The following is a 57,671-nucleotide window of genomic DNA, read 5'->3' on the forward strand; positions in this document are numbered from 1 at the left end:
CACGAAGGTGGGCCGATCCCACTGCCGGCCGGAGATACGCCCGGGCGCCCCACGCCCCCACACGGCAGCAAGTCGAGGGCCGGCGGGGCACGACGAGGCGGCGCCTGCGGGGCATGGCGAGGTGGGGCACCAGGGGCAGGGGACATGGCGGGGCGAACCGACTCACGAAGGTGGGCCGATCCCACTGCCGGCCGGAGATACGCCCGGGCGCCCCACGCCCCCACACGGCAGCAAGTCGAGGGCCGGCGGGGCACGACGGGGCGGGGCCTGCGGGGCATGGCGGGGTGGGGCCTGCGGGGCATGGCGGGGTGGGGCACCAGGGGCAGGGGACATGGCGGGGCGGACCGACTGACGAAGGTGGGCCGATCCCACTGCCGGCCGGAGATACGCCCGGGCGGCCCACGCCCCCACACGGCAGCAAGTCGAGGGCGGGCAGGGCAGGCCGGATCGCGGCGGACCGGCACAGAGAAAAGGGACGGGCGGGGGTATCGCGGGGCGGGCACATCCACTCACCGGGCAACGGCGAGGGCGGCCGGGCAGGGCGGATGGGCGCGCACGGAGGCGGGCCGATGCCATGACCGGACGAGCACCGAGAGGCGAGGCCGGCGCATGCACTCACGCACCATCGGACGGGGCGAGAGCCGGCGAGGCGGGCGCATCCGCTCACGCGGCAGCGGCCGGGGTCACCGGGACAGGCCAGGACGCGGCGGGCTGCACATGGGCACACGAAAGTGGGCCCATCACATGGCAGGGCGGAGGCACTGCGAAACGGGCACCCAGCGGGTCGGGGGTACGGCGGGCTGACGCGTGGCGCACGAGCACACCGCGACGGGGATCAGGCAACGATGTCCCGGCGAACCGACGCAGGCGAAGCCGAACACGACGGCGGACCCGACGAGGCCGCACAGCGACACCCACCACCCACCACACAACGCGGCACGCGGCACGCGGCACGCGGCACGCGGCACGCGGCACGCGGCACGCGGCACGCGGCACGCGGCACGCGGCACGAACGTCCTCGCACGTAGCGGGGTTACGGCCCGGAACACGGCGAAGCCGAGACGCGAGCGGCGCGGCGCGTACACACGCAGCGGCAACGGCAGCGCCGCACACGTCGCGCGGCCGAACCGACCCACCGGGCACCCGAGCCGACAGGACGCCCCGCCCCGCAGCCCTCACCACCCTGCCGATCGGGCGCCCTTGCCGCGGCCCGGACGTGCTGATGTCGCCGCTGGGTCGGTCACGCCTTCGGGTGCTCGGGGGAACTTCGGGGTTGGCGGGTTCGGCGGGGCTATTCGGTGGTGGGGGTGGTGGTGCCGGAGAGGCGGGATCTGGTCCAGGTGGCGATGTCGGCGTAGCGGGCCTCGGCGCCGTGGCGGGTGGGCTCGTAGTAGGTACGGCCGTGGATGGCGTCGGGGGCGTACTGCTGCGCGGCCACGCCGCCGGGGACGTCGTGGGGATAGACGTACCCCTGGGCGTGGCCGAGTTTGGCGGCGCCCTTGTAGTGGCCGTCGCGCAGGTGCGGCGGTACCGGACCGGCCAGGCCCTTGCGGACGTCGGCGAGCGCGGCGTCGATCGCCAGGTACGCCGCGTTCGACTTCGGTGCCAGGGCCAGGTGGATCGCCGCCTGGGACAGCGTGATCCGCGCCTCGGGGAAGCCGATCAGCGCGACCGCCTGCGCGGCGGCCACCGCCACCTGGAGGGCGGTGGGGTCGGCCATCCCGATGTCCTCGCTCGCCGAGATCATCAACCGCCGGGCGATGAAGCGCGGGTCCTCCCCCGCGTCGATCATCCGCGCGAGGTAGTGCAGCGCCGCGTCCACGTCGGAGCCCCGGATCGACTTGATCAAGGCGCTCGCCACGTCGTAGTGCTGGTCCCCGTCCCGGTCGTACCGCACCGCCGCGCGATCCACCGCGCTCTCCAGCGTGGCCAGCGTGATCGTGTCCTCGCCCTTGTCCGCCGCCGATCCCGCGCCCGCCTCCAGCGCGGTCAGGATCCGTCGCGCGTCGCCACCCGCGATGCGCAGCAGGTGCTCCTCGGCGTCCGGGTCGAGGGTGAGCGTGCCCTTGAGCCCGCGCTCGTCGGCGAGTGCGCGGTGCACCACCTCGCGCAGGTCGTCGTCGGTCAACGACTCCAGGGTCAGCAACAACGAGCGGGAGAGCAGCGGGCTGATGATCGAGAAGTACGGGTTCTCGGTGGTCGCCGCGATCAGGGTCACCCAGCGGTTCTCCACGGCGGGCAGCAACGAGTCCTGCTGGGCCTTGGAGAAGCGGTGGATCTCGTCCAGGAACAGCACCGTGTCGCGCCCCTGGGCACCCGCCTGCCGCCGCGCGTCCTCGATCACCGCGCGTACTTCCTTGACGCCCGCCGTGATCGCGGACAACTCCACGAAACGCTGCTTGGTGACGTGGCTGACCACGTAGGCGAGCGTGGTCTTGCCGGTGCCGGGCGGCCCCCACAGGATCACCGAGGACGGCGCGGTGACCCGGCTCTCCGACGACACCAACCGGCGCAGCGGCGATCCCTCACCCAACAAATGCCGCTGACCGAGCACCTCGTCCAGATCGCGCGGTCGCATCCGCACGGCAAGCGGCGCGAGCGAGGGGTCCTTGGCCTGCCGGGCCTCGGCGGCAGCGGTAAAGAGATCGGAATCCACTCCCCGACCCTAACCCCCACCCCCGACGCCCGACCGTCCCGGGAGCTCCCCACCGCACGCCCCGGAGCCCCCACCGACCGCCCCACCGCACTCCCCACGACACGCCGCCGCCGCCGAACGAGAAACGGCGCACCGCCGCCGCCGAACGAGTAAACGGCGCACCAGGAGACGGTCGGCACACCAACAGGCGGCGGAGCGCACCCACCGAACAGCCCCGTGCCCGCCGCCCGACACCACCGCCCCGACTCGGGACCACCACACGACACCGCGCCCCGCGCCACTGCCGCCGACTCTGGACCGGCCAGGGACACGGCCCGGAGCCCCCACCCGACCGCTCTCGCACACAACGCGCCGTCGCCGAGCGGGAGGCGGCGCAGCAACGAGCGGTAGGCAATCTCGTCGGGCGGCACTGCGCCCTGCCGCCCGAGCCCCTGGCCCCGCCACTCGACACCGCACCCGCGCAGCACCGGCATCCAACCGTCCCGGGACACGGCCCCAAGCGCCCGCCGACCGGCCCCACCCGCACCCACAACGACGCGCCGTCGCCGGGCGGAACGCGGCGCACCAAGCGCCAAGCACTCACGAGACAGTCAGCGCGCCCGCCGGGCAGCATTGCGCCTCGCCGCCCGATACCACGGCCCCACGACTCGACACCACACCACACGCCACCGCGCCGACGACCCCCGACCGGCCGACGCGGGACGCCACCCGGAGCGCCCAACCGCCGGCCATGCGCCTTCGCCGAGCCAGGCGCGGCACCAAAAAACAACCGGCGCACCCACCAGGCAGCATCGCGCCTCACCGCCCGAGACCACGAAGCGACACCGCGCCCCGCACCACCGCCACACGATCTCCGCCGACCCGCCCAGCCCAGCCCAACCGCGCGGACGCAGCCCCCATCGCCCGTGCGGCTCACCTCCCCCGAAGGGCTCGGGTCAGCGCAGTACCCCGGCCGCCTTGGCCGTCTGGAGCCATTCGGGGAATTCGTTCATCAGGTTGTCGAAGAGTTCGGCGTCGGGCATGCGCCTCGGGTCCGCGCCCGCCTCGAAGAAGCCCGCGTTGTCGACCACGCGGTGCTTGGGCGCGGGCAGGTCGTCCAAGCGGTGCAGGAAGCGGAACTCGTCCCGGCCGAAGCCGATGAACTGCCAGAAGATCGGCAGCCCGGCCGCCTGGCAGATCGCCTTCTCGGCGGCCTTCGCGTTGTTCGGCGCGCCGTCCGTCTGGAAGATCACGAAGGCCGGATCGGTCGCCCCGCACGACCGGTAGTGCGCGATCACCGCTTCCATCGCCGACACGTAGTCCGTGGTGCCCATGTGGCCCAGCTTCTTGTGCAGCGCTGCGATCCGGCCGCCGTAGTTGTCCAGCGAGATCTCCTCGGCCTCGTGCGCCTTCGTGTCGAAGAAGATCACCGGCACCGAGCCGTCGTCGTCGAAGTGCGCGGCAGCGGCCAACACCCGGTCGGCGAGCGCCTGTACGCTGCCGTTCTTGTAGAACGGCGCCATGCTGCCGGAGCGGTCGAGCACGAGGTAGACGGCGGCGCGCACACCCGCGAGCCGGTTCTTCTCCAGGCTCACCCCGGCCGCCTTGTACAGGCTGACCAACCCGGGTGCGGAGCGCTCGATCTTGGCCAGCGAGACCGCCGAGCCGCTCCCGCTGCGCACGGTGGCCGGGGGTGCGGCGGCGGGCGGTGCGGCGGCCGTCGAGGAGTCCGGGTTCGACTTCTTGCGACCGAACAGCGAGAAGGGCATGGCGAGGGCTCCCAGCAGTCGAACGAGTCGGGTGGCCGCCCCCTCCCGGGGGCTTCACCGGCCTACGCTCCCAGATCGCCCGCCCCCACGAACAGGGGCAGATCCCTCAGGAATCGGCCATGTCGCAGCCCACCCGTAGCTTCCGCAACCCGTCCGGCGTCAGCCCGGGCGGCACCACCACGACATCACCGATGTCGCCGGCCCACATCACCTGCGGCCCGAACGCCTCGGCCAGCGCCACCACCGCCCGTTCCGCCGCGCCCGGTCCCGGGGCCCGGAAGGTCAATCCGGACACCGGCTCGTCGGCCCCGATGCGTTTCCGCTCGCCCGCGACCGCGACCGCGAACCCGCCCAGGTGGTCGCCGTCACCCGCTCCGGGTCGCTCCGGCAACGGGTTCGGCACCTCCGCGCCGTCCACCCACAGGGTGAACCAACAGCGCGCGGACAGCCCTTCGCCCCGCAACACGGCCAGTACCTCGCCGACTCCCGGGTAGGACACGGCACGTGCCTCCTCCAGCAGGTCGGCCGGCACCGGCGTGCCGAACGACTCGACGAACTCCAGGCCACCCTCGCCATCGGTGAACCAGCGCAGCGGATTGATGTGCACGGTGTGGCTCATGCGACCTCCCCTTTCGAGCCCGAAACCCGGCCCACCCCAGCATCCCGCTCGGCTCCGACATCCGCGCCGCCCGCGACGCCCCCACCGGCGTCACCGCCGCCGGGCGCAACGGGCCCACCACCTCCGCGTGTTCCACCGCCCACGCCGGCCGTCCGTGCCGACAAGCCACCCCGCACGACGCCCCCGGCCCCGCTCCCCCGCTCCGCCGTCGCGGCCCGCCGTCGGCGCGACGCGAAGTACCACTCCTGCCACTCGCGCGTGCCCTCGATCGCCCGCACCCGCGCCATCGCGTACAACCGGGTCGGCGGCGACCCGCGATATCGCATGTTGGCCACCGTCCCGTCCGGCTCGGCCAGGAATCGTGCGATGGCGCCCTGCGTCCAGCCGCGCCCCTGCACGACGGACCGCGTCACGTACTCCGCCGGCACCCGCCGCTTCGTCAAATCCACCGCCATGTCGGCCTCCCCGAGGTCATCCGAACCGGTGCGGCACCGGCTCGACTTCCAAGGTAGGCAGACCCGGGTCCGTGCGCTCCGACCCTGTGCAGAAGCGTTTCGGCTACCCCACGAGTCGACAAAGTCCGGCAACGCCGAAGGGCGGCCGAGCCATTGGCTCGACCGCCCTGATCCCCGCACGTGCGGGGCCGACGGGAGGGCGGACAGGATCCGAGACGTCATCGCCGGACCATCCCCGCACGGAGCATGCCGGAGGGCGGGGCCACTCGCACGCCCACCGTCCCGACGACATCCACCCGCCGGCGGTTACGCCTTCTCCGCACCCTCGCTCGGGACACCGTCACCGGAGTCCGACTTGGCCTTCGGCTTCGCGTCGATCCCCGCCTCACGCCGCTGCTGCACCGTGATCGGCGACGGAGCCCCGGTCAACGGGTCGCCACCGGAAGCGGTCTTCGGGAAAGCAATCACGTCCCGAATGGACTCGGTTCCGCCCAAAAGCGCCACCAACCGGTCGAGACCGAGCGCGATCCCGCCGTGCGGCGGCGGCCCGTACGCGAACGCGTCCAGCAGGAACCCGAACTGCGACTGCGCCTCCTCCTCCGACATCCCGATCGCCGCGAACGCCCGCTCCTGCACGTCCCGACGGTGGATACGGATCGAACCGCCACCGATCTCGGTCCCGTTCAGCACGATGTCGTACGCGTTCGACAGCGCCTCGCCCGGATTCTTGTCGAACCCGTCGAGCCACTCCGCGGTCGGCGCGGTGAAGGGGTGGTGGATCGCGTGCCAGCCCTGGTGGTTGCCGGCCGCGTCCTCGATCGGCTCGAACATCGGGAAGTCGACGACCCAGAGGAAGTTCCACCGCGACTCGTCGATCAGCGAACCCCGACGCGCGATCTCCAGCCGGGCCGCGCCCAGCAGTTCCAGCGAGGCCGTACGCCGACCCGCCGCGAAGAAGATGCAGTCGCCCTTGGCCGCGCCGGTCGCCTCGACCAGGCCGGCCAGGTGCTCCTCGGACAGGTTCTTGGCCACCGGGCCGCGCAGTTCGCCGGTCTCCGCGTCCACCAGCACGTACGCGAGCCCGCGCGCGCCGCGCGCCTTGGCCCAGTCCTGCCAGCCGTCGAGCTCCTTGCGGGTCTGCGCGGCGCCGCCGGGCATCACCACCGCGCCGGTGAACTCGGCCTGGAACACCCGGAACGAGGTGCCCTCGAAGTAGGCCGTCAGGTCGACCAGTTCGCAGCCGAAGCGGGTGTCCGGCTTGTCCGAGCCGTAGCGCGCCATCGCCTCGGCGTAGGCCAGTCGGGGCAGCGGCAGCGGGATCTCCACGCCGTGCACCTCGCGCCACACGCGCGCGATCAGCTTCTCGGTCAGCGCCAGGATGTCCTCGGCGTCGCAGAAGGACATCTCGACGTCCAACTGGGTGAACTCGGGCTGCCGGTCGGCCCGGAAGTCCTCGTCCCGGAAACAGCGCGCGATCTGGTAGTAGCGCTCCATGCCGGCGACCATGAGCAGCTGCTTGAACAGCTGCGGCGACTGCGGCAGCGCGTACCACGAACCCGGCTGGAGCCGCACCGGCACCAGGAAGTCGCGGGCGCCCTCGGGCGTGGACCGGGTCAGGTACGGCGTCTCGATGTCGAGGAAGTCGTGGTCCTCCATCACCTCGCGGATCACCCGGGTGACCTTGGAGCGCAGCCGCAGGTTGCGGGCCATCGGCGCGCGCCGCAGGTCGAGGTAACGGTGCTTGAGCCGCACCTCCTCGTTGACCGTGCCCGGCGTGTACTCCTCGATCGGGAACGGCAGCGGGGCCGCCTCGGAGAGGATCTCGAAGTCGTCCACGACGACCTCGATCGCACCGGTGGGGATCTCGGTGTTCTCGTTGCCGTCGGGGCGCACCCGCACGTCGCCGGTGATCCGCACGCAGAACTCGGAGCGGAGGTTGTGCACGGTCTCCAGGTCGCGGAAGACCACCTGTACGGTGCCCGACGCGTCCCGCAGGTCCACGAACGCCACGCCGCCGTGGTCGCGCCGCCGGGCGACCCACCCGGCGAGCGTCACGGTGTGGCCGGCGTGCTCGGCGCGGAGCGTCCCGGCGTCATGGGTGCGGATCACTGAAGCTTCTCCTTCAAGACGGTGACGACCTGGTCGAGCGGGACCGGGGTCTGGTCCCCGTTCGACAGGTCCTTGATCTGGGCGACGCCCTCGGTGAGGTCGCGGTCGCCGACGACGATGGCGTAGCGGGCGCCGGATTGCGACGCGGCCTTCATGGCGCCCTTGAGCTTCTTCCCGCCGAAGGCCATGTCGGCGGGGATGTCCTCGATCCGCAGCTGGGTGATCATGCCGAACACCGCGCGGCGGGCCGCGTCGCCGATCGCGACGCCGTAGACGTCGCAGTCGGCCGGGGTCTCCACGGTCTGGCCCTCGGCCTCCATCGCGAGCATCGTGCGGCCGATGCCCAGCGCCCAGCCCACCGAGGGCAGGTCGGGGCCGCCGAGGTCCTCGGAGAGGCCGTCGTAGCGCCCGCCGCCGCCGATCGCCGACTGCGCGCCGAGGCCGTCGTGCACGAACTCGAACGTGGTCCGGTTGTAGTAGTCCAGCCCGCGGACCAGCCGGGGCGTGTCCTCGTAGGAGATCTCCAGCTCGTCGAGCATGCCGCGGACGAACGTGTGGTGTTCGGCGCACGCCTGGCACAGGTGGTCGGTGATCAGCGGGGCGTCGGCGATCAGCGCCTGCACCTCGGGGCGCTTGTCGTCGAGCACGCGCAGCGGGTTGATCTCGATCCGCGCGTGCGTCTCCGCGTCCAGGTCGAGCGCGCGCAGGAACTCCTGGAGCTTGGTCCGGTAGACCGGACGGCACTCGCGGCAGCCGAGCGAGTTGAGCAGCAACCGGAAGTCGCGCAGGCCCAGCTTCGTGAAGCCCTCGGCGGCGAGCGCGATCATCTCGACGTCGACCAGCGGGTCGTCGCTGCCGATCGCCTCGGCACCGACCTGGGTGAACTGGCGGGTGCGGCCCGCCTGGGGGCGCTCGTAGCGGTAGTACGAGCCGAAGTACCACAGCTTGACCGGCAGCCGGCCGGCGTACAGGTTGTGCTGGAGTACCGAGCGCATCACGGCCGCGGTGCCCTCGGGGCGCAGCGTCAGCGAGCGGCCGCCGCGGTCCTCGAAGGTGTACATCTCCTTGGTCACGATGTCGGTGGACTCGCCGACGCCGCGCAGGAAGAGGCCGGTCTCCTCGAAGGTGGGGGTCTCGATGTACTGGAAACCCGCGTCGCGCAGCTCCAGGCCGAACTGGATCCGGATCCGGTTGAACGTCTCCGAGTACGGCGGAAGCATGTCGAAGGTGCCCTTGGGGGCGTTGAAGGTACTCACGGTATGAAAATCCGTCACATTCCTCGGTGCGGTCCCGCGGGCGGCGTCAGCTCTTGCAGATAAGGGTTGCTCGCGCGCTCGCGGCCGATCGTCGTCTGGGGGCCGTGGCCGGACAGCACGACGGTCTCGTCCGGCAGGGGCAGACACACCCGGGACAGCGAGCGCAGCATCTGCGCGTGGTCGCCGCCGGGCAGGTCGGTGCGTCCGATGGAGCCGGCGAAGAGCAGGTCACCCGAGTACAGGATGGGCGGGATGTCCGCGCTTCCCTGGGTGCCGAACGCCACCGACCCCTGTGTATGGCCGGGCGCATGATGGACCGTCAGTTCGAGGCCGGCGAGGTCGAGCACGGCGCCGTCGGTGAGCAGGCGCACGTCCTCGGGTTCGGTGAAGGTCATCCCGCCGAACAGTTGTTGCCCCACGCCCAGCGACAGGCCCTTGGCCGGGTCGGAGAGCAGGTCGCGGTCGTCGGGGTGGATCCACGCGGGCACCTTGTGCTCGGCGCAGACCGGCACCACGGAGAACATGTGATCGATGTGCCCGTGGGTCAGTACGACGGCCACCGGGCGCAGCCGGTGTTCGCGGATGATGTCCTGTACGCCGTCGAAGGCGTCCTGCCCGGGGTCGACGATGACGCATTCCTCGCCGGCGGCAGGGGCGACCACGTAACAGTTGGTCTGGAAGGACCCTGCGGGGAACCCGGCGACGATCACGTTCGTCCTCTCGGTCTCGGGGTCTTCCGGCGGCGGGGCAAGCACGGAAGTATGCGGCGGACGTGGGAATCAGGTACGAGACTACCGGCGCGCGGGGGCGGATCGCGAACCGGTTCAGGGGGTGCGTGCCTAGACTGTGCGCGAGCTGCGGTCGGTTCCGGGCCTGTGGGATCACCGCAGGTCGGGGCCGGTGCACGGATCCCGTCACGGCCGCCGGTTTCCGGTTCCGGCGCCGGGAGCCCTCGCCCGCTGGTCGGGTGTCCCGGGTCGAGTCCATCCACATCGAGTCCGTTCGAATCCAGGAGAGCACGCGGTGGTCACCAAACAGCAGCGCCAGCGGCAGCTCGCGCGCGAGAAGTTCGAGCGCCAGCAGGAGCGACGCGGAACCGCGCAGGCACGTCGGCGCAGGCGCAACCAGGTCATCGCCGCGGTCGCCGCGGTGGTCGTCGTGGCCGGTGGCGGCGCCTGGCTCGCGGTGGCGGCGGGTGATGACGACGACAAGAAGACGACGAACGCGTCGGACACGCCGTCCACGCAGCCCTCGGCCCCGCAGTCGCCGGCTCCCGAGCCCAAGCCGAAGACGTGCGCGGCGCCGGCTCCGGGTGAACCGACCAAGGAGCAGTTCCCCACCGAGCCGGCGATGTCGATCGACACGAACGCGGCGTACACGATGACCCTCAAGACCACGTGTGGCGAGGTGAAGGTCGCGCTGGAGGCGAAGAAGGCGCCGCACACAGTGAACTCGTTCGCGTTCCTGGCGGGCAAGAAGTTCTTCGACCACACCAAGTGCCACCGGTTGACCACGGGTGGTCTGGCCGTGCTCCAGTGCGGCGACCCGACGGGCACCGGCACAGGTGGGCCCGGCTACAAGTTCGTGGACGAGAATCTGGGTACGGCGGGCCCGGACGGCTCGGCCGCCTACCCGGCGGGCACCGTGGCGATGGCGAACTCGGGCCCGGGCACCAACGGAAGCCAGTTCTTCCTGGTCACCGCGGACAGCAAGCTTCCGCCGAACTACACCCCGTTCGGCAAGGTCACGGCCGGGATGGACGTCCTGGCGAAGATCGCCGCCGCGGGCACCGAGGACGGCGGCTCGGACGGCGCGCCGCGCGAGAACGTCGTCCTCGACAGCGTGACCGTGGCCAAGTAGCAACCGACCGGACGCATGTTCCACGGCGACTCCCGGGGCACGGCCCGGCCCGTGCCCCGGGGTCCTGTGTAAAGTGCGCCGCATTCAGCATCGAAGGAGGCCGCTGTGAGCAGCGACCCGTGGGGCCGCGTGGACGAGCAGGGAAACGTCTTTGTCAAGACGGCGGACGGTGAGCGCTCCGTCGGTTCGTGGCAGGCGGGTTCCCCGGACGAGGCCCTGGCCTACTTCCGGCGCAAGTACGAGGGGCTCGCCGTCGAGGTGGAGTTGCTCGCGCGGCGGGTACGGACCACCGACCTCGCTCCCAAGGACGCCCACCACGCGATCGAGCGCCTGCGCGCGAGCATCGTCGACGCGAACGCGGTCGGCGATCTCGAATCGCTCGTCAAGCGCCTGGACGCGTTGGTGACCGTGGTGGACTCCAAGCGCGAGGAGCGCAAGGCAACCCGCGCCAAGGCGCAGGAGGAGGCGCAGGGCGCCAAGGAGCGGATCGTCGCGGAGGCCGAGCAGCTGGGCCAGAGCACCGATTGGCGGCCGGCCGGCGAGCGGCTGCGCGCGCTGGTGGACGCCTGGAAGGCCGTGCCGCGGCTGGACCGCAAGGCGGACGACGAGCTGTGGCACCGGTTCTCGCAGGCCCGGTCCAATTTCGCCAAGCGCCGCAAGGCGCACTTCGCGGAGCTGGACGGTCAGCGCGACAGTGCCAAGCGGGTCAAGGAGAAGCTGGTCGAGGCGGCCGAGGCGCTGTCCACGTCCACCGACTGGACCGACACCGCGGCGCGCTACCGCGATCTGATGAACGACTGGAAGGCCGCGGGCCGGGCCCAGCGCGATGTCGAGGAAGAGCTGTGGCAGCGCTTCCGGGCCGCGCAGGACGTGTTCTTCGCGGCCCGCAGCGAGGTGTTCGCCGAGCGCGACTCCGAGCAGCGGGAGAACCAGGCCGCGAAGGAGGTGCTGCTCGTGGAGGCCGAGACGATCGTGCCGGTGACCGACGTCAAGGCGGCGCGGGCGGCGCTGCGCTCGATCAACGATCGCTGGGAGGCCATCGGCCACGTCCCGCGCGACGCCCGGCCGAAAATGGAGGCCCGGCTGCAGAGCGTGGAGCGGGCGATCCGCGAGGCCGAGGAAGAGTTGTGGAAGCGCACCAACCCGGAGGCGCGGGCGCGGGCGCAGGCGGCGGTGGACCAGATCCAGGCGTCCATCGACAAGCTGACCCAGCAGGCGGAGAAGGCCCGGGCGGCCGGGAACGAGCGCAAGGTGCGCGAGGCCGAGGAGTCGATCGCGGCGCGCGCGGAGTGGCTGGCCGAGGCGAACAAGGCGCTGGAGGAGTTCTCCGGCTGAGCCGGAGAGGTGTTCCGGCTCGGCCTCTCCGGCTCGGTCGGGGAGCCGCGCGCGTGACGCGCGTACGCACACGCTCCCGCGTGCGCGCGGTCGCGAGGCGGACGATGTGACGGGGGAGCCGCCGCGTCCGCGCGGCGCCGCGACGAGGAACGGGCGGATCCGGGTATCGGCGAGTTGCCGACCCGGGTCCGCCCGTTTTCTCGTGTACGGCGTCGCGCGGAGGCCCGCGGCGTGCTCGGAGCGGCCCCGCGCCGGTGTTCGGACGCGGTCGGCGATCGGGTTCGTTCGTCGGCGTTCGATCCGTGTGCAATTTGCTCTATTGGGCCGCCGAACTCCTCCTGCATAATCGGCATCTTGATACGGGGGGATCACCGACGAACTTCGACGCCGGGGAGATCGGTGTCGGGATTCGGGATGAGGGGGAGTCCTTGATCAAGGTCCTGATTGCCGAGGACATGAAATTACTGCGCAGGGCGCTGGTGTCATTGTTGAGTCTGGAGCCGGACATCGACGTGGTCGCCGAAGTCGAGTCCGGTACCGACGTGGTGCCGCGCGCTCGCGCGGTGCGTCCGGACGTCGCGGTGCTGGACATCGGCCTGCCGGGTATCGACGGGATCGAGGCCGCCGCGGCGCTGCGCGTGGCGCTGCCGGAATGTCGCACGCTGATCCTCACCGGCATGAACGCGCCGGGCCATCTGCGCCGCGCCGCGGCGGCGAACGTGTCCGGGTTCCTGCTCAAGAACTCGGACCCGGATCGGTTCAGCGGCGCGATCCGCGAGATCGCCGCCGGTGGTCGGGTGATCGACGCCTCGGTGGCGCTGGCCGCGATCGACGGTGGTCCCTCGCGGTTGACCACCCGCGAATTGCAGGTGCTGCGCGCGGCGGCCGACGGCAATCGGGTCGCGGACATCGCCGACCAGATGTGGGTGTGCGCGGGCACCGTGCGCAACCACCTGAACTCGGTGGTGGCCAAGCTCAACGCGCGTAACCGGGTGGACGCGATTCGGATCGCCCGGGACGAGGGGTGGTTGTGACCCGTCGGGTCGCGTAGCGCGTTCGCGCCTCAGCCGGCGACGGGAGTTCGGGCCGGCTCGCACGGTTCCCCGGTGGGGTCGGGGACCGTGCCGGCGTCGGGGACCGCGGTGGGGTCGGCGACCGCGGCGAGGTCGGGAAGCGCGGTGGCCTCGGCGAACACGGCGGGGTCGGGGAGCACCGCGAGGTCGGCGGGCACCGCGAGGTCCGGGGGCACCGCACGGTCGGCGGCCGCCGCGGGATCCGGAGCCAGTGGAACCAGCGCGACCAGACGGAACCAGCCGTCGCCGTCGGTACCCACGTCCAACCGCCCGCCGATGCCCTCGACCCGCGCGGCCAGGCTGGCCAGCCCGGTACCGCCCTGACGATCCGCGCCGGTTCCCCGGGGGCGGACGACGCAGGCCCCGTCGTTGCCCACCCCGAACCGGACGAATTCTCCGTCGCGTTCGGCGCTGATCACGCACTGGGTGGCCGAACTGTGCCGCATCATGTTGGCGAGCCCCTCGCGCAACACGGTGGCCAGCACCGTCTCGGTGGCCCCGTTCAGTGCCTCGACGCCGATCCGGGTGGTGGCCCGCACCCCGATCGAGGCGAGCAGCGACTCGGCCGCGGCCACCTCGGCGACCAGCGACATCCCCCGGTAGCGGTGCACCACTTCGCGCATGTCGGTGGCGGCCTGCTGGGTGATGGTCACGATCTCCGCGAGCTCGGTGCGCGCCTGCTCGACGTCGTGCGTGAGCAGGCGCGCGGCCAGCGAGGTCTTGACCCCGATGGTGGCCAGGCTGTAGCCGAGCAGATCGTGCAGGTCGCGGGCGAACCGGTGCTGCTCGCGCACGATCGCCTGCCGGGCCAACTCCAGTCGGGACCGGTGCATTTCCGCGAGCAGTTCGGTGATGCGCATCAGCGCGTACAGCACGAGCCCGGTCGAGGTGCTCGCCACCACCGCGTAGGGCACGTCGTCGTAGTCGTCGGCCAGGTGAAACGTCATCACCCCGGTGGCGATCATCAGCGTGCCGAACGCCCACCAGGCGCGCTTCTGCGGCAGGAACAGCAGCAGCGAGCCCGCCAGGAATCCGGGCGCGGCGGTCCAGGCCCCCGGGCAAGCGAACGAGGGAATCAGCGCCAACACCGCCTGGCAGAGCAGGAGTCGGTGGCCGGGGCGGGGTAACCACCGCAGCCGGCCGGGCAGGGAATGCGCGCATTGGATCACCGCGACCGCGGTGACCGCGACCAGTGCGGCGGCCATTCGCCAGGCCGCGACCGGGAATGTGATCAACGACAGCACCGAAGCCGCGTGACAACTCAGGAGAACCACCACCGTGATCACGGTGGGAATGCGAAGAGCGCGGGAGTCCACGGAGTTCACCGGAACCTGAGCGGCGTGAGGCAAGAGACGGCCCTCTTCGATCGCGACTGCTGCATGGTGATGGCGACTGCTGGAAGAAGTTCCGGGACCCGATTCCGGGCCCATCCGCCGATGCTACAACGCGGGAATCCGCGGATGTCCCCGTGCGGAGAGACCGGGAAAGATGCGGAAAGCGGATATGGATCATGTGTTTCGCATGGGTACCCCGCCCGGAACACACGCCCGGCGTGGTGGACCGACACTGGCCGCCGTCCTAAACGGCTGTGAAGCTGAGGGCAATGCGCGAACACGACCGAACGGAGGCCCACCGGTGGGGGAATCACCCGAGGGAATACTCGGGAGCCTGCGCGAGCAGTGGAATCAAAACGGCTATATTCACATCAGAAAGGCGCTTTCCGCCGCCGACGTGGAACGCGCCTTGGCGGGCGTCGACTTCGCGGTCCGGCAACAGGACCTGGTGCGCACCGCGCACATCAGCTATCGCAACGACCAGGAACATTCGGTACGGGTGCGCAACGCCGCCGCGGCGAGCCCGGCGCTGCTGGAACTGGTCGACCATCCCAACGTGTTGCCGACCCTGGTCGAACTGCTCGGGCCGGATCTGCACGTGCTGGGCAGCGAGGCGTTCGTCCGCGAGGGCGGCGACGCGCCGTTGGAGGGCTGGCACACCGACGGCGGCGCTTCGCTGATGGGGATCGTGCTGGATCCGGCGAGCCGGGCACTGCAACTGAAGGTGCAGTACTTCCTCACCGACGTCAGTCGGCCCGACTCGGGGAACTTCACCGTCATTCCCGGTAGTCACCGCATCCGCCCGGAGCGGCTGGACGACGACTGCTACCTGCCCGAGCCCAACGACTACTGGCGGCGCGGCGAGATGCCGCCGAACGCGGTGCAGATCCTGGCCGAGCCCGGCGACGCGGTGGTCTTCCCGTACAACCTGTGGCACGCGGTGGCGCCGAACTCCGCTGGCAGGACCCGCCGTTCGGTGATCATCCGGTACGGGCACCTGTGGTGCCGACCGCTCGACTTCCACCGCATGCCCGCCGAGGTGGTGGCCTCGATGACCGAACGTCAGCGGCTGATGTTCGGCGAACTCGGCGACGAGGCGCATCCCACCGACTTCTACAAGCTCGTCATGCGATGAGGCCGGTTCGCGCCCGGAGCACCCGCCGGCCCGACCCGCCCGGCTCCTCCCCCGCCCCCTGCCCGACCCTTCGAACCGGATAGGAGATCGTCAGTGCTCAGGACTGCTCTCGCAGCGCCGTTCCGGGCGGTTCTCGATCAACACGACCTGGTGCGCGTCGCCGGCGCGCACGACGCGCTGGGCGCGGTGTTGGCCCAGGAGGCCGGCTTCCAGGCCGTGTGGTCCTCCAGTCTGGAGGTGTCCGCGGCCCGGTGCCTGCCGGACGCCAGTCTGCTCGGGATGACCGAGTACCTCGAAGCCGCCGTCAACATGCAAAAGGCGCTGTCCATCCCGGTGGTCGCCGATTGCGACACCGGGTACGGCAACAATCTCAACATCGCGCACATGGTGCACGAGTACGAGGCCGGCGGCATCACGGCGGTGTGTGTCGAGGACAAGATGTTCCCGAAGATCAACAGCTTTGCCGCCGTCGATCACACGCTGCTCGACATCAACACCTTCGCGCGCAAGATCGAGGTGGCCAAGAACGCCCAGCAGACCCCGGACTTCTTCCTGATCGCCCGGACCGAGGCGTTGATCAGCGGACTCGACGTGGACGAGGCGCTCAAGCGCTGCTCGGCCTACGCCGACGCGGGCGCGGACGCGGTGCTCGTGCACTCCAAGATCCGCACCAGTGAGCAGATCACCCGTTTCCTGGACGGCTGGAGCGGCGCGGTGCCGGTCGTGGTGGTGCCCACCACCTACCCGGACTGGGACGCGAAGGCGGCCGCCGCGGCCGGCGTCTCGGTGGTCATCTACGCCAACCAGGGCCTGCGGGCCACGGTCAGTTCGCTGCGCGACACCTACGGCGCGATCTTCCGCGAGGGCAGCTCGGTCGAGGTGGAGGATCGGATCGCGAGTGTGCAGGAGGTGTTCCGGCTGCAACGGCTGGATGCGTGGAAGGCGTTGGACTGGTGATCGGGTCGGACGACTTCTGCGCCGCGCTGGCCGACTTCGGCGTGGAGTTGGTGACGGGCGTGCCGTGTTCGTACTTCTCCGCGCCCATCGCGCGGTTCACCCGCGAGGGCCGGTACGTGCCGGCCGCGAACGAGGGCGCGGCGCTGGCCATCGCGGCCGGGGCCGCGGTCGCCGGCACCCGGGTCGCGGTGGTGGCGCAGAACTCGGGGCTGGGCAACCTGATCAACCCGTTGACGTCGCTGCTGATGACCTACGACATCCCGGCGTTGGTGTTCACCAGTCTGCGCGGGTGGCCGGATCCGGCCGGAGACGAACCGCAGCACGCGGTGATGGGCGCGGCCACGCACGAGGTGTTGGACGCGATCGGGGTCGCCCACTGCACGTTGCGGCGCGGCACCGACGCGGTTGGGCTGCGCGCCCTGTTGGCCGAGGCCGGCAAGGAACTGGAGGCTGGGAACTGCGTGTTCGTGCTGGTGGAGAAGGGCGCGGTGGAGGTGCCGGAGGGCGCGGCGGCGGACGGGTCCGCCGAGGGGCCCACGCTCACCCGGGCCCGGGCGCTGCGCGCGATCACCGCCCACACGCGGGGAATCGCGGTGGTCGCCACCACCGGGTACACCTCGCGCGAGTTGTTCGCGGCGGGTGACGCGCCGACGCACTTCTACATGCAGGGCTCGATGGGGCACGCGTCGGCCTTCGCGCTGGGTCTGGCGCTGCGTCCGCCGGGTACCGAGGTGGTGCTGCTCGACGGCGACGGCGCGGCTCTGATGCACCTGGGCACGATGTCCACGATCGGCGCGGCGGCTCCACCGGGGCTGATCCACGTGGTGTTGGACAACGGCGTGTACGAGTCGACGGGTGCGCAGGCCACCACGTCCGCCGGCACCGACTTCGCGGCGATCGCGCGGGCGACGGGGTACGCGTCGGCGGTGGTGTGCGCCGACGGCGCGCGGATCGACGCCGCGATGGCCGCCGCGCGGGCGGCTCCGGGGCCGCATCTGCTGGTCGTGCCGATCGGCCGGATGGCGGGTCCGGCACCGCGCCGGGCGACCTCCTCGATCGGCGCGCGGGACATCCACCACCGGCTCACCGCCGCGTTGGGCGCCGGGCCGCCGTGGGCGGATCACGCCGATCGGCGGTGATACCTTGAGGCCCATGGGTCGCCCGCGCACTATCGACCGCTCCGCCATTCTTCGGGTGAGTCTCGAACTGGCCGACGAGCAGGGGCTGCAGGCCGTGACCCTTCAGGCGGTGGCCCGCCGGCTCGGCGTGACGGCGATGTCGCTCTACGGGCACATCGCGAACAAGGCGGCCCTGCTCGACGGCATCGTCGAGGAGTTGCTCTCCGAGTTCCCATTGCCGGACGCCGAACTGCCGTGGGACGAACGACTGGCCCGGATCGGGCGGGCGGCCCGGGATTCCGCCCGGCGCCATCCCGACGTGTTCCCGCTGCTGCTGACCCGCTCGGCGGCCACCCCGGGCGCGCATCGGGTGCGGCAGGCGGTGTTCGCCGCGCTGTTGGACGCGGGCCTGTCGATCACCGAGGTCAATCGGGCCGAGCGGCTGTTGAGCACGATGGTGGTCGGGTTCGCCACGAGTGAGGTCAGCGGTCGGTTCGGGCAGTCGGCGGCGGACATCGAGGCGGACTACGCCTACCTGGAGGACACCCTCCGCAAGCTGATCACCTCGACCACCGCGCCGGGCGTGGTGCCGGAGGTCGGCGACACCACCGGCTGATCCCGGCCGGGGTCCGAACGGGTCGAATCTTTTCCCTTGCCTTTCCGGTGGGTGGATTCCGCCTGCCCGCATGCCATGGAAGTCCCGCCTCGAATATCGACCGGATATCGCCGAAGCGGCGTTGACACCATGGTGCGTACAGTTATTCTATACGCCATATAGTTATCCTTCGCGTAAGGATATGGGGGTGCTGGATCGTGCACCAGGAATGTTGGCGTGACGGCCGTATGACCGAACTCGACGAAGTTCGGTTGTCCATTGATTCGGCCGCGTTGCGCTATGCGCAAGTGGTATTCGACGGGTGTGCCGCGGTGGCCGATTCCACCGGGACCGAACTGCGCATTCTCGACCTGGGCGCGCACCTCTCGCGTTTTCGCCGTTCCTGCGAGGGCCTGGGTTTCGCGCTGTCCTGGTCGGCGCGCGAGTTGACCGACGCGGTCGTCGAGGTGACCCGGCGCCACGACGGGCGCGGCGCGGTGGGCATCCGGCTGTTCGCCTACGCGGAGGGCGAGGGCTTTCTGGACGACGAACCGCCGGGGGTCTGCGTCTTCCTGCGCCCCCTGGACGGCTACGCACCGAACCGACCACTGACCCTGGCCACCACCGGCGAACCCCGGCCCGCACACACCGACCTGCCGCGCTGGGTCAAGGCGACGGCGCACTACGCCGGGGCCCGGCGCGCGGTGCTGCGGGCCCGCCGGGCCGGCCACGACGACGTGCTCTTTCGCAACGAGGCGGGCCGGATCACCGAGACCTCGCGGGCCAGCCTGCTCGTCCTGGCCGGTGACCGGTTGATCTCGCCGCCGGTCGAGGAGGGCGTACTCCCGGGCGTCACACGGGAGTTGCTGGGCATGGTGGCCAAGGGCGCGCTGGGCCTGACCCCCGAACACCGGCCGCTGGAGCCGGCCGAGGTGATCGGCGCCGACGGCGTGGTGTTGTGCAGTTCCTCGCTGGGCGCCGCCGTCGTCGGCGCGATCGACGAGCACCCCCTGCCGCACGGCGCCGCCGGCGCCCTGGTCGCGGCCTTCGACCGGGCCGCCCGAGGAGGGACCGCGCACCTGGACGACGTGGTCACCTCGGTACGGCTCCTGAGCACGGGAAGACGATGAGCGGCCACCCCGAACTGGACGCGACGGCAGCCCGGTTGCGTCTGGAGACGATGCGGATGATCGCGGCGGCCGGCGCCGGCCACCCCGGCAGCTCACTGTCCGCGATCGAGATCCTGACCGTGCTCCACTACCACACCATGCGCCACCGACCGGCCGATCCCACCTGGGCCGAGCGGGACCGGTTCGTGCTCTCCAAGGGGCACGCGGCACCCGCGCTGTACGCGGTGCTGATCGACCTGGGCATACTCCCGCGCGCGTCGGCCGGCACGCTGCGCGCGCTCGGCTCGCCGCTCCAGGGCCACCCCGATCCACGCACGCGCGGCATCGAGGTCGGCTCCGGCTCACTCGGTCAAGCCTTCTCGGTCGCCGTGGGAATGGCCCTGGGCCTGGCCAAACGCGAAGTCGGCGCCCGGGTGTTCGCCCTGCTGGGCGACGGCGAGTGCCAGGAGGGCCAGGTGTGGGAGGCGGCGATGTGCGCGGCACAACTGGGACTGGCCGGCCTGACCGTGATCGTGGACGCCAACGGCATCCAACACGACGGCCGCACGCGCGACATCATGGGCGCCGCTCCGCTCACCGCCAAGTGGCGCGCCTTCGGCTGGGAGGTCGTCGAGGTCGACGGCCACGACTGCGCCGCGCTGATCACCGCGCTGGCACCGGCGCCCCGCCCGCGCGCGGTGATCGCGCGCACCGTCAAGGGACGCGGCGTCTCGTTCATGGAGGACGACCCGAACTGGCACTCGGTCGCCGATCCGGGCCGATTGGCCGAGGCAGTCGAGGAGTTGAGTCATGCGTGACACGTTCGGCGAGGCGTTGCTGCGCGCCTGCGAGGCGGACGAGCGGCTGTTCGTCCTGGACGGGGACTGCTCGCACTCCACCCGCAGCGGCCGGGTCGCCGACCGGCTGCCCGGCTCGTTCCTGAACACCGGCATCGCCGAGCAGAACATGATGGGCATGGCGGCCGGCCTCGCGCTGGCCGGCTTCCGCCCGGTCGTCTCCGGGTTCGCCTCGATCCTGGTCGGGCGCGCGGCGGAGCAGATCCTGCTCTCGATCGGCTGGCCCGGGCTGCCGGTGACCATCGCGGGCCACTACGCGGGCATGTCCGGCTCGCTGGAGGGCGCCCCGCACCACGCGATCACCGACCTGGGTTTCATGCGCTCGGTGCCCGGGATGAACGTATGGGTGCCCGCCGACGACGCGGACGCGCGGGTGCTGGGCGGCGAGGTGCTCGCCGGGATCGGCCCGGCCGGCGCACCGCCGCTCCCGGGTCCGAACTACATCCGGCTGTGCCGCAACCCGGTGCCGCCGGTGGCCGGTGGGCCACGCGGGCCGGGCGACCTGCGGGTGTGGGATCACCCGGACCCGGAGGTGGTGTTCGTGGCCTGCGGGGTGGCCGTGCCCGAGTGCGTCGCCGCCGCGGGGCTGCTGGCCGAGCGCGGAGTCCCGGCCCGGGTGCTCGGGGCGCTGCGGATCAAGCCCTTCCCCGACGCCGAGGTCTACGACCTGGTCCGCGCCTGCTCGCTCGTGGTGACGGTCGAGGAGCACACCACGGTCGGCGGTCTGGGCGGCGCGGTCGCCGAGCTGATCGCGGCGCGCGGCGGCCCGCGGGTGCTGCGTCTGGGCATCGCGGACACGTTCACCGAGACCGGGCCCTATCGGCAACTCCTGGACAAGTACGGGATCGAGGCGGCGGCGATCGCCGCCGCCACGCACGCCGCCCGGCACGCCGAGCCGGGCACGGGCGCGGCCGGACCGCGCGCCGAACTGTCGATGTCGACCAACACGTGGTGAAGGAGCGGACTGTGCGAGCGATACGCGAGGTCGGGGCCCGAGCGGTGTTCGACTCCAACGGCATTCCCGCGATCGAGGTGGAGATCCGCGCCGACGGCGGTGTCCGGGCGGCGGAGCTCGCGCCCCGGGGCTCGACCACCGGCGAGTTCGAGGCGTACGTCCTGGAGGACGCGGCGGCGCTGCCCGCGCTCGCCGCGGTGGCCCCGGCGCTGGCCTCGGTCGCCGACCTGGTGCGGCCGGCGCTGATCGGCCTGGACGTGTGCGATCAGCGCGCCGTGGACGCGGCCCTGCGCGCGGTGGACGGCGGCGCGTACTTCCGCCGGATCGGCGGCAACGTCGCGGTGGCCGCCTCGATGGCCGTCGCGCAGGCGGGCGCGACGGTCACCGGGCGCCCGCTGTACCGGCATCTCGCCGAGACCGCGCCCGCTCGGCTGCCGGTGCCGATGTTCAACGTCGCGGACGGCGCGGTGGGTTCGAACACGGTCTACACCGAGTTCCTGCTGCTGCCCACCACCGCGGAGCCGGCCGTGGCGCTCGAGCAGGGCGCCCGGGTGCGCGCGGCGCTGGCCGCCCGGCTCGCGAGCAAGGGGCACCGCTGCTCGGACAGCACCCAGGGCGGCTGGTCGGTGGACCTGGGCGGCTGCGAGGCGACCATGGAGATGATCGTCGCCGCCGCCGAGGACTGCGGACTGGCCGGCGGGCACGACTTCCACCTGGGCCTGGACCTGTCCGGCGCGGAGTTCGCCCACCCGCCGGGCTACGCCTTCCCGTGGCTGGAACGCCCCTTGTCGGTCGAGGAGTTGACCCGGCGCTATCTCGACTGGGTGGACCGGTATCCGCTGACCTTCCTGGAGGACCCCTTCGAGCCCGCCGACGAGGGGGCCTGGCGCGGGCTGCGCGAGCGGCTGGCGGGCCGGGCCGCGGTGGTCGGCGACGACCTGTTCGCATCCGCCGCCGAGCGCATCGACCGCGGCGTCGCGGCCGGGCTCGCCGACGGCGCGCTGATCAAGCCCAACCAGGTCGGCACCGTCACCCAGGCCCTGGACGCACTGGCCTGCGGAGCTCGACACAAGATCACCACCGTGGTCTCCCAGCGCAGTGGCGAGAGCGCGAGCGCCTTCATCACCCACCTCGCGGTCGCCGGCGGCGCGGCCTGGCTCAAGGCGGGTGGGCTCTCGCGCATGGACCGGGTCGCCAAGTTCAACGAACTCCTGCGCATCGCCGAGGAGTTCACTCCCACCAACGGGCCACGCGGGTGAGCGCCCCGGCACCCGCCGCCGGCGCCACCCGCCCGCGTCACGCACCATGGCGCACCGCGCTGATCACCGGTGCCACGGCGGGCATCGGTCTGGCCTTCGCGGACCTGCTCGCCCGGGACGGCACGCACCTCGTGCTCGTCGCGCGGGACGGCGACCGACTGGCCGACGTCGCCGACCGGCTGCGCGCGCGGCACCCGGTCGCGGTCACCACGATCGCCGCGGATCTGCGCACCGACGCGGGCCTGGCCCGGGTCGAGGACCGGCTGCGCGACGGTGAGGCGCCGATCGACCTGTTGGTGAACAACGCCGGGACGGGCACCCGCGGCGCGTTCCACACGCTGCCGGTGCAGGCCGAGTTGGACGTGGTCGCGCTGAGCGCGGTCGCGGTGGTCCGGTTGTGCCGCGCGGCGCTGGCCCCGATGGTCGAGCGCGGCTCGGGCTGGATCGTCAACGTCTCCTCGCTGGCCGGGTTCCAGCCCGACCCGCTCACCGCGACCTACGGCGCCGCCAAGGCCTTCAGCCTGAGTCTGAGCGAGGCGCTGTACGACGAGGTGCGCGGCTCCGGTGTGCGGGTGACCGCGCTGTGCCCCAGCTTCACCGCGACCGAGTTCCACCGTCGTGCCGGCATCGACGTCAGTCGGGTGCCCGCGCGGGCGTGGCTGCCCGCCGAGCGGGTGGCCCTGGCCGGGCTGCGCGCGGTCGAGCGCGGTCGACCGGTCTGCGTACCGGGCGCTCCGTATCGGCTGCTCGCCGCGCTGTCCACCGTCGCTCCGCGCCGGTTGGCCCGGTTCGGCTCGCGCGTATTCGCCGGGGCCCGGTGATGCCCGGCGTCGGAACGGCCGACCGGATCGGCGTGGACGCGGTCCGCGTGGCCCGCCTGGCCCGCGCCGGCCGCGCGGACGAGCTCGTGGCGCGCGCCGTGCTCGGTCCCCGGGAGTTGCGCTGGGCGCTGGCCCGGCCCGCTTCGCCGGTGCGGCTCGCGGCGGGTATCGCGCTCAAGGAGGCGGCGATCAAGTGCGCGGGCGGGCGCCGCGCCGGCTTCGCGTGGCACGACATCCGGATCGATCCGGTCCGGATGGGCCGCTGCGACTGCGGCGACCGCGCGGAGGCGCTCATCCGCGGCCTGTTCGCCGACCGGCCGAGGCCGGCCACGGTGCGCGCGCCCGGCGTACCCGCGTGTTGCCCGGCCGGGCGTGGCGCGAGCGCGGCGTGGGGCTGCGGCGAAGGACTCGTGGTCGCGGTGGTGCTCACCCGCGACCCGGTACCGAGCGAGGACATCGACACGGAAGGGAGCGCGGCGTGCTGACAGCGGCGCAGGCACAGGTCCTGGAGCGGGTACGGGAGCGGCAGACCCTGTGCCGCGAGATCAAGGAGGTGATCGTCGAGCGGCTGGACCTCGACCTGGATCCGGAGTGGCTCACCGACGACCAGGCGATCCTGGGACGCGGCCTGGAACTCGACAGCATCCACGTGATCGAGGTCGTGGTCGGTATCGAGTGGCAGTTCAAGGTGAACATCACCGACGACGAACTCGACCGGTTCGGCTCGGTCAACATGCTGGCCGACTTCATCGAGTCCCGCCGCGAGGACGCCTGATGCCCGGCCCCGGCGAACACGTGGCCGAGGTCGTGGTCGCGCCGGTCTCCTCGGTGGACGCCGGCGCCATGGCCGCGTGGATCAACGCCTTCCACTGGAACCCCGGACCGCTGGGCGGCGCACCGCTGTCGGCCGCCGACTACACCGCCTTCGTCACCGAGCGCGGCGCGGTGGAGACGTTCGTGGCGCTCGCACAGGGCCGTGTGGTCGGCTCACTCGCGCTGTACCCGGTCTCCGCGCTCAAGGCCGGACAGGGCTCGGTGGTGTGGATGGACACCTTCGCGATCGATCCGGGATTCCGGCTCGGCGCGGTGCCCATCCGGCTGTTCGTCGAGGCGTTCGCGTACTGCGTGGCGCACGGCTACGACCGGGTCGACTGCAACGCCTCGCCCGCGAACCCCTCGATGGTCGCGATCGTGCGCCCCGGCGGCTTCCGACAGGCCTCCACCGAGCCGTGCGGCGACGACCGGCTGGAATTCCGCTCCCACCTGCCGTACCTCTACCGCTTCGTCATCGAGGCCCTGGGCCTGGGCGCCCGGGTGGCGGAACTGGCGCGGGCCTGGACGGACTTCGGCTCCAGTCCGTGGGTGCCCGGGCGCGCCCCGCGCAACGCCGCCGAGGATGTGAGCGATTACCACGGAGCGCCGACGTTCCGGTACTCGATGGTCGGCTCGGGCGCGGAGAGCGTCTTCGTCGTCGACCTGGCCCACGACCGGGTCTGCGCGCTGAACTGGGACGGTCTGGACATCGACTTCCACCCGGCGGCACCCGCCCGCCGGGTGCCGGTCGGCGGCTCGGCCGCGTTCACCCACCGCATCGCCAACCGGGGCACCCGAGCGCTCACCCTCGTCCTGGAGGTGCGCCGGCCCGGCGACACCGCCCCGGCGTCGGTGCGTGAACTCACCCTGGCTCCGGGCGAGGTGGTCGAGGGCGAGACCGCGTTCGCACCCGAGCACCCCGGCGAGCAGGAGGTCGAACTGACCGTGCGCACCGACGTATCGCACGCCGGCCGGGCACATCCGGCCCGGCTGACCCTGCACAGTTGGGTGCGCGCGGTCGCCCCGGCGGTCGCCACTGACCCGCGCCCACCGCGCCGGGATCTGCCGTACCTGGACGAGCGGGACGACCGGTGGGTGCTGGGCAATCGTTGGTTGCGGTTGGCCGTGGATCGGGCAACCGGGACCTGCGAGATCGAGCCGACGCGCGAACGCGGACCCGCCATCCGGGAGTTGTGGCCGGATCTGGGCCCGCCTTTCCCGGCCGCGCTCAAGACCCCGCCGCGCCGCGACGTGCGCTGCGTGCGGGCGGACGTGGTCGACGGCCGGGCGGAACTCGCCTTGGAGGCGGCGGCGAACGTCTGGTGGCAGCGACACGGGACGGCGTACGCGGCGGCCCGGCCGGACCTGGGACTGGCCCGGGCCCGACTGCGCCGCACCCTGCTGCTGGGCGGCGACCAGGTCGTCGAGGTGTGCACCGAACTCATCGACGCGGAATCGGAGTTGCTGAGCGCGGTGGCGACCGGCGACTGTCTGCTGCGGGTGCATCCGTGGGCTCGCGGGCGGTCGTTGACGATGAGTGTGCCGTTGAGCGAGGGGGTGTTGCGCGCACCGGTGGTGTACGAGCGCTTCCCCTTCGGGATGCACTCGTTGGAGATGATGGGCTCGGCCGACCTGCCCCGCGATCCCGGCCGCTACCGGGAGCGGTGGACCGCGTTCACCGACGACGACGGGCGCAGTGTGGGTCTGGTCTGGGAGCGGGCCGCGCAACTGCGGTTCGGGTTGCAGTGGATGCCCTCGCTGCTGCTGGCCGCCGACCCGGGCGCCCCCGACGAAGGCGTGGCGCGCTTCCCCCGCTACGCCTTCTTCTGCGGTCCCGGGGACGAACGCGCGGTGCGCGAGGCATGGTCGGCGGTGACCGACCCCGCCGAGCAGGTACCGGTCACCGCCCGGCCGCCGCTCTCGGCCCCGGTCCCGGTACACATCGCGCTGGATCCGACCGCCGAGGTCGAGCCGGGCGCGGGCGCCGCGGACGGGCCGGGTGCCGTGCGGCTGCGCGGTCGGCTCACCGTGTTCTCCGCGCGGGCCCGACGCGGCCGGCTGACCGCGGCGGTCGGCGACGGGCCGGTCCGGACGCTGTTCGAGGGCGACGCGGACGGCGACGCCGAGCGGTCGTTCACCGGGCGGATCGAGCTGCCACCGGGCCCCGGGGGCCCGTTGCGGGTACGGCTCGCCTGGGTCGAGGAACTCGCCCGGCAGCGGGCCACGTGCGATGTGCTGCCCGTGGCGCGCGCGGCCGCTCCGGTGTCGGCGGTGGAGACCGGCGACGTATGGGTCCTGGGCAACGGCGAGTTGACCGCCCGGATCGCGCCCGACTTCGGCGGCGCCGTGGTCGGTCTGCGCCGAGACGGCGGCGGCGAGTTGTTGCGCTCGACCTATCCGCGCACCCGGCCGATGGGCATCGTGCCCAGGGCGCGCGGGGGCATCGGCGTGTCCACGGTCGCGCACCGCGCCGACCCCAACACCAGCGTCGCGCGAGAGGAGTTCGCGTGGACTCCGGTGCGCACCGCGACCACGGGTCTGCGCGCGGCCGGCCTGGACTGGGCCGGCATCCGACTCACCGGCGATCTGGACCTGGCCGGCTCGACCGTGGGTCTGGACATCGACTACCTGATGCCGGCGGGTGCTCCGCTGCTGATGGTGCTCACCCATCTACGCGACGACGCGGGCGTGTTCGGCCCGCCACCGGACATCTGCGTCGCGGTGCACGCGGCGCAGGACCCGCCGTGGTTCTTCCGGGGCCTGCGCGAGGGAGCCGAGTTCGAGTACCACCCCGCACCGCACGGGTCGAACCGGCCGATCGCCGGCTCCCCCGGCATCGGCGCCCTGGTCCCGGCCGCGGAGACCGGCCCGACCGGGCCCGGTCTGCTTCTGGCCGCCCCGCCGGGCGCCGAGGTGCTCGGCTTCCGGGACGGGGACGACTGGTCGGTGCGCGCGCTGGTCCGGGCCGGATCGCCTGCGGCGGGCGACGCGGTGACCGCGACGTGTCTCGCGGTCCTGGACGCGCCGCACCCGGTGCCCGCCGGGGTGCTCGCCACGATCGCCGAGGCGGTCCGGGCCGCCGCCGCCAAGGCCGGGTGAGCCGCCGCCCACGCGCCCGCACCTCCAGCGGGTCCTTGTGCCGAACCCCCCATGAGACGAGAGGACATCACTGTGCCGGCTACACCGATGCGGACCGTCACGATCGGGCACGCGGTAGTGCCCTGGACGTACGCCGACGACGAGCGCGAGTACCACGCGCTCCGGCACGAGGCCGCGATCTTCGAGTTGAACTCCACCGGTCTGATCGCGCTGCCGGCCACGGGGAGCGCCCAGGCGTTGCTGCGTACCCTCGTACCCAGCGACCTCAAGGCGGTGTTCCCGGGCCGGTCGGCGACCTCGTTGTTGCTGGACGCCGAGGGGCACCCGCTGGACACGATCACGGTGTACCGGTTGCGCGAACGCTGGCTGATCGAGACCGCGTTCGGCCGGGGTCCGGACACGCTCGCCCACTTGACCGCGGCCGCCGCGGAGGGCTCCGAGGGGATCGATCCGGTGGACGTGCGGCCGGAGTTCACCACCTTCGGCCTGGAGGGCCCCTACGCGTGGCGGGTGTTGCGCGCGTTGTTCGGTGACGGGGTGACCTCGGTCCCGCTGGGCAGCATCGTGCACCGCACATGGCGGGACGCGCCGGTGTTGATCGCGCGCAGCGGCTACACCGGGGAGTACGGCTACAAGGTGTTCGTGCCCCCGTCACTGGGCGCCGAGTTGTTCGACGCCGCGGTCGAGCGGTCCGCGGTGCCGGCGGGGTATCGCACCCTGGAAGCGGCCATGATCGAGGTGCGCCAGCCGCTCCCGCATCGCGAGGTCGGGCCCGAGGACACCGTGTCGGGCTGCGGCTACAACTGGCTGGTCGACCTGGACCAGCCCGACTTCGTCGGTCGCGACGCGGTGTTGGCCGAGTTCAAGACCGGGCCGGCCGTACGCACGGTCGGGCTGACCATGCCGCGCGGAGCGGAACCGCCCGAGCACGCCGAGGTGTCCGTCGCGGGACTGACCATCGGGCACCTCGTGCACCACACCGACAGCCCGGGCCTGGGGCGCACCCTCGCGCTGGCCCGGGTGAGCGCGGAGTGGGCGGCGTCCGGCTTCGACTGGGAAGTCGCCGGGACGCACGGCCCGATCCCGGCCCGCTCGGTGTCCTCGCCGTACCTGGTCCCGCTGAGCTGGTCCACATCGATCGCGTGAGAGGCGGCCCCATGGACCCCATGGACAAGGACACGGAATCCGCCGACGACCGCCCTCGCGGGGTAGGCGGCGATCGGCGCGTGGCCGTCACCGGACTGGGCCTGGTGTCCGGATTCGGCGTCGGCGTCAAGCCGTTCTGGGAATCGCTGCTGGCCGGCCGGACCGCGCTGAAGCCGCTTGGCTCGGTGCCCGGCTCGGTCGGCGAGTTGTACGTCACGCGTGTGGACGACCGCGCGCTCGCCGCCGCGACCGGCGGCGAGGCGGTCGAGCGCACCTCGGCGATGCTCGGCGCGGCGGTCGCCGAGGCGCTCGCCGACAGCGGACTCGCCGCGCCGGTCGAGGACGGCGCCCGGCACGGGCTGGGGATCGGCACCTGCCAGGGCATGTTCCACGCCGAGGGTGCCGAGTTGCCACTGCGCGCGGACCGGCACGTGGTGGACATGTACACCCGGCCCGCCGACCACGTCGCCCGCCGCTTCGGACTGCGCGGGCCGCAGGCGGTGATCTCCACCGCGTGCGCGTCGAGCACCACCGCGCTGGCCTGGTCGGCCGCGCAGATCCGGGACGGCCGGGCCGAGGTGATGGTCGCCGGCGGCGCCGAATCGTTGTGCCTGTTCGCCCTGGCCGGCTTCCACGGACTGCGCGCGACCAGTCCCAACCGCTGTGCCCCGTACACGGTTTCGGACGGAATGAGCATCGGCGAGGGAGCCGCGGTGCTGATCCTGGAGGAGTGGGAGCACGCGGTGCGGCGCGGCGCCACCGTGCTGGTCGAGTTCCTGGGCAGCGGGATGTCCGCGGACGCCTACCACCCCGTGGCGCCGGACCCCACCGCCCGGGGCGCGCTGGCCGCCGCGCGGCGCGCGTTGGCGGCGGGCGGTGTGGGCCCGGAGCGGGTCGACTACGTCAGCGGGCACGGCACCGGCACGGCGGGCAACGACGCGATGGAGAAGGAGGCGATGATCCTGTTGTTCGGCGACCGGGTGGGCTCGGTCCCGATCAGCAGCGTCAAGTCCGCGGTGGGACACACGCTCGGCGCCGCCGGGGCGATCGAGGCGGTCGCGTCGGTACTCGCGCTGCACGAGGGCGTGTTGCCGCCGACGGCGGGCGCGGGCGGGGTGCTCGACGACCGGATCGACATCGTTCCGGACGTGGGCCGGCCGGCCCGGGTGGAGGTGGTGCTGTCCAACAGCTACGCGTTCGGCGGCAACAACGCCTCGATCCTGCTCGCCTCCCCCGGCGCGGTACGCCCCCGGCCCCGACCGCGGCCGGCTCGGGACCGGGCGGTGATCACCGGCGTGGGGGCGGTCGGTCCGGGCGGGGTGGGCCACGCCGCGCTGCTGGCCGCGCTGGCCGGCGATCCGGTCCCGGCCTCGAGCACGGAACCGGTGCGACCGGAGGAGGTGTTGACCGCGCTGTGGCGCCGGATGGACGACTTCACCCGGCGGGCGGTGCTCGCCGCGTCGGAGGCGTTGCGCGAGGCGGGCATCGATCCGCGGGCCGACGACGGGGCGGCCGAGGAGGCCGCGCTGATGTTCGCCACGGCCGGTGGTCCGATGCGCAGCGTCGAGGAGTTCGGCCGGTCGTTGTCCGAACTGTTGGTGCCGGAGCGGCGATCCTCGTTCGCGCGGACCACGATGACCTCCGCGCCCGGGACGTTGGGCATCTGCCTGGGCCTGCGCGGGCCGACCATCACGTTCCTCTCCGGCGGTACGGCCGGTCTCCAGGCGCTCGACCACGCGTGCGGGGCGGTCGCGCGCGGGGAGGTGCCGTACGCCGTGGTGGTGGGCTGCGACGAGATCACCGACGCGGTCCTGGACGCGCAGACCAGGTGGTGGGGGCCGGGCCGGTGGGCGGACGGCGCGGTCGCGGTGGTCGTGGAGTCCGCCGCACGGGCTCGGGCGCGCGGGCGACGCGCACTGGCCGTGGTCGAGGGTACCGGGCAGGCCGGTGGCGCGGACTTCCGGGCCGGGCAGGCCGCGGATCCGACGGCGTTCGTGGCGGCGGCGACCCGGGCGCTGGCGGCGGCCGGGCGCGGGCCGCGCGAGATCGACTGGGTGCTGGCCGCCGGCGCACGACCCGACCGGGTCGAGGCCCGAGCGGAACTGCGCGCACTGGCACGGATGTTCCCGGACTCGACGCCGGTCGGGCGGACCCGGCCGCGGCTCGGCGAAACGATGGCCGCGGGCGGCTTGGTGGACGCGGTCGCGGCCATGGCGGCGATCCGCGGCGGGCTGCGGCTGCCCGTGGACGACGTGCGCGCCTCGTCGGCGGCCGGGTCGGCGCCGGTGCGTCGGGTGCTGATCGACACGGTCGGCTGCGGCGGGGTGATCGCGACGGTGCTCGGCGCGCCGGACGGCGGCGTGGCGGAGGGGCCGCGATGAGGGGTGCCGACGGGCGGGCGGTCGACGCGGACCGCCCGCCGGCACCGACGGCGGGTCCGGGGTATCCCCCCGGGCTCGCCGTCTCGTGTTTTCGCGACCGAGGCGGCTCCGGCGTGCTGGTGTTGCTGCCGTTGCCGAGCCGGTATCCCGAGGAGGTGCTGCCGGCCGACCCGCGGACGGTGTTCTCCGCGCGCGAGAGCCTGGATCTGGCGTGCGGGCCGGCGAGTCTGTCCTGGGCGGGCAAGTACGCCGCGAAGCTCGCGGTGATCGCGTTGCTGGGGCTGACCGAGCCGGTGTGGTCGGATGTCGAGATCCTGCCGGACCAGGCCGACTGCCGGGCGCCGGGCGGGCCGTGCCGGGCGCGGCATCGCCCGAGCGTGGTCCTCGGTGGCGCGGCCCGGACGGCGGCGGGCGGGGCCGGTGGCGCGCGGATCGCGGTCACCATCACGCACGAGACCACGGCCGCCGCCGCCCTGGTGGTGTGGGATCACCCGGCCGCCGCCCCGGTCCGGGATCAGCGCGACGCGCGTCGGCCCGCCCACGCGCCGGCCGCGAGCCCGGCGAGCGCGAACCCGGCCAGCACCGTGAGCGAGACCGAAAGGCCGTGTGGGGCCGAACCGTTGAGGGCCGATCGATAGGCGCTCATCGCCCAGTAGCCGGGGGTGAGCGGGCCCAGGTGCCGCATCCAACCGGGCAGCATCGCGGACGGCACCAGCGCGCCGGCCATGATCGTGGTGACCACGGCGGAGATGTCCCCGACGGCGCTCAGTTGGGCGGAGGTGCGCACCAGGGTGGACGCGCCGGTCCCCAGCGCCAGCACGCACAACGGCCACGCCACGCTCACCACCAGGACCAGCCACCACCCCCGGGCCGGCCGCAACCCGAACGCGGCGGCGGAGAAGCCGAACAGCAACAACTGCTGGACGAGCAGGAAGGCGAACATGGGCGCGGCCTTGCCCACCAGGATCTCGCCCAACCGGGCCGGACTGGCCCGGACCCGATCCCAGGTGTGCCACGTGGTGCGCTCGTCGAGCAGGCCGGCGCCCACCAGTTTCAGCACGAACAGCGAGAACATCACCGCCATGCCGGCGGTGGCCTGGGCGGTGCCGTCGGCCATGTCGTCGGGCATCGCGTCGGACAGGAGCACCATCATCGGCCGGATCACGCTGACCAGCACCATCGGAATGACGGTGAAGGCGATCAACGGGCCGGGGTCGCCGGCCATCAGGACGCACTGGTGCCGGGCGACCGCGGAGAACCGGCGAACACCGATGAGTTCAAGCGCCATTGCGGGTCAACAACTCCCGATACAGGTCGTCGAGGGTCGGCGCGTCCAGGGCGATCGAGCGCAGCCGTGCCGCGTGCTCCGGGTTGGCCGCGAGCAGCCGCGCGGCGGCGGCGGCCGGGTCGATCGCGGTGATCACCACGTCGTCGCCGTCGGCCCTGGTGTCGTCGTCGCGCAGGCCGTGCGGAAAGCACAGTCCGCCGCCGTCGGCGAAGGTCAGCGTGACCCGCCCGGGCAACGCGGCGAGCAGGTCGGCGCGCGCGCCCCGAGCGATCACCCGGCCGTGGTCGGCAACCGCCAATGTCGCGTCGAGTACCTCTAGTTCGGGCAGGTAGTGGGTGGTGTACACGACCGCGGCGCCTTGGTCGGCCATGCTTCGCACGGCGCGCAGGAGCAGTTCGCGGGTCACCGGGTCGGCGCCGACGGTCGGCTCGTCCAGCAGGAGTACGCGCGGTCGATGCAGCATCGCCGCGGCGGCGTGCAGCCTGCGCTGTTGGCCGCCGGAGAGGTCCTCGACCGGTCGGGGCAGGATCTCGGTCAGTCCGAGCGCCTCGGCGATCTCCTCGATCCGCTCGGCCAGCAACCTCCGTCCCAGGCCGTACAACCGGCCCGCGTACCGCAGGTTCTGCAGCGCGGTGGTCGGAAACAGCGCCAACTCCTGTGGGGCGATTCCCAGTTCGTGGGGCATTCGGCGTCTTGGGGTGACCGGCCGCCCATCGATGCGCACCTCCCCCGCGTCCACCCGAATCAACGCGGCCACCGCTCGCGCGAACGTCGTCTTCCCGGCCCCGTTGTGGCCCACCAGACCGACGATCTCCCCGGCCCCCACGTCGAGTTCGAACCCGTTCAGCGCGACGACCTCGCCATACCGCTTCCGCAGTCCCAGGACGCTCAGCATGCAGTAACTATATGACGTAAGGAAACTCCGGTCAACGACCCTCGCCCCACCGAACCGCGCCACCGAACAGGGCCACGACGCCCGGGGAAGGCGGCGCACCGTCGCGGCCCCGTCGGCGTCGGGTTCGTCGGCGACACGGCGGCACCGGCGGGGCGTACAGTTCCCGGCAGGTGTGGGCCGGAGGCGGGCGGTGAGCGTTGCCGCACCCGCCTTCGCAGGCATGTTCGGGTCATGAACAGGGGCCCCAGGCACGGTGGTTGGGGAACCCGCGAGCGATGGCTACGGGTTGCCTGCGGTTTCCGAGCCGAGGTGCTTTCCGGCCATCGGTCCATCATCATGTGACCCGCAATCACGACGGGTTCGGAACAGGTACGGGGGACCCACTGCCTCCGCCGCCCCGCCCGTCCCCTCGTGGGAGGGCCCCGATCGCGCCGTGCGCACCGTCACTCCCACCGGATCCGCGACCTCCACCGCCTCCGGCCCGCCCTCGATCGCGGCCCGCCCCGGCGAGAGCGCGACCGCGGTCGCCACCGCGGGCGGCGTGGCCGAGGGCGGCGTGTTGTTCGAACGGCAACCGGACGTGCCCGACGGCTACTGCGTCGGCCTGGGCTACAGCAGTACGTGGCGGGGCAGTTGCAGCCTGAGCGCGGGCGTCGTGTACTTCCACGGCGACGGCAACTACATCCAGGGTCAGAAGATGGTTCTGCTCGACCCGGGCCGGCCCAGCGACTTCCGGACCTGCCTGGGCGAGACCCGGCACGCGAACAACAACCAGCTCCCGCTCACCTACCTCGAGGTGGGCTCGGTGATCCGCACCAAGGACTTCGCGAACGGCCTGGTCGGCACGATCCGGATCAACGAGATCCCGTCCGACTCCGCCCCCGGCAAGTACCGGAAGATCTCGATGACCGTCTGGCGCGGCCCGCACCGCCGACCCGGGCACGCGAGCACACACCGTCGAACCGAGCATCCACCGCACGCCGCCGAACCGAACACCCCCGGCACGCGGGCAAACCGGGTTCACCACCGCACGAGGCGGCGCCGGGATCACTCCCGACGCCGCCTCGTGTACGCCGAGCCCGGCTGCGGGCCGGCAGGGCCCGGTCGACTACTGCTGGCGCCCGCTGGTCACCCGGTACGCGTCGAACACGCCCTCGACCCCGCGCACCGCCTTGAGCACGTGGCCCAGGTGCTTGGGGTCGCCCATCTCGAAGGTGAACCGGCTCACCGCGACCCGGTCCCGGGTCGTGGCCACCGACGCGGACAGGATGTTCACGTGCTGGTCGGACAGAACCCGGGTGATGTCCGACAACAACCGCGAACGATCCAGCGCCTGGACCTCTATGGCCACCAGGAACACCGAGGACGCGGTCGGCGCCCACTCGACGTCGACGATCCGCTCGGACTGCTGGGACAACGACTCGACGTTGCCGCAGTCCTGCCGGTGCACCGAGACGCCGTTGCCCCGGGTGACGAATCCGATGATCGGATCGCCCGGTACCGGCGTGCAGCAGCGGGACAGCTTGACCCAGATGTCGTCGACGCCCTTGACCACGACGCCGGGATTGCCGGTCGAGCGCGGCCGGCGCCGGGTGGTGGTCGGCCGGGTGGCCTCCGCGAGGTCCTCCGACGCGCCCTCCTCGCCGCCGAGCGACTCCACCAGGCGCTGCACGATGGTCTGCGCCGAGACGTGACCCTCGCCGATCGCCGCGTACAACGACGAGATGTCGGGGTAGCGCAGCTCGTGCGCGAGGGTGACCAGAGTGTCGCCGCCGCCGGACATCAGCCGCTGCAACGGCAGGCCCTGCTTGCGCATGGCCCGGGTCAGACCCTCCTTGCCCTGCTCGATCGCCTCCTCGCGGCGCTCCTTGGAGAACCACTGACGGATCTTGTTGCGCGCCCGGGGCGACTTGACGAAGCCGAGCCAGTCGTGACTGGGCGCCGCGGTCTCGCTCTTGGAGGTGAACACCTCGACCAGGTCGCCGTTGTCCAGCCGGCTCTCCAGCGGGACCAGCCGCCCGTTGACCCGGGCCCCGATGGTGCGATGCCCGACCTCGGTGTGCACCGCGTAGGCGAAGTCGACCGGGGTCGAGCCGGCCGGCAGCGCTATCACGTCGCCCTTGGGCGTGAAGACGAAGACCTCCTGGCTGGAGAGGTCGAAGCGCAGCGACTCCAGGAACTCGCCCGGATCCTCGGTCTCGCGCTGCCAGTCCAGCAGTTGCCGCAGCCAGGCCATGTCGTTGGCCGGGTTCTCGCCCTTGCGCGCGGGCTTGGTGTCGGTCTTCGCGGCCCCCTTGGCCCCGACCGCCTCGGCCTTGTACTTCCAGTGCGCGGCGATGCCGTATTCGGCCCGGCGGTGCATGTCGAAGGTGCGGATCTGCAACTCGACCGGCTTGCCCTCGGGACCGATCACCGTGGTGTGCAGCGACTGGTACATGTTGAACTTGGGCATCGCGATGTAGTCCTTGAACCGCCCCGGGACCGGGTTCCAGCGCGCGTGGATGGTGCCCAGCGCCGCGTAGCAGTCCCGCACCGAGTCGACCAGGACCCGGATGCCCACCAGGTCGTAGATCTCGGTGAACTCGCGGCCGCGCACGATCATCTTCTGGTAGACCGAGTAGTAGTGCTTCGGCCGCCCGGTCACCGTGGCCTTGATCCGCGCCGAGCGCAGGTCGCCCTGCACCTGATCGGTCACCAGGGCCAGGTATTCGTCCCGCTTGGGCGCGCGCTCGGCGACCAGCCGCACGATCTCGTCGTACATCTTGGGGTAGAGGATGGCGAACGCCAGGTCCTCCAGCTCCCACTTGATCGTGTTCATCCCCAGCCGGTGCGCCAGCGGGGCGTAGATCTCCAGCGTCTCGCGGGCCTTGCGCTCCTGCTTCTCCCGCTTGAGGTAGCGCATCGTGCGCATGTTGTGCAGCCGGTCGGCGAGCTTGATCACCAGCACGCGCGGGTCCTTGGCCATCGCGATGACCATCTTGCGCACGGTCTCCGCCTGCGCGGCCTCGCCGAACTTGACCTTGTCCAGCTTGGTCACGCCGTCCACGAGCATCGCCACGGTGTCGCCGAAGTCGCGGCGCAGCGCGTCGAGCCCGTAGTCGGTGTCCTCGACGGTGTCGTGCAGCAGCCCGGCCATCAGCGTCGGCGGGTCCATCCCGAGCTCGGCCAGGATGGTGGCGACCGCGAGCGGGTGGGTGATGTACGGGTCGCCACTCTTGCGGCGCTGGCCGCGGTGCCAGCGCTCGGCGGTGGTGTACGCCCGCTCGATCTGGCGCAGGTCGGCCTTGGGGTCGTTGACCCGCACCACCCGCAGCAGCGGTTCCAGAACCGGGTTGTACACGCTGTTGCGCTGTACGCCCAGCCTGGCCAGGCGGGCGCGGACCCGGCTGGGGCCGTCCACCCGCAACGAGCGCGAGCGCTCGGTGCCGCTGCCCCGCGAGGCGCCTTCGGGGGGCGGCGCCGCCTTGGCGACCGGCCGCGGCCCCCTGGCCTCGGGCCCGGCGGCGCCGGCGGCCGGACCGCTGTGGCCGTCGCTGCCCCGGGGGCCGTCGGCGCTCTCCTCCGACGCGATGGCCTGAGCCTCGGCCGGCGCGTCGGCGCGGGTCTCGGCCGGCGCGCGCGTCTCGCCGGAAGCGGCGGCGGGCTGCTCGGCGGGCGCCTCGGCCGCAGCGCGGTCCGGCCCATCGGGCGCCTCGTCGGGGCGGGCACGGGCCGGAGCCTCCTCGGGGCCCCCGCCGCTCACCGGCGGATGGCCCGAGGGGCCCGGTGTGGCACGTGTGGCGTCGTCCGAGGGAGCCGCGTGTTCGACGGCATCCCCCGAGGACGACGCGACGGGCGCGACCTCGTCCGGCAAGGGAACTCCTCCCACAGATGACGGAAATTCCATCGTACTGACCCACGCCCTCACGACTCGGCCATCCGGAACGCCGGCCGCCGCGACGGCGAAGGCCGAAGGCTCCCCACCTGGGGCGCCTCCGGCCTCCGACGACACGCCTTTTGGCGGCATGTCACACGACGATGAACGACTCCAGCGTGCCTTCCGGCAGCACCGGGGCGAGCCGCGCCCGGCCGTTCAGGAAGCCGAGTTCGAGCAGCACCTCGACCCCCACCACCTCCGCGCCGGCCCGCTTCACCAGGTCGATCGTGGCCTCGACGGTCCCGCCGGTGGCGAGCACGTCGTCGATCACGAGCACCCGGTCACCGGGCTCGAACGCGTCCTGGTGCACCTCCAGGGTGGCCGAGCCGTACTCCAACTCGTAGGACTGCGCGTAGGTGGCGCACGGCAGCTTCCCCGCCTTGCGGACCGGGACGAACCCGGCCTGCGCGCGGTAGGCCACCGGTGCGGCCAGGATGAAGCCTCGGGCCTCGATTCCGACCACCTTGTCCACCCGGCCCCGACAACGCTCGGCCAGCGCGTCGACCAGGGCCGCGAACGCGACCGGATCGGCCAGCAGCGGCGAGATGTCCTTGAACACCACGCCCGGCTGCGGCCAGTCCGGCACGTCCCGGATCCGGCTCTCCAGCAGTTTGCGCAGGTCGTCGTCGGCCATCAACGCTTCCTCTTGCCGCCGGGACGGGTCCGCGCCCGGCCGCGCGAGGCGCCCGCACGGGGTGCTCCACCCTGCGCCGGCACGGTGTCGTCGTCCGATTCCGACTCCGGCTCCGCGCCCTCGTCCACGTTCGGGTGACCCTCGGCCTGGTCCGCGGGAATGCCCGAGACCTCGGCGGCCTTGGCCGCCTTCGCCTCGGACGCGCGGCGCTGAGCCACCTTCTTCGCGAGCTGTCGCATCTCCGGCGACCGCTCCTTGAGGTCGGCCAGGATCGGCGTGGCGATGAAGATCGAGGAGAACGCACCGGCGGCCAGACCCACGAACAGCGACAGCGCGATGTCCTTGAGCATGCCCGCGCCGAGCAGACCGCCACCGACGAACAGCAGCGACGCCACCGGCAGCAGCGCGACCACCGTGGTGTTGATCGAGCGCACCAGGGTCTGGTTCAGACCCGCGTTCGCCGCTTCGCTGTAGGTGAACTTGGTCTGTTTGGTGATGTTCTTGGCGTTCTCCTTGACCGTGTCGAACACCACCACGGTGTCGTACAAGGAGTAACCAAGAATGGTCAACAGACCGATCACCGTGCCCGGCGTCACCTCGAAGCCCACCAGCGCGTACACGCCGATGGTGATCACGATGTCGTGGATCAGCGCGACCAGCGCCGCCACGGCCATCCGCCACTCGAAGGCGAAGGTGAGGTAGATCACCACCAGGATCATGAAGATCACCAGGCCCTGAAGGGCCTTCTTGGAGATCTCCTTGCCCCAGCTGGGGCCGACCACCTGCGTGTTGACCTTGTCCGGCGCGACGTCGAGGTCCTTGGCGATGGCCGCCGCGACCTGCTTGGTCTTGTCGGCGTCCGATTCCGCGATCTGGATCCGCAGGCCGTCGCCGCCGACCTTCTGCACTATGGCGTCGGCGCCGTCGGTGAACGGCTCCACCGCCTTGCGGGCGTCGTTCTGCGAGGCGGTGGTGTGCTCGATCGTGTAGACCGAGCCGCCCTTGAACTCGATGCCCTGGTGCAGCCCGCGGCCGAGCAGACCGCCGACCGCGAGCAGCAGGATCAGCGCGGAGATCGAGTACCACAACTTCTTGCGACCGACGAAGTCGAACGAGACGTCGCCGTGGTGCAACCGGACGCCGATGTTCTTGAGGTCACCGAAGCGACTCATCACGCCTCCTTGACGCCGGCAGCGCGCCCGCGCGGGCGACGGCTGCGGTACGACTGGCGCTGATTGGCACCGAGCGCGACGGGATCGAGGCCGGACCACTTGTGGCCGTCCGCGAAGAACTTGCGCTTGGCGAGGATCGTCATGAGCGGCTTGGTGAACAGGAACACCACCACGACGTCGAGCAGCGTGGTCAGGCCGAGGGTGAACGCGAAGCCCTGGACCTTGCCGACCGAGACGACGTACAGCACGGCGGCGGCCAGGAACGACACCGCGTCGGACACCAGGATGGTGCGCCGGGCACGCGGCCACGCCTTCTCCACCGCGGGTCGCAACGTGCGACCCTCGCGGATCTCGTCCCGGATGCGTTCGAAGTACACGATGAACGAGTCCACCGTGATACCGATCGCGGCGATCGCGCCACACACCGCCGGCAGGTTGAGTGCGAAGCCGATACTTCGGCCCAGCAGACACATGATGGCGTAGGTGAGGGCCGCCGAGACCGCCAGACTCGCGATGCTCACCAGGCCGAGGCCCCGGTAGTAGAACAGCGAGTACAGGATGACCAGGACGATGCCGATCGCACCCGCGATCAGACCGCCCCGGAGCTGGTCACCGCCCAGCGACGCGGACACCGTGGTCACGTCGCTCTTGGTGAAGGACAGCGGGAGCGCGCCGTACTTGAGCACGTTCTCCAGGTCCTTGGCCGAGCTGCGGGTGAAGTTGCCCGAGATCACGGCGCTGCCGCCGGGGATCTCCGACTTCACCGACGGCGCGGAGACGACCACACCGTCCAGGTCGATGGCGAAGCGGTTGGTCGGGTACTTGCCCGCCGCCAGGTCACCGGTGATCTTGGTGAACTTGTTGGTGCCCGCGTCGGTGAACTTCAGCTCGACTTCCCAGCCGCCGACGCTGCCGTTCTGCGGAAGTTGCGCCTTGGACGAGTCCACGTCCGTGCCCGGGATCAGCACCGGGCCGAGGATGTACTTCTCCTGCTCGTCGCCCTGATCGCGGCTGCACGCCACGGTCGGCTGGTCCTCCGGGGCCGGAACCGGGCCGAGGCCGCGGTTCTCCGGGAGGGAGCAGTCCAGGTTCTCGTACTTCGCGCGCAGCTCGGGCGTGATGCCGTTCGCGTCGGCTCCGGCCGGCGGGGTGCTCGCCGGAGGCGTCGCGGGCGGCGTGCTCGCGGGCGGCGTGGACGGCGGCGGGGTCGGGGCGCCGGACGCGTCCTTCAGGTTCGGGATGACCCGACCCTGCGGCTTGCCCGACTCGGCCGCGGGCGGCGTGCTTGCCGGCGGGGCGCTCGCGGGCGGCGTCGACGGCGGCGTCAGCGGCAGCTTGGTACCACCCTGGGGGGTGATCTGCGCGGCCTCCAGAACGGGGCGGAAGAACAGCTTCGCGGTCTGGCCGACCTGCTCCGCCGTCTCCTTCTCGTTCTTGCCCTTGGGGATGCTGATGACGATGTTGCGATCGCCCTCGGTCTGCACCTCCGCCTCGGACACACCGAACGCGTTGACGCGCTGGCGGATGATCTCCACCGCGGTCTGCATGTTCGACTTGTTGACCGCGCCGTTACGGCCCTGGTCGGCCTTGGCGGTGAGCGTGACGCTGGTGCCGCCCGCGAGGTCGATGCCCAGACGTGGGGTCTTGTCCCCGGTCGAGAACATGATCGCGTACAACGCCACGATCACGACCCCGATGAAGGCAAGGACCCGTCCCGGGTGCCCTCGGGAACTCGATTTCGGTGCTGCCACCTTCGCCCAATCTCCCTCTCGATGCCGCCGCGGACGGGCTTGCGCCACGTCCGCCGGCACGGCACGGCGCCCGGCGGAACGCCGGGCGCTTTCGTATCCGGGGTGTCACCCCCGGTCACATGACTGTATTGCTCTGCGGTGGCCCTGGGACCACCGCACCCACCACGAGCCGAACTAGTCCTGCTTGTCGTTCTTGCGCAGCCGGTCGCCCGACTCGGACGCCTTGCTCGCGCCCTCGGTCTTGCCGACGTCCACGGTCTCGGTGTCCTCGGCCTCGGCGGCGTCGGGCTTCTTGTCGAGCTTGACGACGTCGTCGCCGGCCTCGGCGCCGTCTTCGTGCTCGTCGTCGGCCTCGTCGTCCTCGGGCTCGTCACCGGAGGACAGGACGGCGGCGATGGCGCTCTTGACGAAGCGGCAGTGCACGTCGGGCGCGACCTCAAGGATGACGGAATCGTCCTCGACCTCGGTCACCGTCGCGTACAGCCCCGCGATCGTGCGGACCTCGGCGCCCGGGACCAGCGAGTTCTGCGTTTCCATGGCCTGTCGCTGGCGTGCCTTCCCGGGCTTGATGATCAGGAAGTAGAACACCACGACGATGATTACTGGCAGGAGGAGGGTAAGCGGGTCCACGGCTTGAAACGATTCCTTCCCAAGGCCGCTCGGCGGCCCGGACGGTGACACTCGGCCGGCCACGGTGCGGCAGCCTCGGCGGAGTCTAGACGGGTACTTACTACAGGAACAACGACTACCGGCCGCGTGCGTTCCCGACGCGCACCGGCCTCACTCGGTTGCATCCTTACCGGTCACGGCCCCGTTGTCGAACAACACGCTCTGTTGTGTGCCGTGCTGCCCCGGCAGCGCGCCCCGCGGGGGGTTCAGGCCCAGATGCGTCCAGGCCTTGGCGGTGGCCACCCGACCACGCGGCGTGCGGGCCAGGAAGCCGCTGCGGACCAGGAACGGTTCGGCGACCTCCTCGACCGTCTCGGTCTCCTCGCCGACCGCCACGGCCAGCGTGGACAGGCCCACCGGACCGCCGCCGAACAGCGTGGTCAGCGCCTGCAGGACGGCCCGGTCCAGCCGGTCCAGGCCCAGCGCGTCCACCTCGTACACGTCCAGCGCGCGGGCGGCGATGTCCCGGTCGACCTTGCCGTTCGCCCGCACCTGCGCGTAGTCGCGGACTCGGCGCAGCAGCCGGTTGGCGATCCGGGGCGTGCCTCGCGAGCGGCCCGCGATCTCGGCCCCGCCCTCGGCGGACAGCTCGACGTCGAGCAATCTTGCCGATCGGGTCAGCACCCGTTCGAGTTCGGCGGGCGCGTAGAAGTCCATGTGGCCGGTGAAGCCGAACCGGTCGCGCAGCGGCGGCGGCAGCAGCCCGGCCCTGGTGGTCGCGCCCACCAGGGTGAACGGCGGCAGGTCGAGCGGGATCGCGGTGGCGCCGGGGCCCTTGCCGACGATGATGTCGACCCGGAAGTCCTCCATCGCCATGTACAACATCTCCTCGGCGGGCCGCGACATCCGGTGGATCTCGTCGAGGAAGAGCACCTCGCCCTCGGACAACGAGGACAGGATCGCGGCCAGGTCTCCGGCGTGCTGGATGGCCGGGCCGGAGGTGATCCGGATCGGCACGCCCATCTCGGCCGCGATGATCATCGACAGCGTGGTCTTGCCCAGCCCGGGCGGCCCGGACAACAACACGTGGTCGGCGGTGCCGCCGCGGCCCAGCGCCGCGGTCAGCACCAGGGACAACTGCTCGCGCACCCGCTCCTGGCCGATGAACTCGTCGAGGTTCTTCGGCCGCAGCGCGGCCTCGACGGCCTGGTCCTCACCGTCCGCCGCGGCGGTCACCAGGCGTTCGCCGTCCTGCGTCATCGTGTTCCGCCCATGGTCGTGTTCGTGCGGCCTGCGTTCATCCTGCCCGACCCGGGCGACACCGCGGTGTCACACCCGACCGCCGGTCGCCTCCGCCGGTTCACCGGCGGTTCAGGCCGCGCAGGGCCGCCTTGAGCAGCGCGCCGATGTCGGGCGTGGCGGCGGCCTCCGCCTCCGCGGTCACCGAGGCGACCGCGTCGTCCGCCTCGCGCGTCGCGTAGCCCAGGCCGACCAGGGCGGCGTGCAGTTGATCCCGCCACCCCGCGCTCACGGGCGCGCCGACGCCGAGCGCGGCACCGGTGCCGGTGGGCGCGCCGAGCTTGTCCTTGAGGTCCAGGAGCAGCTTCTGCGCGCCCTTGGGCCCGATCCCGGGCACGGCGGTGAGTGCCTTGGCGTCCTTGCCCGCGACGGCGGCCCGCAGCGCGTCCGGGCTGTACACCGCGAGCATCGCCAGGGCCAGCTTGGGCCCCACCCCGTTGGCGGTCTGCAACACCTCGAACGTGCGCTTCTCGTCGTCGTCGGCGAAGCCGAACAGGGTGAGCGAGTCCTCCCGCACCACCAGCGAGGTGGCCAGCCGGGCCGATTCGCCGACGCGCAGCGTGGCCAGTGTGGTGGGCGTGCACTGCACGGCCAGGCCGACCCCGCCGACCTCGACGACGGCGGTGTCCGGGCCGAGGCCGGCAACCGTTCCGGAGACGAACGCGATCACCTGAGTGCTCCTGCTTGGCTAGGGGTACGAGGGCCGGCTGTCGCGGGCCCGGCCGGGGAGGACGGCGGCCGGTCAGCGGCGGGTGCCGCGCGGCAACCGGCCGGCCGGGGTGCGGGCCGCGGCGACGGCCGCCGCGAGCCGGTCGGAGGCGCCGCCGCGCCAGATGTGGCAGATCGCCAACGCGACCGCGTCGGCGGCGTCGGCCGGTTTCGGTGGGCCGTCCAGGCGCAGGATACGGGTCACCATCGCGCCGATCTGGGCCTTGTCGGCACGCCCGCTGCCGGTGACCGCGGCCTTGACCTCGCTGGGCGTGTGCAGCGTCACCGGCAGGCCGCGCCGCGCGGCGCACACGATCGCGACGGCGGACGCCTGCGCGGTGCCCATCACGGTGCTCACGTTGTGCTGGCTGAACACCCGCTCGACCGCGACACAGTCCGGGCGGTGCCGGTCCAGCCACTCCTCGATGCCCCGCTCGATGCCCAACAACCGGGCGTCGATCGCGGCGTCGGCGGGGGTGCGCACCACGCCCGCCTCGACCATCCGCAGCGGCTTGCCGACCGCGCCGTCCACGACGCCGACGCCGCATCGGGTCAGACCGGGGTCGACCCCCAAGACCCGCATGCCGCGCCCCTCTCGTCCCGCGTCGTTTCGCCTTCGTGCGTTGGGCCGTTCGAGTCGAACACCACCCGATACGAACATCTGTTCGCCCTGGCAAACCCTAGTGCAGCGGCGCCGATCCCCTCGGTACCGCCACTCCGTGATCACTCGTTCGAGCGACACGTACGCTTGTCCCGGTCGATAACGCCCCGATGACAGCCCTGTGACGATCCTTCCCCAGGCGGCCCGGTCGCCGCGCGGGAGCCCGCACAGGCGACGCTAGGGTCGGTTGGAGACTGCCCCGCTCGCCGCCCGGAAGGTTTTCATGCCGTCGCCGTCCATGCCGGTCGCCGAGACCCCACCGGCCGTCGAGAAGGGTGCGACCAGGATGCCGGCGGTCCCCGACACCGCCTTCGTCGACGGTCTCCCCGAGCGCCTGCGACTGGGCGTCGTCGACTTCACGCACCGCGCGAAGACCTCCTTCCGACCGGCCCGCACGGCCGTGATCGGGTACCTGATCGCGCGCGCGATCAACCTCGTGGTGCTCGCCGTGATGGCGCTGGCCGCCGGGAAACCGTTCTGGTCCATGGTCGGCTCCTGGGACGGCGTCTGGTTCCGCGACATCGCGGACTTCGGCTACGTCGACAAGATCCCGGTGTCCCCGGCGGGCAAGCCGTACTGGAGCAACGTCGAGTTCTTCCCCGGCTATCCGTGGGCGGTCCGCCTCGTCGGCGACATCACCGGCCTGTCCGCGCTCAACGCCGGCATGGTCGTCACGCTGCTGGCCGGCGTGGTCGCGGCCTGGGGGCTGTACGCGCTCGGGCGCGAACTCACCGGCAGCCACCGGGTGGCCACCCTGTTCGCGGTGTTGTGGGGCGTCGCACCGGGCTCGATGGTGCTCACCATGGTCTACTCCGAGGCCCTGTTCGTGGCGTTCGCGTCCTGGGGCCTGCTGGCCGTGGTCCGTCGGCAGTGGACTTTGGCCTGTGTCCTGTGCCTGTTCGCCGGCCTGACGCGCAACACCGCGTTCGCCCTGGTCGCGACCCTGGGCGTGGCCACTCTGGCGATCGCGCTGCGGCGCCGCGAGGACGGCGCGCGAGTGGGATTGTTGGCCCCGGAGACCCGGCGCCCGGTGATCGCCACGCTGATCTCGCCGCTGGCGTGCGTGGGCTTCATCGGCTGGGTGGGCTGGCTGGCCGGTCGCCCCGACGGGTGGATCTGGATCCAGGACAAGGCCTTCAACCTGCGGATGGACTGGGGCATAAGCACCGTCCAGTGGATGAGCAAGTACCTCACCCACCTGGGCCGACCGATCTACGTGGTCTGCACGTTCGTGATCATCCTGTCCGTGGCGCTGATGATCTGGTCCTTCCGCGACCGGCGGATCCCCCTGCCGGTGCACGTGTACGGCGCCGTGGTGATGTTCCTGGCGCTGACCACGAGCAACGGCTGGTTCTTCCACTCCAAGCCGCGCTTCATGCTGCCGGCCTTCACCATCGCGCTGCCGCTGGCCCGACTGATGGCCAAGTGGCCGCGCGGCGTGGTGATCGCGGTGCTGGTCGCCGGGGCGGCGTTCTCCGGGTGGTACGTGAGCTTTCTGCTGTACGTGATAAACACCAACCCGTAGCGCTCGCGAAGATACCCGAACGCGCGTGGGGCCGGCGGCAGTTGCCGCCGGCCCCACGCGCGTTCGGGTATCTCGACCGAGCCGCCCTATTCGGCGTTGACCCGCTCCATGACCTCGTCCGAGACATCGAAGTTCGCCCAGACGTCCTGAACGTCGTCGCTGTCCTCCAACGCCTCGATCAGCCGGAAGATCTTGCGCGCGCCCTCTTCGTCCAGCGCGACCGAGACGCTGGGGATGAAGTTGGCGTCGGCCGAGTCGTAGTCGATCCCGGCGTCCACGAGCGCGGTCCGCACCGCGACCATGTCGGTCGCCTCGCTGACCACCTCGTAGGACTCGCCGAGGTCGTTGACCTCCTCGGCGCCGGCGTCGAGCACCGCGCCGAGCACGTCGTCCTCGCTCAGGTCGTTCTTCGGCACGATCACGACACCCTTGCGGGTGAACATGTACGACACCGAGCCGGGGTCGGCCATCGAGCCGCCGTTGCGCGTCATCGCGACCCGAACGTCCGACGCCGCGCGGTTGCGGTTGTCGGTGAGACACTCGATCAGCACCGCGACACCGTTCGGTCCGTACCCCTCGTACGTGATCGACTGGTAGTCGGCGCCGCCGGCCTCCGCACCGGAGCCGCGCTTGACCGCACGGTCGATGTTGTCGTTCGGGACCGAGGACTTCTTGGCCTTTTGAATGGCGTCGTAGAGCGTCGGGTTGCCGGCGATGTCACCGCCGCCGGTGCGCGCCGCCACCTCGACGTTCTTGATCAACTTGGCGAAGAGCTTTCCGCGCCTGGCGTCGATGACGGCCTTTTTGTGCTTGGTGGTCGCCCACTTCGAGTGGCCGGACATCCGCCTCTACTCCTTCGGGTCGCGGGTGCGCTGCACGGGCCTGTACAGGCTGGAAGATCCTACCGGCGCGAGCACTCAGAGCGTGGCACGGACCATGTCCACGAAGTACGCGTGCACCCGCCGGTCGGGGGTCAGCTCCGGGTGGAAGGACGTGGCGAGCAGGTTGCCCTGGCGCACCGCGACGATCCGGTCCGCGTACGGCTCGGCGGTCAGCCGGGCGAGCACCTCGACCTCGGCACCGACCGACTCGACCCACGGGGCGCGGATGAACACGCCGTGGATGGGGTCGCCGCCCGCCAGGCCCTCGAACGGGACGTCCGCCTCGAACGAGTCGTTCTGCCGACCGAACGCGTTGCGCCGCACGATCATGTCGATCCCGCCGACCGTCTCCTGGTCCTCGCGGCCGTCCAGGATCTTGTCGGCGAGCATGATCATGCCCGCGCACGAGCCGTAGACCGGCATGCCGTCCGCGACCCGCTCGCGCAGCGCCGGAAACAGCCCGAAGGACACCGCGAGCTTGGACATCGTGGTCGACTCGCCGCCGGGTATGACCAGCGCGTCGAGCTCGGCGAACTCCTCGACCTTGCGCACCGGACGCGCGATCGCGTCGAGTTCGGCCAGCGCGATGGCGTGTTCGCGGACGTCGCCCTGGAGGGCCAGGACACCGATGATGGGAGTGGTGGACACGTCAACCTCGTCCGGTCGTAGGTACCGAGCCGGGCCCGAACGCGGTCGCGTTCGGGCCCGGCACACAGCTTTCCGAGTGTTCGAGTGCTTCGAAGTCGTCGGCGGGGCGGGAACTACTACCAGCCGCGGCCGGCGTAGCGCTGCTCCGCCGGGAGGGTGTCGATGTTGATGCCGACCATCGCCTCGCCCAGACCGCGCGAGACCTTGGCGATCACGTCCGGGTCGTCGAAGTGCAGCGTCGCGTCCACGATCGCCTTGGCCCGCTTGGCCGGGTCGCCGGACTTGAAGATGCCGGAACCGACGAACACACCCTCGGCGCCGAGCTGCATCATCATCGACGCGTCGGCCGGGGTGGCGATGCCGCCCGCGGTGAACAGCACGACCGGGAGCTTGCCCGCCTCGGCCACCTCCTTGACCAGCGCGTACGGCGCCTGGAGGTTCTTGGCGGCGACGAACAGCTCGTCCTCGTCCAGCACGGAGAGCTGCTTGATGTCCTTGAGGATGGTGCGCATGTGCCGGGTGGCCTCGACCACGTTGCCGGTGCCGGCCTCGCCCTTGGAGCGGATCATCGCCGCGCCCTCGGTGATCCGGCGCAGCGCCTCGCCCAGGTTGGTCGCGCCACACACGAACGGGGTGGTGAACTTCCACTTGTTGATGTGGTTCGACTCGTCGGCCGGGGTCAGCACCTCGGACTCGTCGATGTAGTCCACGCCGAGCGACTGCAGGACCTGGGCCTCGGCGAAGTGGCCGATCCGGGCCTTGGCCATCACCGGGATGGACACGGCGCCGATGATGCCGTCGATCATGTCCGGGTCGGACATGCGCGCGACGCCGCCGTCCTTGCGGATGTCGGCCGGCACGCGCTCGAGCGCCATGACGGCGACCGCGCCCGCGTCCTCGGCGATCTTGGCCTGCTCGGCGTTGACGACGTCCATGATCACGCCGCCCTTGAGCTGCTCGGCCATGCCGCGCTTGACCAGGTCGGTGCCGGTCTGGGGGCTTGCGGGGGTGGTGGACACGGATGACCTCACACAGATGCGAACGACGACGGTTGGCTCCATCGTACGGGTGAGGTGGATCCTAATGTCATGCCACCCCGGCGAAATACCCGGGCCAATCTGTCCAGGGTGGCCTTTGCGTGGCTCCCGTCAGGACCCACCGGGCTGCAATGTGCGCGGCTCCTCGTCGTCCATCTCGAAGGTGACCGGGTACGGGGCATGGCCCGCCAGGCGCAGATAGCGCACCAATCGGTGTCGGCGCACCGCACGGGCGCCGCGGACCGCGTCGTTGTGGAAGCGCCGTGCCATCGGCACCCGGCGCACCGCGGTCTGCAACTCGGCGACCAGTTCCGCGCCGCCGGGCCGGGCCCGCAGGTCGTCCGCCTGGGCCGGGTCCTCGAACAGGATCCGCAGCGCGCGGGTCAGGTCGCTCTCCGCCACCTCGCGCTCCTCCTCGGCGGCGTTGCGCGCCTCGTGCGCGGCGCCGGCCAGCACGAGCGAGGAGGCCGGATCGAGCAGCCCGGACGTGGCGATCTCCTGCGCGACCGCGGAGCGCCGCAACAGCTGCGCGTCCAGCGCGGCCCGGCTCGAGTCCACCCGCGCGTGCAGGCGGTCGAGCCGCCCGGCGGTCCAGCTCAGATAGACACCGATCGCGAGCACCGCGAGCAGAATCCAGATGACAGTCATCACCCGGCGACCCTAGTACCGCCGGCCCGACCAGCCCGACAGCCCGGCCGGCATTCGCGGCCACCCGACCAACAACCGAACAGCCCGGCCGGCGCTTGAGGCCACCCGTCAACCCGACCATGCAACCCGACAGCCCGGCCGGCGCTTGAGGCCACCTTTCAGCCCGACCAAGCAACCGAACAGCCCGGCCGGCGCTTGAGGCCACCCGTCAACCCGACCAAGCGACCCGACAGCCCGGCCGGCGTTTGAGGCCACCCTTCAGCCCGGCCGGCGTTTGAGGCCAACCCAGCCCAGCCGGCGTTTGAGGCCAACCCAGCCCAGCCCGGCCTGCGCGTAAGGCCAAGGCCAACTACGCCGCGGGCGCCCCCGCGGTGACCGTCTCGTACACGCCCAGGATGTCCGTACCGACGGTCTCCCAGTCGTACCGCTGCACATGCTTGCGCCCGATCTCGCGCAACGCGTCCCTCCGCACCGGATCGCGCAACAGCGCAACCGCCGCGGCGGCGAGCGCCGAGGCGTCCTCCACCGCGAACAACTCCCCCGCCCGCCCGCCGTCGAGCACCTGTCGAAACGCGTCCAGGTCGCTCGCCAGCACCGGCGCGGACGCCGACATCGCCTCGACCAGGATGATCCCGAAGCTCTCGCCGCCGGTGTTGGGCGCCACGTACACGTCCACGCTGCGCAACAACCGCGCCTTGTCCAGGTCGCTGACCATGCCCAGGAAGGTGACCTGGCCGCGCAACGCCTCGGGCAGGTCCTCCACCGCCTCCTCGGCGTCGCCGCGCCCGGCCACCAGCAGTCGCACCCCCGGGAACGCCTCGACGATCCGCGGGAACGCCTCGATCAGCGTGGGCAGTCCCTTGCGCGGCTCGTCGATCCGGCCGATGAAACCGATCGTGGGCGCCTGCGCGGTGCCCTGCCACGCGGGCTCCACGGGGGCGTCGGCGAAGAAGCCGACGTCCACACCGTTGGGGATGACCACCGCGTCGCCGCCGAGATGCTCGACCAGCGTGCGCCGCGCGTACTCGCTGACCGCGATCCGCGCGCTGATCTTCTCCAGCGCGGGCTGCAGGATCGGGTAGGCCGCGATCATCGCGCGCGAGCGGGTGTTGGAGGTGTGGAAGGTGGCCACCACCGGTCCGGACGCGGCCCAGCACGCGAGCAACGACAGGCTGGGCGTCGCCGGTTCGTGGATGTGCAACACGTCGAAGTGGCCGTCGTGGATCCACCGGCGCACCCGCGCGGCGGACAGGAAGCCGAAGTTGAGCCGGGCCACCGAGCCGTTGTAGCGCACCGGTACGGCCCGCCCGGCCGGCACCACGTAGTCCGGCAGCGGGGTGTCGTCGTCCGCGGGGGCCAACACCGAGACCTCGTGCCCGCGCGCGATCAGGTTCGCCGCGAGGTCACGTACGTGGTACTGGACACCACCGGGCACATCCCACGAGTAGGGGCATACGACGCCGATCCTCACTTGGCCTCCCCGATCCGGGCGAGCCGGCCGGCATCCAGGTCGGCGAGCCACAGCGGCTGCAACATGTGCCAGTCCTGCGGGTCGCCGGCGACCCCACGGGCATAGGCGTCCGCGACCTGCTGGGTCATGGTCGCGATCTTCTCCCGGCGGGTGCCCTCGGCGGGCACCTCGATCTCCGGGTGCAGCGTGGCGCGCATGACCGCGCCCTTCCACGCGAGGGTGACCGGAATCAGCGCCGCGCCGGTCTGCACGGCGAGCGCGGCGGGCCCCGCCGCCATCCGGGTCGGCTCGCCGAAGAAACTCACCGGCACCCCGCCGGCGGTCAGGTCACGGTCGGACAGCAGGCACAACAGCCGGCCCTCTCGCAGCCGGCGCGCCAGTATGCCGAAGGTGTTGCCGTCGCCGCCGGTGAGCGGCAGCACCTCCATGCCCAGCGACTCGCGATAGTCCAGGAAGCGCTTGTACAGCGACTCCGGCTTCAGTCGTTCGGCGACGGTGGTGAACGGATAGCCCATGAGCGTGATCCACGCGCCGGCGTGGTCCCAGTTGCCCATGTGCGGCAGCGCGAAGATCACGCCCTTGCCGCGCGCGCTGCACTTGTCGAGCAGGGTCAGATCGCACTCCATCCGGGCCAGCACCGTCTCGCGGTCCCAGACCGGCAGGCGAAACGCCTCCTGGTAGTAGCGCAGATAGGACCGCATGCTCATCCGGGAGAGCGCGCGCACGCGCTCGGGCGTGGCCTCCGGGCCGAGCACCCGGCGCAGGTTGGCCTCCAACTGCAGGACGCCTTTGCCGCGCTTGCGCCAGACGGCGTCGGCGATCCGCCGGAAGATCGCCGTGGCGACCGGTTCGGGCAGGCGCTTGACCACGGACCAGCCCAGGGCGTACCCGGTGTCGGCCAGCCGCTGCCCGACTTCGGTCATCCCTTGTCACCTCCGGGCAGCGCGTTGTCGATCGCGGACGCCGAGCGGCGCACCGCGATCATCCTCTGGAAGACGGTGATCAGGCTGCCCACCGCGATGAACCACAGCGCGGCCTCCTGGATGTAGGGCACACCCAAACCGTCGAGACCGGTCGCCACCAGCGAGATGACCAGTCGCTCGGCGCGCTCGATCAGCCCCGAGACATCGCAGGCCAGGCCCAGGCTCTCGGCCCTGGCCTTGCAGTACGACACGACCTGGCCGGACCCGAGGCAGACGATCGCCAGAATGCACATGCGCAGGTTGTCGCCGTCGCCGGCGAACCAGATCGCCAGCGCGCCGAAGATCGCGGCGTCCGCGACCCGGTCCAGGGTGGAGTCGAGGAAGGCGCCCCACTTGGTCGAGCGGCCCAACTGACGTGCCATGTTGCCGTCGACCAGGTCGGAGAAGATGAACGCGGTGATCACGAGCGTGCCGGTGAGGAACCAGCCGATCGGGAAGAACACCAGCGCCGCGACGACCACCCCGAGGGTGCCGATCAGCGTCACCGTGTCCGGACTCACGTTGTGGCGCAGCAAAAAGCTCGCGAACGGGGTGAGCACACGCGTGAAGAAGGCACGAGCGTATTTGTTGAGCATCGCCTTCCCGAAGGATTGCCGGGGCGGCGGGGGATCCGAAGGACTCGACCCGCCTGGTGCGCCCATCGTACTGACGCGGTCGTGCCTCCCGAGCCCCCCGTCGTCCGGGCGTGCCGTACCCGGGCGCGCCGCGTTGGAGAACAGCCCGTACGGCGAGGACACTTGTACTCGGTCGGACGTCGGGGCAATGCTGCCGTTCAGGAATCGATTTGCGGACGTTGGCGTACCGACGACCGACAAGAGCCTGTCCGTCCGATCTCGGCGGACCCGTCGGGATCGACCGGACAGGCCCTGGCACCTGTGCGTCCGGAGACGTCGACGACGACCGCACGACATGGACAACCAGGAGGTGGCACATGGCGGACAAATCCGGAGCTAGCGCCGGAACCGTCGGCAGGGTAACCGCGCCGGCAAGCCCGGACTCGGTGCGCAACGTGGTGCTGGTGGGCCACACGGGGGCGGGCAAGACGACATTGGTGGAGTCCCTGCTCGTGGCGACCGGGACGATTCCCCGGGCCGGTCGCGTCGAGGACGGGACGACCGTGTCCGACTTCGAGGACATCGAACACCGCCAACACCGCTCGGTGGCGCTGTCGCTGTCCCCCGTCGAATTCGACGGCGTCAAGATCAACCTGCTCGACACCCCCGGCTACGCGGACTTCGTCGGCGACCTGCGCGCGGGCCTGCGCGCCGCGGACGCCGCGCTGTTCGTGGTCTCGGCCGCCGACGGCGTGGACGGCTCGACCCGGATGATCTGGGACGAGTGCGCCGCGGTCGGCATGCCGCGCGCGATCGTGATCACCAAACTCGACCAGGCGCGCGCCGACTTCGACGAGATGGTGCTGATCTGCCAACGGGTGTTCGGCGACCCCGACGCGGACACCGTGCTCCCGCTCTACCTGCCGCTGCACGGCGAGGACGAGAGCGTCGCGGGCCTGATGGGCCTGCTGACCCAGCGGGTGTACGACTACTCCTCCGGCACCCGCGAGACACTCGACCCGGACCCCGAGCACCTGCCGCTGATCGAGGACGCCCGCAACCGGCTGATCGAGGGCATCATCGCGGAGAGCGAGGACGAGTCCCTGATGGACCGTTACCTCTCCGGCGAGCAGATCGACGTGGACACGCTGATCACGGACCTGGAGACCGCGGTCGCGCGCGGCTCGTTCTACCCGGTGCTCGCGGTCGCGCCGAACGGACTGGGCACCATCGAACTCCTGGAAGGCATCGTCCGCGCCTGTCCGGCACCGCCCGAGCACGAGGTGCTGCCGGTGACCACCCCGGACGGCAAGCCGCACGACCCGCTGACCTGCGACCCCGAGGGCCCACTCGCGGCGGAGGTGGTCAAGACGACGTCCGACCCGTACGTGGGGCGGATCTCGCTGGTCCGGATCTTCTCCGGCACCCTGCGCCCGGACATGACCGTGCACGTCTCCGGCCACGGCATGGCCGACCGCGGCCACGAGGACCACGACCTGGACGAGCGGATCGGCGCGATGTCGATCCCGCTGGGCAAGCAGCAGCGTTCGCTCAACCGGGGCATCGCCGGCGACATCGTCGCGATCGCCAAGCTGACCCGGGCCGAGACCGGCGACACCATCTCGGACAAGGACGATCCGCTGCTGATGGAGCCGTGGATGATGCCCGACCCGCTGCTGCCGGTCGCCATCCGCGCGCACAGCAAGGCCGACGAGGACAAGCTCTCCCAGTCGCTCGCGCGCCTGGTCGCCGAGGACCCCACGCTGCGCCTGGAGCACAACACCGACACCCATCAACTGGTCCTGTGGTGCATGGGCGAGGCGCACGTCGAGGTGCTGCTCGACCGGCTGCGCAGCCGCTACGGGGTCGCGGTGGACGCCGTCACGCACAAGGTGTCGTTGCGCGAGACGTTCGCGGAGAAGGCCAGCGGACGCGGTCGGCATGTGAAACAGTCCGGCGGACACGGCCAGTTCGCGATCTGTGAGATCGACGTCGAGCCCCTGCCCGGCGGCTCCGGCTTCGAGTTCGTGGACAAGGTGTTCGGCGGCTCGGTGCCACGCAACTTCATCCCGTCGGTGGAGAAGGGCGTCCGGGCGCAGATGGAGAAGGGCGTCGCCGCCGGCTACCCGATGGTGGACCTGCGCGTGACGCTGACCGACGGCAAGGCGCACTCCGTCGACTCCTCCGACATGGCCTTCCAGATGGCGGGCGCGCTGGCGCTGCGCGAGGCCGCCGCGAGCACCCGGATCCACCTGCTGGAGCCGGTGTCCGAGGTGCGGGTCACCGTCTCCGACGAGTACGTCGGCGGCGTGCTCAGCGACCTGAGCTCGCGCCGCGGCCGGGTGGTGGGCACCGAACCGACCGGCTCGGGCCGCACCCTGATCCGCGCCGAGGTCCCCGAGATCGAGATCAGCCGCTACGCGATCGACCTGCGCTCGATCAGCCACGGCACGGGCCAGTTCGCCCGCGCCTACTGCCGGCACGACCCGATGCCCCCGCAACTCGCCGCGAAGGTCACCGCCGACACCGACGCCTAGACCCCACGAGCCGATCCGGTCCGGCGGCCGGGCACACCCCGTCGCGGCCGTCGGACCGGCTCGTGCGCCGCCGGATCGTCCCGTACGGGGATGCCGGGACGCTTCGGCGGCGCACTGGGGGAACCGTGCCGGTGGGGCGCGGTACGGATGGGGGGGTCGGCCGACCCGGGAGTGCGCCCGTCCAAAGGGTGTCGTGCCGCGTGGGGCGCGGGGCGAGCCGCTCGCCGGGCCCGGGGCCGGCCGCGCGGGTCGGCCGATCGTGCCCCGCCCGCTCAGGGGATCGGCAGCGCCCGGTCCAGCGCGACCAGCGACAGCAGCACGGTCGCCGACGTCCACGCCAGCGGGGCCACCGAGGCCGGCTTGCCGTGCGCGTCGACCTTCTCCGGCAACGATCCGGCCGCCGTGCGATGGTCGGCGAGCCAGTCGAGCCGGCTGCGCGCCCCGGCCCGATCCCCGCTCGCCGCGCTGAACAGCGCGAAGGACGCGGTCTCCGGGGTCCAGGCCGCGGTGGGATCGCCGCCCCAGCGCTCGCCCGGCAGGATCCCGCCGTTGGGCAGGGTCAACAATTCGGCGGATCGGCGGACGGCGCCGGTGACGCCGGCGTCCGCGCGGGCGAACGGCGGGCCCAGCCACGTCACCGCGGTGTCCGCGCCGCCCTCGGCCGACGCCGTGCGCGGATAGCCGTGCGGCCCGAATTCCTCGCGGACCGCACGATCGAGTCGCGTCGAGGCGCCCGTCCAGCGCTGCTCCTCGGCCCCGCTGCCGGTGCGCCGCGCCAGGTCGGCGGCCGCCCGCAGCCCCGCCGACAGCGGCGCGGCGGTGCCCAGGGTGACCTGGTCGGTGCGGGTCTCCCAGTAGTCCGAACCACGCGGCGGCAGCCCGTCCGCGCGCAACCGACCGGCCACCGCGTCACCGGCCCTGCGCACCGTCGGCCACAACTCGGCGAGCGCGGCCGCCGTCCCCTGGGCCCGGGGGTCCTGGTGGACGTACCAGAACCAGACCGCCCACGGCACCCAGCCGTTGCCGTCCAACTGCGCCGCCCGCTTGTCGCCGACCGGTCCCCCGTCCAGGCGGTAGCGCGCCTCCCAGGTGCCGTCGGCCCGTTGCAGCGCGGCCAGTCGGCGCAGCACCGCGAGCGCTTCCCGGTCGTGGCCGGTGACGGTGAAGGCCGCCGCGACCCACGCGGCGTCGCGCGGCCAGACGTACTTCCAGATCCCGAACCACGCCGCGGCGACCGAACCGTCGGGCTGGGTCAGTACCCGCATGTCCAGCAGCGCGCGCTCGGCCATCGCCCGGAAACGCGGGGTGTCGCCCGGGACGCTGCCCTGCGCGAGCCAGGCCCGCTCGGCGTCGGTGGGCGGTACCGGCGGCGCGTCGGTGGGCAGCGCGATCGGTCCCTCGGGGCCGGGTATGACGCCGCCGAGGAGCAGCGGCCGGGTCGTGGGCGGCGGGGGTGCCGCGCCGCCGACGGTGACGACGATGCCGATCGCCACCAGCAGACCGACCGCGGCGAGGCCGATCGAGCGGGCCCTGCCCGGGAAACGGAACCTGCCGAGGCCGCGGGCCTGGTCAGGGGAGGTATCGCCGTCGGCGGACCGAGCCTTGCTGCCCATGCGTGCCGTCTCCGCCCCCGGCCCCCTCGCCGCCTCGCCGGCGACCGGGCCGCTCCCCGTTCGGCTCAGTCTAGGCATGATCGGATCATCACTCGAACCGTCGTGCGGCCCGCGCCGAGCCCACCGCCCGGCCACTCCCCCACGACTCGGGCACCGGTGCGCGAACCGGGCGCGGCAACGATCGGGGCGACCACCCGCAGCGCCTTCGCCCACATCGCGCCCGCCTCGCCGTACGACCCGCGATCACCCGCCGTGGCGGCTGGAACGGATCACCTGAAAGTACGACGAGTCTACGAAGAGGGATCCAGGTCGGGCTCGGCGGCCGGGGTCAAACCGGTCGAACAGGTGAAATGCCGGCGATCCGCGACCAGCGCCCAGGCGGCCACGGCCAACCCGGCCACGGCGACGAGCACGTACGCGTTGCCCACGATCAATTGCCAACCGTGCAGGTCCAACTCGGCGCCGTCACCGAACGGCACCGTCCACACGATCCCGCTCGGCAGCACCCCGGACACCCGGGCGCGCTCCATCGGATAGGCCGCGGCGACCGCGAACACCGCCGCGAGCACACCCCAGGCCGGCCACGAGCGGGTACGCCGGACCCGGTCGGCGAGCACGATCACCAGCGGCAGCGCCCATACCCAGTGGTGCGTCCAGGAGATCGGCGACACCAGCAGCGCGGTCAGCGCGCAGAACCCCATCCCGGCCAGGGCCGCCCCGCGTCGCGCCGCCGCGACCGCGAGCGTCATGCCCACCGCCGCGACCAGGACCGCCAGCAGCGGCCACAACCATCCCGGCGGCGACTGCGCGCCGAACTGGCGGGTCACCGCGCCGTGCACGGACTGGTTGCCGGGGAACTGGGCCAGCCCGATCCGGGCGTCATCCAGGAACAACCCGCCCCAGTAGTCCGCGCATTCGCGCGGCAGCACCGCGAACGCCGCCGCGAAGGTACCGACGAACACCCCCAGCGCGGTCAGCCCCTCGCGCACGCGCCCGGTCAGCAGGAGGTACGGGATGAAGATCGCCGGGGTGAGCTTGAGCCCGGCCGCCAGACCGACGCCGACCCCGGCGAACCGCGCGCCGCGCGGGCGCGCGAAGTCGGCCAGCACCAGGACCAGCAGCAACAGGTTGATCTGCCCGAAGCGCAGGTTCTCCTGGACCGGCTCGGTCCACAACAGGGCGGCGGCGCTCAGCGCGGTCGCCCGTACCCGGTCGTCGCCGCGCAGGCCGAGGATCCCCCACGCGAGCCAGGTCGCCGTACCGAGCAACACCAGGTTGCCCACCACCCCGAGCACCTCGACCGCGCCCCACGGCAACCACGCCAGTGGCGTGAAGGTCAGCCCGGCCCACGGTGTGTAGGTGAACGGCAGCCGCCCCGGCCGGATCGTGTACAGCTCACCGTGGCCGGCCAGCACGTCCACCCCGCCCTGCCGATACACCTTCAGATCGCCCAGCCACCACATGTCGGCGGACCCGAAGGTGCCCAGCAGGAGATACGCGGTCAGCGAGCACGCGGCCACCGCGAGAGCCGCCCGGCGGGTCACCCTGCGGCGTTGACGGTGTCCGGCCGCAAGTGGGCCGGCATCGCGCACGCGGGAGTGCCGCCGGGCATGCGGTCACGGTTGTCCGCGACCAGGCGGTACACGCCGTGCGCGGCGATGCTCACCGGCTGCACGCGCAGCGCGGCACCGGCGAGGGCCCACGGGCCGCCGGCGTTCATGAACAGCTTGGCCACCGCGTGGTGTCCGCCGTAGACGGTGCCGATGGGGGTCACCCACAACACCTCGTGCTCGGCACGGTGCTGCTCGACCCCGAGCTCCTCCAACTCGGCGAACTGCCAGGCCACCACGTCGGCGTCGAACGGGATGTGTTTCTGCGCGAACTCCACCGACCGGGTACAAAAACCGCAGTCGCCGTCGTACACGAGAACCGGTCGTGCGCTCAAAGCTCTTCTCCTTGACAACAGCCGCTTGGATCCTGCCACCGGGCCCGGGCACGCCCACCGCGCCCGCGGCGGGTCCGCGCCCCCGGAACGCCGACCGCCCCGGTCAGTCGACCGGCCAGGCGGCGGCCAACATCTCGCGCGTGTCCGCGAGCAGTTGCGGCAGCACCTTGGTGTGCCCGACGACGGGCATGAAGTTGGTGTCGCCA

The 57,671-nt window shown here is 71.9% G+C and carries 47 protein-coding genes (1 of these 47 cut by a window edge); 19 read left to right on the forward strand and 28 right to left on the reverse strand.

Annotated elements, in window-relative coordinates; genetic code table 11:
- Positions 1 to 1,291: 1,291 nt before the first annotated feature.
- From ACIRL2_RS31705 to ACIRL2_RS31730, 6 genes are all read right to left on the reverse strand, one after another.
- Entirely contained in the window at positions 1,292 to 2,656 is a 1,365-nt protein-coding gene (locus tag ACIRL2_RS31705; protein ID WP_402236594.1) for a replication-associated recombination protein A, read from the reverse strand.
- Positions 2,657 to 3,591: 935 nt separating this feature from the next.
- Positions 3,592 to 4,404, reverse strand: coding sequence for a vWA domain-containing protein (locus tag ACIRL2_RS31710; RefSeq protein WP_395871933.1), 813 nt, complete (start codon positions 4,402 to 4,404; stop codon positions 3,592 to 3,594).
- A gap of 106 nt (positions 4,405 to 4,510) precedes the next feature.
- A complete protein-coding gene (locus tag ACIRL2_RS31715; RefSeq protein ID WP_395871935.1) occupies positions 4,511 to 5,023 on the reverse strand; it encodes a hypothetical protein in 513 nt (170 codons plus the stop codon).
- Between the two features lie 761 nt (positions 5,024 to 5,784).
- Entirely contained in the window at positions 5,785 to 7,587 is a 1,803-nt protein-coding gene (gene aspS, locus ACIRL2_RS31720) for an aspartate--tRNA ligase (RefSeq protein ID WP_402236597.1), read from the reverse strand.
- Positions 7,584 to 8,843: a histidine--tRNA ligase gene (gene hisS, locus ACIRL2_RS31725; protein WP_395871938.1), complete on the reverse strand. Its 1,260-nt coding sequence runs from the start codon at positions 8,841 to 8,843 to the stop codon at positions 7,584 to 7,586. The genes aspS and hisS overlap by 4 nt, the downstream gene beginning before the upstream one ends.
- A 14-nt stretch (positions 8,844 to 8,857) precedes the next feature.
- The gene (locus ACIRL2_RS31730; protein WP_395871940.1) at positions 8,858 to 9,553 is read right to left on the reverse strand and encodes an MBL fold metallo-hydrolase; all 696 of its coding nucleotides are present in this window, start codon (positions 9,551 to 9,553) and stop codon (positions 8,858 to 8,860) included.
- A gap of 313 nt (positions 9,554 to 9,866) precedes the next feature.
- Between ACIRL2_RS31730 and ACIRL2_RS31735 the strand changes: the two genes are divergently transcribed.
- From ACIRL2_RS31735 to ACIRL2_RS31745, 3 genes are all read left to right on the forward strand, one after another.
- Positions 9,867 to 10,703, forward strand: coding sequence for a peptidylprolyl isomerase (locus ACIRL2_RS31735; protein WP_395871942.1), 837 nt, complete (start codon positions 9,867 to 9,869; stop codon positions 10,701 to 10,703).
- A 105-nt stretch (positions 10,704 to 10,808) separates the two neighbouring features.
- A complete protein-coding gene (locus ACIRL2_RS31740; RefSeq protein WP_395871944.1) occupies positions 10,809 to 12,038 on the forward strand; it encodes a DUF349 domain-containing protein in 1,230 nt (409 codons plus the stop codon).
- Positions 12,039 to 12,466: 428 nt separating this feature from the next.
- Entirely contained in the window at positions 12,467 to 13,072 is a 606-nt protein-coding gene (locus ACIRL2_RS31745) for a DNA-binding response regulator (protein ID WP_395871946.1), read from the forward strand.
- Positions 13,073 to 13,101: 29 nt separating this feature from the next.
- Here the strand turns inward: ACIRL2_RS31745 and ACIRL2_RS31750 are convergent, their stop codons facing one another.
- Positions 13,102 to 14,388 carry a sensor histidine kinase gene (locus ACIRL2_RS31750; RefSeq protein ID WP_402236603.1) on the reverse strand — a complete coding sequence of 429 codons (1,287 nt, stop codon included), beginning with the start codon at positions 14,386 to 14,388 and terminating at the stop codon, positions 13,102 to 13,104.
- Between the two features lie 358 nt (positions 14,389 to 14,746).
- On the opposite strand from ACIRL2_RS31750, the gene ACIRL2_RS31755 reads away from it, so the two are divergent.
- The 14 genes from ACIRL2_RS31755 to ACIRL2_RS31820 all read left to right on the forward strand — a co-directional run bounded on the left by ACIRL2_RS31755 (position 14,747) and on the right by ACIRL2_RS31820 (position 30,690).
- On the forward strand, positions 14,747 to 15,580 hold the full coding sequence (locus tag ACIRL2_RS31755) for a phytanoyl-CoA dioxygenase family protein (protein WP_402236606.1): 834 nt from the start codon (positions 14,747 to 14,749) through the stop codon (positions 15,578 to 15,580).
- 93 nt (positions 15,581 to 15,673) lie between these two features.
- Positions 15,674 to 16,537 (forward strand): isocitrate lyase/phosphoenolpyruvate mutase family protein, encoded by an 864-nt coding sequence (locus ACIRL2_RS31760; protein ID WP_395871952.1) that lies wholly within the window; start codon positions 15,674 to 15,676, stop codon positions 16,535 to 16,537.
- Positions 16,516 to 17,676: a phosphonopyruvate decarboxylase gene (aepY, locus tag ACIRL2_RS31765; RefSeq protein ID WP_402236609.1), complete on the forward strand. Its 1,161-nt coding sequence runs from the start codon at positions 16,516 to 16,518 to the stop codon at positions 17,674 to 17,676. The genes ACIRL2_RS31760 and aepY overlap by 22 nt, the downstream gene beginning before the upstream one ends.
- A gap of 13 nt (positions 17,677 to 17,689) precedes the next feature.
- Positions 17,690 to 18,271 carry a TetR/AcrR family transcriptional regulator gene (locus ACIRL2_RS31770; protein WP_395871956.1) on the forward strand — a complete coding sequence of 194 codons (582 nt, stop codon included), beginning with the start codon at positions 17,690 to 17,692 and terminating at the stop codon, positions 18,269 to 18,271.
- Positions 18,272 to 18,582: 311 nt separating this feature from the next.
- Positions 18,583 to 19,380, forward strand: coding sequence for an aminotransferase class IV (locus ACIRL2_RS31775; protein ID WP_402236611.1), 798 nt, complete (start codon positions 18,583 to 18,585; stop codon positions 19,378 to 19,380).
- Positions 19,377 to 20,177, forward strand: coding sequence for a transketolase (locus tag ACIRL2_RS31780; RefSeq protein ID WP_395871961.1), 801 nt, complete (start codon positions 19,377 to 19,379; stop codon positions 20,175 to 20,177). Before ACIRL2_RS31775 ends, ACIRL2_RS31780 begins: the two co-directional genes overlap by 4 nt.
- Positions 20,170 to 21,171 (forward strand): transketolase family protein, encoded by a 1,002-nt coding sequence (locus tag ACIRL2_RS31785; protein ID WP_395871963.1) that lies wholly within the window; start codon positions 20,170 to 20,172, stop codon positions 21,169 to 21,171. Before ACIRL2_RS31780 ends, ACIRL2_RS31785 begins: the two co-directional genes overlap by 8 nt.
- 11 nt (positions 21,172 to 21,182) lie before the next feature.
- Positions 21,183 to 22,430 (forward strand): hypothetical protein, encoded by a 1,248-nt coding sequence (locus ACIRL2_RS31790; protein ID WP_402236616.1) that lies wholly within the window; start codon positions 21,183 to 21,185, stop codon positions 22,428 to 22,430.
- The gene (locus ACIRL2_RS31795) at positions 22,427 to 23,251 is read left to right on the forward strand and encodes an SDR family NAD(P)-dependent oxidoreductase (RefSeq protein ID WP_395871966.1); all 825 of its coding nucleotides are present in this window, start codon (positions 22,427 to 22,429) and stop codon (positions 23,249 to 23,251) included. Before ACIRL2_RS31790 ends, ACIRL2_RS31795 begins: the two co-directional genes overlap by 4 nt.
- Complete coding sequence (locus ACIRL2_RS31800; RefSeq protein ID WP_395871968.1) at positions 23,251 to 23,736, forward strand: 4'-phosphopantetheinyl transferase superfamily protein; 486 nt, start codon at positions 23,251 to 23,253, stop codon at positions 23,734 to 23,736. The genes ACIRL2_RS31795 and ACIRL2_RS31800 overlap by 1 nt, the downstream gene beginning before the upstream one ends.
- Positions 23,730 to 24,026 carry an acyl carrier protein gene (locus ACIRL2_RS31805; RefSeq protein WP_395871970.1) on the forward strand — a complete coding sequence of 99 codons (297 nt, stop codon included), beginning with the start codon at positions 23,730 to 23,732 and terminating at the stop codon, positions 24,024 to 24,026. The genes ACIRL2_RS31800 and ACIRL2_RS31805 overlap by 7 nt, the downstream gene beginning before the upstream one ends.
- Positions 24,026 to 27,163, forward strand: a complete 3,138-nt coding sequence (locus ACIRL2_RS31810; RefSeq protein WP_402236620.1) for a hypothetical protein — start codon at positions 24,026 to 24,028, stop codon at positions 27,161 to 27,163. Before ACIRL2_RS31805 ends, ACIRL2_RS31810 begins: the two co-directional genes overlap by 1 nt.
- Before the next feature lie 87 nt (positions 27,164 to 27,250).
- On the forward strand, positions 27,251 to 28,309 hold the full coding sequence (locus tag ACIRL2_RS31815) for a glycine cleavage T C-terminal barrel domain-containing protein (protein WP_402236622.1): 1,059 nt from the start codon (positions 27,251 to 27,253) through the stop codon (positions 28,307 to 28,309).
- Positions 28,310 to 28,329: 20 nt separating this feature from the next.
- The gene (locus tag ACIRL2_RS31820) at positions 28,330 to 30,690 is read left to right on the forward strand and encodes a beta-ketoacyl synthase N-terminal-like domain-containing protein (RefSeq protein ID WP_402236625.1); all 2,361 of its coding nucleotides are present in this window, start codon (positions 28,330 to 28,332) and stop codon (positions 30,688 to 30,690) included.
- A 514-nt stretch (positions 30,691 to 31,204) separates the two neighbouring features.
- Here ACIRL2_RS31820 and ACIRL2_RS31825 read toward each other — a convergent pair.
- The 10 genes from ACIRL2_RS31825 to ruvC form a co-directional block, all read right to left on the reverse strand.
- On the reverse strand, positions 31,205 to 31,978 hold the full coding sequence (locus ACIRL2_RS31825) for an ABC transporter permease (protein WP_402236628.1): 774 nt from the start codon (positions 31,976 to 31,978) through the stop codon (positions 31,205 to 31,207).
- Positions 31,968 to 32,873, reverse strand: a complete 906-nt coding sequence (locus ACIRL2_RS31830; protein ID WP_402236631.1) for an ABC transporter ATP-binding protein — start codon at positions 32,871 to 32,873, stop codon at positions 31,968 to 31,970. Before ACIRL2_RS31830 ends, ACIRL2_RS31825 begins: the two co-directional genes overlap by 11 nt.
- A 1,108-nt stretch (positions 32,874 to 33,981) precedes the next feature.
- Complete coding sequence (locus ACIRL2_RS31835) at positions 33,982 to 36,726, reverse strand: RelA/SpoT family protein (RefSeq protein WP_402236634.1); 2,745 nt, start codon at positions 36,724 to 36,726, stop codon at positions 33,982 to 33,984.
- A gap of 154 nt (positions 36,727 to 36,880) precedes the next feature.
- On the reverse strand, positions 36,881 to 37,423 hold the full coding sequence (locus ACIRL2_RS31840; RefSeq protein WP_395871984.1) for an adenine phosphoribosyltransferase: 543 nt from the start codon (positions 37,421 to 37,423) through the stop codon (positions 36,881 to 36,883).
- Positions 37,423 to 38,595, reverse strand: a complete 1,173-nt coding sequence (gene secF / locus ACIRL2_RS31845; RefSeq protein ID WP_395871986.1) for a protein translocase subunit SecF — start codon at positions 38,593 to 38,595, stop codon at positions 37,423 to 37,425. The genes ACIRL2_RS31840 and secF overlap by 1 nt, the downstream gene beginning before the upstream one ends.
- Positions 38,595 to 40,283, reverse strand: a complete 1,689-nt coding sequence (gene secD, locus ACIRL2_RS31850) for a protein translocase subunit SecD (RefSeq protein WP_402236637.1) — start codon at positions 40,281 to 40,283, stop codon at positions 38,595 to 38,597. The genes secF and secD overlap by 1 nt, the downstream gene beginning before the upstream one ends.
- Before the next feature lie 237 nt (positions 40,284 to 40,520).
- Positions 40,521 to 40,976, reverse strand: coding sequence for a preprotein translocase subunit YajC (gene yajC / locus ACIRL2_RS31855; protein ID WP_395871990.1), 456 nt, complete (start codon positions 40,974 to 40,976; stop codon positions 40,521 to 40,523).
- 150 nt (positions 40,977 to 41,126) lie between these two features.
- Positions 41,127 to 42,215 carry a Holliday junction branch migration DNA helicase RuvB gene (gene ruvB, locus ACIRL2_RS31860; RefSeq protein WP_395871992.1) on the reverse strand — a complete coding sequence of 363 codons (1,089 nt, stop codon included), beginning with the start codon at positions 42,213 to 42,215 and terminating at the stop codon, positions 41,127 to 41,129.
- Between the two features lie 100 nt (positions 42,216 to 42,315).
- Entirely contained in the window at positions 42,316 to 42,924 is a 609-nt protein-coding gene (gene ruvA / locus ACIRL2_RS31865; RefSeq protein WP_395871994.1) for a Holliday junction branch migration protein RuvA, read from the reverse strand.
- Positions 42,925 to 42,996: 72 nt separating this feature from the next.
- Complete coding sequence (ruvC, locus tag ACIRL2_RS31870; protein WP_395871996.1) at positions 42,997 to 43,545, reverse strand: crossover junction endodeoxyribonuclease RuvC; 549 nt, start codon at positions 43,543 to 43,545, stop codon at positions 42,997 to 42,999.
- A 301-nt stretch (positions 43,546 to 43,846) separates the two neighbouring features.
- Between ruvC and ACIRL2_RS31875 the strand changes: the two genes are divergently transcribed.
- Positions 43,847 to 45,148, forward strand: coding sequence for a mannosyltransferase family protein (locus ACIRL2_RS31875; RefSeq protein WP_395871998.1), 1,302 nt, complete (start codon positions 43,847 to 43,849; stop codon positions 45,146 to 45,148).
- An 86-nt stretch (positions 45,149 to 45,234) separates the two neighbouring features.
- Here ACIRL2_RS31875 and ACIRL2_RS31880 read toward each other — a convergent pair whose 3' ends face one another.
- The 7 genes from ACIRL2_RS31880 to pgsA all read right to left on the reverse strand — a co-directional run bounded on the left by ACIRL2_RS31880 (position 45,235) and on the right by pgsA (position 51,457).
- Entirely contained in the window at positions 45,235 to 45,990 is a 756-nt protein-coding gene (locus ACIRL2_RS31880) for a YebC/PmpR family DNA-binding transcriptional regulator (protein WP_395872000.1), read from the reverse strand.
- A gap of 75 nt (positions 45,991 to 46,065) precedes the next feature.
- Positions 46,066 to 46,677: a pyridoxal 5'-phosphate synthase glutaminase subunit PdxT gene (pdxT, locus tag ACIRL2_RS31885; RefSeq protein WP_395872001.1), complete on the reverse strand. Its 612-nt coding sequence runs from the start codon at positions 46,675 to 46,677 to the stop codon at positions 46,066 to 46,068.
- 116 nt (positions 46,678 to 46,793) lie between these two features.
- Positions 46,794 to 47,738 carry a pyridoxal 5'-phosphate synthase lyase subunit PdxS gene (gene pdxS, locus ACIRL2_RS31890; protein WP_395872003.1) on the reverse strand — a complete coding sequence of 315 codons (945 nt, stop codon included), beginning with the start codon at positions 47,736 to 47,738 and terminating at the stop codon, positions 46,794 to 46,796.
- Positions 47,739 to 47,825: 87 nt separating this feature from the next.
- Positions 47,826 to 48,362, reverse strand: coding sequence for a hypothetical protein (locus tag ACIRL2_RS31895; protein ID WP_395872092.1), 537 nt, complete (start codon positions 48,360 to 48,362; stop codon positions 47,826 to 47,828).
- 349 nt (positions 48,363 to 48,711) lie between these two features.
- The gene (locus ACIRL2_RS31900; protein WP_402236644.1) at positions 48,712 to 49,833 is read right to left on the reverse strand and encodes a glycosyltransferase family 4 protein; all 1,122 of its coding nucleotides are present in this window, start codon (positions 49,831 to 49,833) and stop codon (positions 48,712 to 48,714) included.
- Positions 49,830 to 50,756 carry a phosphatidylinositol mannoside acyltransferase gene (locus ACIRL2_RS31905; RefSeq protein ID WP_402236645.1) on the reverse strand — a complete coding sequence of 309 codons (927 nt, stop codon included), beginning with the start codon at positions 50,754 to 50,756 and terminating at the stop codon, positions 49,830 to 49,832. The genes ACIRL2_RS31900 and ACIRL2_RS31905 overlap by 4 nt, the downstream gene beginning before the upstream one ends.
- Positions 50,753 to 51,457: a phosphatidylinositol phosphate synthase gene (pgsA, locus tag ACIRL2_RS31910; RefSeq protein ID WP_395872009.1), complete on the reverse strand. Its 705-nt coding sequence runs from the start codon at positions 51,455 to 51,457 to the stop codon at positions 50,753 to 50,755. Before pgsA ends, ACIRL2_RS31905 begins: the two co-directional genes overlap by 4 nt.
- 290 nt (positions 51,458 to 51,747) lie before the next feature.
- Here pgsA and ACIRL2_RS31915 point away from each other — a divergent pair, with 290 nt between their 5' ends.
- On the forward strand, positions 51,748 to 53,907 hold the full coding sequence (locus ACIRL2_RS31915) for an elongation factor G-like protein EF-G2 (protein WP_395872010.1): 2,160 nt from the start codon (positions 51,748 to 51,750) through the stop codon (positions 53,905 to 53,907).
- A 272-nt stretch (positions 53,908 to 54,179) separates the two neighbouring features.
- Here the strand turns inward: ACIRL2_RS31915 and ACIRL2_RS31920 are convergent, their stop codons facing one another.
- From ACIRL2_RS31920 to ACIRL2_RS31935, 4 genes are all read right to left on the reverse strand, one after another.
- A complete protein-coding gene (locus ACIRL2_RS31920; RefSeq protein ID WP_402236648.1) occupies positions 54,180 to 55,520 on the reverse strand; it encodes a hypothetical protein in 1,341 nt (446 codons plus the stop codon).
- 290 nt (positions 55,521 to 55,810) lie between these two features.
- Entirely contained in the window at positions 55,811 to 57,064 is a 1,254-nt protein-coding gene (locus ACIRL2_RS31925) for a glycosyltransferase 87 family protein (RefSeq protein WP_402236650.1), read from the reverse strand.
- Positions 57,061 to 57,465: a thiol-disulfide oxidoreductase DCC family protein gene (locus ACIRL2_RS31930; RefSeq protein WP_402236652.1), complete on the reverse strand. Its 405-nt coding sequence runs from the start codon at positions 57,463 to 57,465 to the stop codon at positions 57,061 to 57,063. Before ACIRL2_RS31930 ends, ACIRL2_RS31925 begins: the two co-directional genes overlap by 4 nt.
- Positions 57,466 to 57,568: 103 nt before the next feature.
- Positions 57,569 to 57,671: the 3' portion of an HIT family protein gene (locus tag ACIRL2_RS31935; protein ID WP_395872018.1), read on the reverse strand. 458 nt of this gene lie beyond the right edge of the window; 103 of the gene's 561 nt are visible here — the last part of the coding sequence; its start codon lies off the right edge, out of view; it ends in the stop codon at positions 57,569 to 57,571.

Origin of the sequence: Embleya sp. NPDC127516, assembly GCF_044765325.1 — a bacterium.
In the GTDB taxonomy this organism is placed as follows: domain Bacteria; phylum Actinomycetota; class Actinomycetes; order Streptomycetales; family Streptomycetaceae; genus Embleya.

Coding starts and splice junctions, on each gene's coding strand:
- ACIRL2_RS31840 (WP_395871984.1), bottom strand. CDS start 37,423: ATGGCCGACGACGACCTGCGCAAACTGCTGGAGAGCCGGATCCGGGAC.
- ACIRL2_RS31915 (WP_395872010.1), top strand. CDS start 51,748: ATGGCGGACAAATCCGGAGCTAGCGCCGGAACCGTCGGCAGGGTAACC.
- pgsA (WP_395872009.1), bottom strand. CDS start 51,457: ATGGGCGCACCAGGCGGGTCGAGTCCTTCGGATCCCCCGCCGCCCCGG.
- ACIRL2_RS31715 (WP_395871935.1), bottom strand. CDS start 5,023: ATGAGCCACACCGTGCACATCAATCCGCTGCGCTGGTTCACCGATGGC.
- ACIRL2_RS31875 (WP_395871998.1), top strand. CDS start 43,847: ATGCCGTCGCCGTCCATGCCGGTCGCCGAGACCCCACCGGCCGTCGAG.
- ACIRL2_RS31905 (WP_402236645.1), bottom strand. CDS start 50,756: ATGACCGAAGTCGGGCAGCGGCTGGCCGACACCGGGTACGCCCTGGGC.
- ACIRL2_RS31785 (WP_395871963.1), top strand. CDS start 20,170: ATGCGTGACACGTTCGGCGAGGCGTTGCTGCGCGCCTGCGAGGCGGAC.
- ACIRL2_RS31830 (WP_402236631.1), bottom strand. CDS start 32,873: ATGCTGAGCGTCCTGGGACTGCGGAAGCGGTATGGCGAGGTCGTCGCG.
- ACIRL2_RS31920 (WP_402236648.1), bottom strand. CDS start 55,520: ATGGGCAGCAAGGCTCGGTCCGCCGACGGCGATACCTCCCCTGACCAG.
- ACIRL2_RS31825 (WP_402236628.1), bottom strand. CDS start 31,978: ATGGCGCTTGAACTCATCGGTGTTCGCCGGTTCTCCGCGGTCGCCCGG.
- ACIRL2_RS31800 (WP_395871968.1), top strand. CDS start 23,251: ATGCCCGGCGTCGGAACGGCCGACCGGATCGGCGTGGACGCGGTCCGC.
- ACIRL2_RS31815 (WP_402236622.1), top strand. CDS start 27,251: ATGCGGACCGTCACGATCGGGCACGCGGTAGTGCCCTGGACGTACGCC.
- ACIRL2_RS31770 (WP_395871956.1), top strand. CDS start 17,690: ATGGGTCGCCCGCGCACTATCGACCGCTCCGCCATTCTTCGGGTGAGT.
- ACIRL2_RS31880 (WP_395872000.1), bottom strand. CDS start 45,990: ATGTCCGGCCACTCGAAGTGGGCGACCACCAAGCACAAAAAGGCCGTC.
- ACIRL2_RS31895 (WP_395872092.1), bottom strand. CDS start 48,362: ATGACTGTCATCTGGATTCTGCTCGCGGTGCTCGCGATCGGTGTCTAT.
- ruvB (WP_395871992.1), bottom strand. CDS start 42,215: ATGACGCAGGACGGCGAACGCCTGGTGACCGCCGCGGCGGACGGTGAG.
- ruvC (WP_395871996.1), bottom strand. CDS start 43,545: ATGCGGGTCTTGGGGGTCGACCCCGGTCTGACCCGATGCGGCGTCGGC.
- secF (WP_395871986.1), bottom strand. CDS start 38,595: ATGAGTCGCTTCGGTGACCTCAAGAACATCGGCGTCCGGTTGCACCAC.
- ACIRL2_RS31810 (WP_402236620.1), top strand. CDS start 24,026: ATGCCCGGCCCCGGCGAACACGTGGCCGAGGTCGTGGTCGCGCCGGTC.
- ACIRL2_RS31820 (WP_402236625.1), top strand. CDS start 28,330: ATGGACAAGGACACGGAATCCGCCGACGACCGCCCTCGCGGGGTAGGC.
- ACIRL2_RS31780 (WP_395871961.1), top strand. CDS start 19,377: ATGAGCGGCCACCCCGAACTGGACGCGACGGCAGCCCGGTTGCGTCTG.
- pdxS (WP_395872003.1), bottom strand. CDS start 47,738: ATGGAGCCAACCGTCGTCGTTCGCATCTGTGTGAGGTCATCCGTGTCC.
- ACIRL2_RS31710 (WP_395871933.1), bottom strand. CDS start 4,404: ATGCCCTTCTCGCTGTTCGGTCGCAAGAAGTCGAACCCGGACTCCTCG.